This is a genomic window from Collinsella aerofaciens (assembly GCF_015555045.1).
GTDB classification, from domain to species: Bacteria; Actinomycetota; Coriobacteriia; order Coriobacteriales; family Coriobacteriaceae; genus Collinsella; species Collinsella aerofaciens_W.
Genome location: NZ_JADNJQ010000018.1, coordinates 1 through 41,648 on the forward strand (window position 1 = coordinate 1; position 41,648 = coordinate 41,648).

General features: G+C 53.3%; 34 protein-coding genes. 31 read left to right on the forward strand and 3 right to left on the reverse strand.

What is annotated here, in order from left to right; genetic code table 11:
* The 11 genes from I2E45_RS06945 to I2E45_RS06995 form a co-directional block, all read left to right on the forward strand.
* Positions 1-1,394 (forward strand): sugar nucleotide-binding protein (locus tag I2E45_RS06945; protein ID WP_195445222.1); only part of this gene is annotated, 1,394 nt, incomplete at its 5' end.
* 34 nt (positions 1,395-1,428) lie between these two features.
* A complete protein-coding gene (locus I2E45_RS06950; protein ID WP_195445224.1) occupies positions 1,429-2,634 on the forward strand; it encodes a hypothetical protein in 1,206 nt (401 codons plus the stop codon).
* A gap of 12 nt (positions 2,635-2,646) precedes the next feature.
* On the forward strand, positions 2,647-3,708 hold the full coding sequence (locus tag I2E45_RS06955; RefSeq protein WP_195445227.1) for a glycosyltransferase family 4 protein: 1,062 nt from the start codon (positions 2,647-2,649) through the stop codon (positions 3,706-3,708).
* Positions 3,709-3,722: 14 nt separating this feature from the next.
* Positions 3,723-4,898, forward strand: coding sequence for a glycosyltransferase family 2 protein (locus tag I2E45_RS06960; protein WP_195445228.1), 1,176 nt, complete (start codon positions 3,723-3,725; stop codon positions 4,896-4,898).
* Positions 4,895-5,968, forward strand: coding sequence for a polysaccharide pyruvyl transferase family protein (locus I2E45_RS06965; protein WP_195445230.1), 1,074 nt, complete (start codon positions 4,895-4,897; stop codon positions 5,966-5,968). The genes I2E45_RS06960 and I2E45_RS06965 overlap by 4 nt, the downstream gene beginning before the upstream one ends.
* On the forward strand, positions 5,968-7,371 hold the full coding sequence (locus I2E45_RS06970) for a lipopolysaccharide biosynthesis protein (protein ID WP_195445232.1): 1,404 nt from the start codon (positions 5,968-5,970) through the stop codon (positions 7,369-7,371). Before I2E45_RS06965 ends, I2E45_RS06970 begins: the two co-directional genes overlap by 1 nt.
* 12 nt (positions 7,372-7,383) lie before the next feature.
* On the forward strand, positions 7,384-8,631 hold the full coding sequence (locus I2E45_RS06975) for a Coenzyme F420 hydrogenase/dehydrogenase, beta subunit C-terminal domain (RefSeq protein ID WP_195445234.1): 1,248 nt from the start codon (positions 7,384-7,386) through the stop codon (positions 8,629-8,631).
* A gap of 12 nt (positions 8,632-8,643) precedes the next feature.
* Complete coding sequence (locus I2E45_RS06980; RefSeq protein WP_195445237.1) at positions 8,644-9,090, forward strand: acyltransferase family protein; 447 nt, start codon at positions 8,644-8,646, stop codon at positions 9,088-9,090.
* A gap of 262 nt (positions 9,091-9,352) precedes the next feature.
* Entirely contained in the window at positions 9,353-9,667 is a 315-nt protein-coding gene (locus I2E45_RS06985) for a hypothetical protein (protein WP_195445240.1), read from the forward strand.
* A gap of 81 nt (positions 9,668-9,748) precedes the next feature.
* Complete coding sequence (locus I2E45_RS06990) at positions 9,749-11,704, forward strand: hypothetical protein (protein ID WP_009321393.1); 1,956 nt, start codon at positions 9,749-9,751, stop codon at positions 11,702-11,704.
* A 2-nt stretch (positions 11,705-11,706) separates the two neighbouring features.
* Positions 11,707-12,357, forward strand: coding sequence for an ATP-binding cassette domain-containing protein (locus I2E45_RS06995; protein ID WP_009243732.1), 651 nt, complete (start codon positions 11,707-11,709; stop codon positions 12,355-12,357).
* 1,195 nt (positions 12,358-13,552) lie between these two features.
* Here the strand turns inward: I2E45_RS06995 and I2E45_RS10510 are convergent.
* A complete protein-coding gene (locus tag I2E45_RS10510; RefSeq protein ID WP_267472640.1) occupies positions 13,553-13,684 on the reverse strand; it encodes a hypothetical protein in 132 nt (43 codons plus the stop codon).
* A gap of 396 nt (positions 13,685-14,080) precedes the next feature.
* On the reverse strand, positions 14,081-15,421 hold the full coding sequence (locus I2E45_RS07005) for a transglutaminase domain-containing protein (RefSeq protein WP_195445242.1): 1,341 nt from the start codon (positions 15,419-15,421) through the stop codon (positions 14,081-14,083).
* Positions 15,422-16,254: 833 nt separating this feature from the next.
* On the opposite strand from I2E45_RS07005, the gene I2E45_RS07010 reads away from it, so the two are divergent.
* The 9 genes from I2E45_RS07010 (at position 16,255) to I2E45_RS07050 (ending at position 24,720) form a co-directional block, all read left to right on the forward strand.
* Positions 16,255-17,709, forward strand: coding sequence for a reverse transcriptase domain-containing protein (locus tag I2E45_RS07010; RefSeq protein ID WP_195445243.1), 1,455 nt, complete (start codon positions 16,255-16,257; stop codon positions 17,707-17,709).
* 160 nt (positions 17,710-17,869) lie between these two features.
* Positions 17,870-18,910, forward strand: a complete 1,041-nt coding sequence (locus tag I2E45_RS07015) for an AbiH family protein (protein WP_195445246.1) — start codon at positions 17,870-17,872, stop codon at positions 18,908-18,910.
* Positions 18,911-19,059: 149 nt separating this feature from the next.
* Positions 19,060-19,593 (forward strand): hypothetical protein, encoded by a 534-nt coding sequence (locus tag I2E45_RS07020; protein ID WP_195445248.1) that lies wholly within the window; start codon positions 19,060-19,062, stop codon positions 19,591-19,593.
* Between the two features lie 9 nt (positions 19,594-19,602).
* Positions 19,603-19,857 carry a plasmid maintenance system killer protein gene (locus I2E45_RS07025; protein ID WP_195445250.1) on the forward strand — a complete coding sequence of 85 codons (255 nt, stop codon included), beginning with the start codon at positions 19,603-19,605 and terminating at the stop codon, positions 19,855-19,857.
* An 85-nt stretch (positions 19,858-19,942) separates the two neighbouring features.
* Entirely contained in the window at positions 19,943-20,995 is a 1,053-nt protein-coding gene (locus I2E45_RS07030) for a helix-turn-helix domain-containing protein (protein ID WP_195445252.1), read from the forward strand.
* A 522-nt stretch (positions 20,996-21,517) separates the two neighbouring features.
* On the forward strand, positions 21,518-22,618 hold the full coding sequence (locus I2E45_RS07035) for an AAA family ATPase (protein ID WP_195445254.1): 1,101 nt from the start codon (positions 21,518-21,520) through the stop codon (positions 22,616-22,618).
* A 2-nt stretch (positions 22,619-22,620) separates the two neighbouring features.
* Positions 22,621-23,439 (forward strand): hypothetical protein, encoded by an 819-nt coding sequence (locus tag I2E45_RS07040; RefSeq protein WP_195445256.1) that lies wholly within the window; start codon positions 22,621-22,623, stop codon positions 23,437-23,439.
* Positions 23,440-23,452: 13 nt separating this feature from the next.
* Positions 23,453-23,632, forward strand: coding sequence for a GH32 C-terminal domain-containing protein (locus I2E45_RS10410; protein ID WP_271742269.1), 180 nt, complete (start codon positions 23,453-23,455; stop codon positions 23,630-23,632).
* Positions 23,633-23,727: 95 nt separating this feature from the next.
* Positions 23,728-24,720: a PLP-dependent transferase gene (locus I2E45_RS07050; RefSeq protein ID WP_195445258.1), complete on the forward strand. Its 993-nt coding sequence runs from the start codon at positions 23,728-23,730 to the stop codon at positions 24,718-24,720.
* Positions 24,721-24,853: 133 nt separating this feature from the next.
* Here the strand turns inward: I2E45_RS07050 and I2E45_RS07055 are convergent, their stop codons facing one another.
* Positions 24,854-25,198 carry a winged helix-turn-helix domain-containing protein gene (locus I2E45_RS07055; protein ID WP_195445260.1) on the reverse strand — a complete coding sequence of 115 codons (345 nt, stop codon included), beginning with the start codon at positions 25,196-25,198 and terminating at the stop codon, positions 24,854-24,856.
* Positions 25,199-25,391: 193 nt separating this feature from the next.
* Between I2E45_RS07055 and I2E45_RS07060 the strand changes: the two genes are divergently transcribed.
* From I2E45_RS07060 to rpoD, 11 genes are all read left to right on the forward strand, one after another.
* Positions 25,392-26,903: an IMP dehydrogenase gene (locus I2E45_RS07060; protein ID WP_195445262.1), complete on the forward strand. Its 1,512-nt coding sequence runs from the start codon at positions 25,392-25,394 to the stop codon at positions 26,901-26,903.
* A 263-nt stretch (positions 26,904-27,166) separates the two neighbouring features.
* Positions 27,167-29,743 carry a leucine--tRNA ligase gene (leuS, locus tag I2E45_RS07065; protein ID WP_195445264.1) on the forward strand — a complete coding sequence of 859 codons (2,577 nt, stop codon included), beginning with the start codon at positions 27,167-27,169 and terminating at the stop codon, positions 29,741-29,743.
* Positions 29,744-30,002: 259 nt separating this feature from the next.
* Positions 30,003-30,497 (forward strand): ribosome maturation factor RimP, encoded by a 495-nt coding sequence (locus I2E45_RS07070; protein ID WP_195445266.1) that lies wholly within the window; start codon positions 30,003-30,005, stop codon positions 30,495-30,497.
* Between the two features lies 1 nt (position 30,498).
* Positions 30,499-31,746 carry a transcription termination factor NusA gene (gene nusA, locus I2E45_RS07075; protein ID WP_195445268.1) on the forward strand — a complete coding sequence of 416 codons (1,248 nt, stop codon included), beginning with the start codon at positions 30,499-30,501 and terminating at the stop codon, positions 31,744-31,746.
* Positions 31,747-31,837: 91 nt separating this feature from the next.
* Entirely contained in the window at positions 31,838-34,552 is a 2,715-nt protein-coding gene (gene infB, locus I2E45_RS07080; protein ID WP_195445270.1) for a translation initiation factor IF-2, read from the forward strand.
* An 11-nt stretch (positions 34,553-34,563) separates the two neighbouring features.
* On the forward strand, positions 34,564-34,974 hold the full coding sequence (gene rbfA / locus I2E45_RS07085) for a 30S ribosome-binding factor RbfA (RefSeq protein WP_195362079.1): 411 nt from the start codon (positions 34,564-34,566) through the stop codon (positions 34,972-34,974).
* A complete protein-coding gene (locus tag I2E45_RS07090; protein WP_195445272.1) occupies positions 34,967-36,010 on the forward strand; it encodes a DHH family phosphoesterase in 1,044 nt (347 codons plus the stop codon). The genes rbfA and I2E45_RS07090 overlap by 8 nt, the downstream gene beginning before the upstream one ends.
* Before the next feature lie 15 nt (positions 36,011-36,025).
* Entirely contained in the window at positions 36,026-36,958 is a 933-nt protein-coding gene (gene truB / locus I2E45_RS07095) for a tRNA pseudouridine(55) synthase TruB (protein ID WP_195445274.1), read from the forward strand.
* The gene (ribF, locus tag I2E45_RS07100; protein ID WP_229058874.1) at positions 36,955-37,962 is read left to right on the forward strand and encodes a riboflavin biosynthesis protein RibF; all 1,008 of its coding nucleotides are present in this window, start codon (positions 36,955-36,957) and stop codon (positions 37,960-37,962) included. Before truB ends, ribF begins: the two co-directional genes overlap by 4 nt.
* A complete protein-coding gene (gene dnaG, locus I2E45_RS07105; protein WP_195445277.1) occupies positions 37,955-40,054 on the forward strand; it encodes a DNA primase in 2,100 nt (699 codons plus the stop codon). The genes ribF and dnaG overlap by 8 nt, the downstream gene beginning before the upstream one ends.
* 110 nt (positions 40,055-40,164) lie before the next feature.
* On the forward strand, positions 40,165-41,514 hold the full coding sequence (gene rpoD, locus I2E45_RS07110; RefSeq protein ID WP_055286388.1) for an RNA polymerase sigma factor RpoD: 1,350 nt from the start codon (positions 40,165-40,167) through the stop codon (positions 41,512-41,514).
* Positions 41,515-41,648 lie beyond the last annotated feature (134 nt).

Below are 41,648 nucleotides of genomic sequence, written 5' to 3' on the forward strand. Positions count from 1 at the left end.
GCCTCAAGGTCGTCGGCCTCGCCGTCCACGGCGACTCGCGCGGCTGGTTCAAGGAGAACTGGCAGCGCGCCAAGATGTGCGCGCTCGGCATCCCCGACTTCCGCATCGTCCAGAACAACATCTCCTACAACGACAGCCGCGGCGTCACCCGCGGCATCCACGCGGAGCCCTGGGACAAGTTCATCTCCGTGGCCCGCGGCTCGGTCTTCGGCGCATGGGTGGACCTGCGCGAGGGCAGCGAGACCTTCGGCAAGGTCTACACGACCGTGCTCGACCCGAGCAAGGCCATCTACGTCCCGCGCGGCGTGGGCAACTCCTTCCAGGCCCTGGAGGACGGCACCGCCTACACCTACCTGGTGGACGCCCACTGGTCCCTCGAATTGAAGAAGACCTACACCTTCGTGAACCTAGCCGACCCCGAGCTCGCCATCGAGTGGCCGATCCCGCTGGAACAGGCCACCGTATCCGAGGCCGACCTGAACCACCCGTACCTCAGGGACGTCGTCCCCATGGCGCCCAGGAGGACGCTCGTCACCGGTTGCAACGGCCAGCTGGGCCATGCGGTGCGCGCGCTCGCCGGGGAGCGCGGTGTCGCCAAGGACTTCGACTTCTGCGACATCGACACCTTCGACATGTCCGACCCGGCGGCCTATACGCAGTACGACTGGTCGCTCTACGGCACCGTGATCAACTGCGGCGCCTACACGGCCGTGGATAAAGCCGAGACCCCCGAGGGCCGCGCCATCGCCTGGAAGGCTAACGCGACCGGGCCGGCGCTGCTCGCCCGCACCTGCGCCGAGCACGGCATCACGCTCGTCCACGTGTCCTCCGACTACGTCTTCGACGGCACCGCCGAGGTGCACACAGAGGATGAGCCCCTCAGCCCGCTTTCCGTCTACGGCCAGACCAAGGCCGCCGGCGACATCGCCGTGGCCGGCTGCCCGCGCCACTACATCATGCGCTCCAGCTGGGTCATCGGCGAGGGCCACAACTTCGTCAAGACCATGAAGGGCCTGTCCGACCGCGTCGCCGACCCCGAGGACGGGCTTGGGCAGATCACCGTGGTCGACGACCAGCTGGGCCGCTTGACCTTCACGCGCGACATGGCCCAGGCCATCTTCCACGTGCTGGGGACGCACGCCCCCTACGGCACCTATAACTGCACGGGCTCCGGCGCCGTCAAGTCCTGGGCCGACATCGCCCGCGCCGTCTTCGAGGCCGCCAACGGCAACGGCGACAGGGTCGTGCCGGTATCGACCGCCGACTACTACGCCGGCGCCGAGGGCCCCGTCGCCCCGCGCCCGGTCCACTCCGCGCTCGACCTGTCCAAGCTCGAGTCGGTCGGCTTTCACATGCCCGACTGGGAGGAGGAGCTGGCTGTTTTATTTATTTAGTTCGTTAATTTTAGTTTCATATTTGGAGTGACAATTGATTTCATATTCTTCAGGAAAAATAGGTTACACACGGCTATTAAATACCAAGTTTGAAGATATGATTTATTATATCGCATTTATAGCTTATTCGTATTCTTGTGCATTCGGTTTTACGACTGCTGAGTCTTTGCTCGGACTGCCTATAAGTGCATTGATTATTTCACTCCAAGTATTTGCTCTTTGCTGTTTGGTATTAAAAATCTTCCGTCAAAAAATGAACGGCTTCTCTTGGGTATCTTTTTTTCTTATTGTTGCAATTGGTTTTATTTCATGGAGATGCTCTGGGGAGAACTACTTTCTATGGCTTGCATTATTCGTGCTTTGTGGTTTGGGCGTTGATATCGAGATACTTGCTAGAATTTCTTTGTTTGTTTCAGCTTCGGCGATTATATTTGTGTGCGTATTGTTGAATGCCGGGCTTGTTCGCGATGTGTTGATTTATGGAACAAATGGAGTTCGTCATTCCTTGGGATTTGTCCACCCTAATACATTAGCAAGGTATCTTGTAGTCGCTTCTATTTCCTATTTGGTTTCGCATTATAAGGGCTCTATATTTGCTAATCTTGCAATGGCTCTTTCATGTGCGTTTATAGCTCAGACGGTGACTGGCTCACGTACAGCGGTTTTATTATTGGTGTTTCAAGCCATTTTACTTGTATTTTTTTCGCGTGTTCAAAATATTGAGCTGAAGTTAGTGACTCTTAAAGTGCTTTTTGTCGGTGCTTTAATTTTAATAATTGCTAGCTTCTATTTTATGATCTGTTACAACGTCCAGGCTCCATTGCATAATCATCTTAATTTACTTCTTAGCGACAGACTGGCATTGGCAAACAAGTATGCAGAAGTGGCCCCATTTACCCTTTTTGGTCGTGACTTTTCTTCGTTAGCCTTCTTCGGTCTTCCTTTGACTTTCACCGTTGACAATGCATGGTGCCATTTATTTTTAAGAGAAGGAATTATTCCTACTGCTTTATTGCTTGCTGGAGTAATCGCGTTGATTATTCATGCCATTCTTTCTAATCGTATTGACGGTATTTGTCTCGGTTTGCTTTTAATGGTTTTTTATTCATGTTCCGAGACAGTCGGAATTATGGTCGATTCAAATTATTTTTTGATTGCAATGGCTCCTATTGTGCTTGGCAATCATTTGACCATCGGAGGTTCAATGTTTTATCCGCGCGACAAGAGCATTGGTGAATAGAGGATTTCTAATATGAAAACTAATAGGATTACTTTTATATTCCACAGCTTTTCTCGCGTGCCTTGGGGCGGAGCTAAAATGGTCTTCATGTATGCGAACTATCTTTCAGATCATGGCTGCCTAGTTACTATTTGTTTCGATTGTTTAAATACGATGAATAGAGGTTTAGTTTTCGAGCCTATTAGGCGGTTGTTGTGCCGGTTGGCTGTTTCTGTTGAGCCAAGATGGTACCCCCTAAATCCTTCGATAAAAAAACAGTGCATTTTTGGTATAAAGGATTCTGAGGTTCCTGATTCTGACCATGTTGTTGCAACGGCAGCTGAAACTGCTTATGGCGTTTCTAGTCTCAGCAATAGCAAGGGCAAGAAGCACTACTTTATCCAAGGTTTTGAAAAATGGGGCATTTCTGAGAAAGATGTGAGAGCATCTTTTAGATTTGGAATGTCAAATATTGTAGTTTCTGATTGGCTTTTTGATCTCGTGCAAAAGGAATCCGGTGTAAAGCCCACTCTTATCAAGAACCCAATTGACGCGACTGTATTCTATGAAGAGTCAATAAAAAGAAATAACAATGCGGTCGCAGTCCTTTATCACGAAGGGTCACATAAAGGATTCGATGATTTATGGAAAGCTTTAACAATGGTTCATGAAAAGAATCCTGAATTAGTTGTTAATGCTTTTGGCACACCTGCCAGACCTTCGTGGTTTCCCGAGTGGGTTGTATATACGCAAAACGCAACCCAGAGCGAGCTGAGGAAGATTTACAGTTCCTCGCTTGTATATGCTTGCGCAACAATTAATGAAGGATTTGGTCTGACATTAGCTGAGAGTATGTTTTGCGGCTGTGCTCTATGCTCAACCGATTTTTTGGGCGTTCATGAATACGCGAATACCAATTGCGCACTTATTTCTCCGGTTGGTGACTATTCCGCGCTAGCAGATAATATTTGCAAGTTGCTTTTAAATCCCGATTACGCGTTGACCTTAGCTGCTAAGGGCAAGGCTTACGCTATGTCTCAGTGTTCAATGCGAAAGTCGTTTAATGCGCTTGAAGAAGAGTTTTGTCTGAAATAGAGGAGGAATCGCTTATGCGTATCAATGGTCATGCGACATGTAGCAGCGATATGCGAATATGCAATTTTGATTCCAGTTCTGACACTCAAGATACATTCTTAACAATTATTATTCCTGCGTATAACGCTAAGGATACCATTGTGCGAAGCGTTCGAAGCGCTCTTGCAATTGGTCCCGTTCTCTCTAAAGTAATTGTTGTTAATGATGGCTCCTCAGATGGGACCCGCAATTTGCTTGAGCAGTTATCGAAAGATGATTCTCGACTTCTTGTTATAACTCAAGACAATTGTGGTAGATCTATCGCGCGAAATGTTGGCTTTGCAGCTTCATGCAGTGACTGGGTGATGTTCCTTGATGCTGATGACTATCTATTTCCAGGCGACTATAAAGAATTAATTTTGGCTGCTGAAAAAAAAGACCTTGATTTAGTTGTCTGCTCCTATCTTCAGCCGAATATTGTAAATAGCAGCTCTTCCGATGTATGTCAGGCAGTTTCTGATATGAAGGTTGTGCACAGCGGGGCTCTCTTGGATGCAATGATAGATGGTTTATATAGTGAAACTATTGATAGGTCGTTATACGAATTAAATGCCTCTTGGGCCCGTTTGTATCGAAGTGCCCATATTAGGCAGCTTGTTGATCGATTGGGTGATGATTTGGCACCCTTCCCTATAGGACTGAGGTTTTCCGAGGATAGATTATTTAATTTAGAGTATCTTTGGCAGCTTCACGATGGTCGTGTTGGTTTTGTACCATTTTGTTTATATTATTGGGATCTTGATAGTTCCTCAACATGTGCAAACGTTCGTCCTCGTGACACAGACTCTCTTGTTCTTTTTGCCAACATTGTCGAACGGCTTAAGAATGCTTCTGTCTTTTCAGCCAAAGATGAGCATCTAATCGTTGGACGTGAATTCATGGAGCAATTCAAGAGAGCTGTTTTTGCGGGCTCCCAAAATAACTTAGTAAAGTCCTCGTGGCTGACTTCATTTGATAGGCAATGGCTTAGAAACCATTTATTGAATTTCCCAGTTGATTGTCTTGGAAAGCGGGGCGAATGGCGTGTTGCTGCAGCGTTACTGCCTATGGGTCATTTGAGTTTGGCGTTTGCAGTTTATGGCGCTATGACAACGTTTAATTCTTTATTTAAACGATTTTGTAAATTCATTGAAAGGTTATTGGGTAAATGAATGTTGGAATTATAACTTTCCATTGTTCCTATAATTTTGGTTCTGCTCTGCAATCGTTTGCAATGCAGGCAGCAGTGCAAAGACTGGGTCATGTTGCGTCTTTGATTGATTACAGAAGCAAAGATTTTGACCAGTATAGGTTGGTGCAATTTAAACACCCTAAATCCTTTATTAGATTCTGCATGCGTCCTGCGTCATATTTGAAACGTCGAAATGCGTTCCATTCTTTCTGGAAACGATTTTTTAATCTGACAAATAAATATAATGACAAAACTAGACATCGTATGGATGAGCTTGCCTCTGAGTTTGATTGTTTTGTCTGCGGCAGCGATCAGATTTGGAATCTTGATTGCACGAATGGCATAGTTAAACCGTTTTTTCTCTCGTTTGCTGGAGATAGACGTCGTGTAGCCTACGCACCCAGCTTGGCTCACACGTCGTTTAAACCTGAGAATTTTGATAAAAGAAGAGTCTCTGCACTTCTTTCAAAATTCGATTATCTTTCTGTGCGTGAGGAAGAGACGGTATCGCTCTTTCAGCCTCTTGTTGATAAGCCTATTGAGGTGGTGCTCGATCCCACTCTCCTCCTGAACGCTGATGACTACGCTGTGATGACTTCAAGGAAGCTCCTGGAAGACGGATATATATTCATGTATCTGCTGCGTGAATGTCCTGAGCTCGTCGAGAGTACCGTCTCAATGGCAACTGCAACAGGCAGGAAGGTCGCCTATATATCTGAAAATAACTTGGATATTCCAAATTCGGTTAACCTGTTCGGCGTTGGTCCGGAGGAGTTTGTTTCACTTATTGCGCATGCGGGCCTTGTTCTCACCAATTCTTTTCATGCAACTGTATTCTCAGTCATCTTCCATAAACCTTTCCGTGTATTTGCTACGGATAAATCTGGCGCTCGCATGCGCGACTTGTTGGGAAATATTGGGCTTTCTTCACGTTGCGCTAATGCTATATGTGTCGACGATATTGTTCCCTGCGATTGGGACGATGTGGATTCTCATCTGGATTCTCTGCGGGAGCATTCCTGGTCCTATCTTAGAAAGGCGCTTTCGTAATGGGGGAGACGCGCCGACTTATTAAAAACACTGGCATTATCGCAGTGGGTGGAATGGCAACTAAGCTCGTTTCATTTCTTCTTTTGCCGCTCTATACTTCAGTTCTTTCCACTGGCGATTATGGTACCGTCGATTACATCAACACTATTGCTCTGTTTTGCGTCCCTGCCGTTTCCTTGCTTATGGATGAAGCGCTGTTTCGGTTCCTCATCGATTGCCGCACCGATGAAGATCGAGCTAAAACCGTGACGGCGTCTTGTGCTGTTCTTCTTGCTGGTTGCGTGTGCTTTACGGTTTTAGCGATTCTGGTCTGGCTGTTATTTAAGCCTGAAAATCTTGGCTGGGTCGTTGGGCTTGTTGTTGCAGGGGCGCTTCTGCAAATGGCTTCTGCGGTCTTGCGTGGCTTCGGAGATACTGTGGGATATTCCGTCATGAACTTTACCGCGAGTGTCCTAACTATCGTGCTCAACGTTCTGTTTATCGCCGTGTTGCGTTGGGGCGTTGTGGGCATGCTTTCTGCCACGGTCATTGCACAGGGCGTTGTTGCCCTTTCTTTCATGGTCATGCGAAAACTCTGGCGTTATATCGATCCGTCGTCTTTCTCCATTATTTATGCTCGAGACCTTTTGCGGTATTCATTTCCGCTCATTCCCAACAAGGTTTCCTGGACTATTAACAACCTGCTGGACAGGTTAATCATCATGAACACGCTCGGGGCTTCCTCCGCCGGCGTGTACGCCGTGTCCTACAAGTTCCCAGGCGTTATGGACCAGGTGTACGGATTCTTCTATCAGTCCTGGAAGGAGAGCTCGGCGCGTGCTCTTAACTCTGATGAGGATGAGTCGGCTTTCTACAACTCTGTGTATCGCGCGCTAAGGCGTTTCATGATGAGTGTTGTTCTGCTTATGTCTGCGCTTATGCCTCTCGTGTATGGCATCCTGATCAAGGGCTCATTCGGCGAGGGCCTGTTGTATGTGCCGATATTGCTCTTGGCCACATATTTCAGCAACATTTCCGGCTTTTACGGCGGTATCTTTACCGCGCATAAGGAGACTGGAATTATGGGTACCACCACTGCGGTGTCTGCTGCTCTTTGCGCCGCGCTGTGTGTCCTGCTGATTCCGCACTTCGGTCTTTATGGCGCATCTGTTGCAACACTCTTGGCGATGATCGTGGTGAATGAGTACCGTAGAATCAAGGTCGCTAAGTTTACGAAGCTTGTCGAAGACCGTTTTGAACAAGTTCTGACTTTGGTTTCGATTGTCGGCGTGTTCGTTTTTTATTATCTGTCCGCCTACGGTGCGGGCTTTTTGTGCGCGATCGCCTGCCTGGCAATTGCGCTGGCTTTTTCCGTTTATATGAATGCCGATATTCTGCGCAATCTTATCTCGGCCCGCAAGTAGGGGGATAACTGAATGTCTATCGTGAAAAGGGGCGAAGTCCCCACGCTGTTTGAGTCGCCGTCGCATTGCTGTGGATGCGGGGCGTGTGCCGCCGCTTGCCCGAAAGGCGCCATCACCATGTCTGAGGGCAAGAACGGGTTTGTTCTTCCTGTAATTAACAGCGAACTCTGTATCGGTTGTGGCACGTGCACGAGGGCGTGCGGCCTCAACCGGGGGATAGGCTCTAATTCCGTCGGACCGTTCTTTGCCGCTGCTGGTAGGGACGATGTCTCGGAGTCCGCCTCCGGCGGAGTTTTCGGTGCCGTTGCGCGTGAGCTTATTTCTTCTGGCGGCGTCGCATATGGTGCTTCCTATGAGCGTGAGGGGAATACGCTTCGAGTGTTGCATAGTCGTGCGGCAAGCGTTGATGAGCTGTCTCCGCTTCTTAACTCAAAATATGTGCAGAGCGATGCCGGAGTTTGCTTTGCCGATGTTAAGGCGGATCTTCGTGAGGGCAGGCAGGTCCTGTTCTGCGGAACGCCCTGCCAAGTCGCTGGCCTTAGGGGTTTCCTCGGACGCGATTATCAGAACCTGACAACCGTTGACCTGGTCTGTCACGGCGTCCCTTCCGGCCGCATGTTCGCGGACTGCGCTGAGGACTATGGCAAACAGCTTGGGTCTCCCGTGGTTGATTTCCGGTTTAGGTGCAAGCGCGAGGGGTGGGGTCACTCCCTTCTTCTTCTTCTTCTTGAGGACGGAAGAGAGGTCACCATTCCTGCGGCAAAATCCCCCTACTACGACATGTTCTTGAACCTCAAGACGCTTCGCGACAGCTGCTATAGGTGCCCCTATGCAGGGAGATTTCGTGCTGGCGATCTTACCATCGGCGATTTCTGGGGCGTCGATGTAAACAGGCCCGATGTTCTGAAGGATGCTGAGAGGTTCAATCAGATGAAGGGCGTCTCCTGCTTGCTGGTGAATAACGATCGCGGTAGGAAGTTCATTGAGACCAGCAATGCTCTGGATTTGTTCCCTGTTGAGTTTAAAGATATCGCTAAGGGTAACGACCAACTCCGCCATCCGAGCGCGCTTCCCAAGGATAGGCAACTTTATATTGACGCATATGCCAATGGCGGTTGGAACGCCATAGAGCGACTCTACAAGAAACGTGAACGTGGAGTTGCGTTTTATATCAAATCTATTGCCAGGAGATTGCTCCCATCCTCGTTAATTAATTCAATTAAACAAGTGGTGGGAGACGAAGCGAGGCGTGTCAGTTAAGAGTGAGGTTTCATGGATATGTTAACAGTTGACCAATTGATTCGGGGGGCTGTCAGGCAATCTTCTCCCAATTGCGAGCATAGCGCACAGGGGAAGCGCGTAAGGAATTCGAGCATTGAATTGCTGCGAGTTATTGCGATGCTTATGATTCTCTTGCATCATTTTGTGGTTCATAATGCATTCGATGTGAGTAGGATGCCCGTAAGCTTGCCGAAATTTATTTTCTACATGTTATTTGCTTCTGGCGGCAAGATAGCAGTTGTTATCTTTTTCAGTATCTCCGCATGGTTTTTGCTTGATGGCGATTGGTCAATTAGAGCGTGCTGGAAGAGGGTTTGGCTTCTTGAACGTGAGTTAATTTTTTGGAGTGTCACTCTTCTTGTCTTCACCTTCTGCTTCAATAAAAATGATTTTGGGATTAATTTAGACAAGAGAAAAAAGGATAGCTATATTGTATAGTTTCTCTAATAATTTTAGAGCAATGAATTTATCACAGGTACTTCGTCTTTTCATTGTAAAAGTACAATCGTGGAAAGCACTAATATTGGTACTTTGATTTTGTGCATTATGCACAAAATATGATAGCAACAAAGAGGTCATATATAAAATAGAAACAAAAATAACTTGACATTTAATGAAATATATGTTATGTAGAGGTTAGCAAAAACAGTACGTGACATAAAACTATCAAAAAGTAAAAAAGAGAAAGGAGGTTTATCGAATGAGAGCAAAGAAGTTGAGAACGAAAGTAGTTGGTCTTGTAGCAGCAGTTATGGTTGTCGGCGCTCCACTTACAGCGTGGGCTATTGATGTAGCGGGTGGAGATTTGTACTACAATGGAGGGCAAACAGACACCATTGTATATTCCGAAATTGGGCGTAAAGCAGGTATTAGTCGCAACTACATGGTAAAGGCAACTGTAAAGGTCGGCGGAGATACATATACCAGTGGATTCAAGTCAAACTACGCTTACAAAGATGCAAACAGAGTTTGGTGGGCGAACGAAACATCTTATTATGATTATTATCCATATTAAGTAAAATAGTTCAAACACCTAGGGCGGGGTTATTTGTACCGCCCTATTTTATACATTTCTTCAAAGAAAGGGGCGTATGTTATGAAAAAATTTTTAAAGATTTTTATTTTCCTTGAAGTCATACTCTTTGCATATATTTTTAATACTTCTATTTACAACATTTATGAAAAGAATAACATTGCTACTGAGAATTTAAAAGGGTATGTTTTAGAAGAAACATCGCCAGAAATTCTCGACAAATTTTATACAATATTTACAGAAGAATATTCTCAAAATAAATTAGAACTCATTAACAATACGCTCACTTCCACAGATAAATCTGTTTATGATTTATATTGCTATCCATTAAATGAGTTTACACAAAAACAGCCTATATCTTCCTCTATTTTGTTTCAATATCATGAATTGCAAAAGGAAGATTTTTTAGATAGTGTTGGTGTATTCTATACAGATTTACCAGCTAACGCAATTAAAGAGATAGCTTCTCAACTGTCCGTCGCAATAAATAACTTTGAAAATGACGCTATTCCGTATAGTATGGTATTAGAATTGAATCTTCTGAATTTTGTAATCTTATTTATTGTACTTCAAATCATATACTGTATTTATACGTCTTATAGTTTGAAAAAAATAGGTATTAAAAAAAGCATGGGCTTTTCTACTATACATATTTTAAAGGAGCAAATTACCAGTGTAATAAAATATTTTGCTGTAATATGTTTAGTATTACTGTTCTTGCTAAATTTATATTACGCATTAACAAACAGATATGATTTTTCTTATTTAGCAACAAGTGTACTGTTCTTTATTGGTGTTTTAGCTATAAATATACTTTGTGTTTTAATTACAAGTATTTTAATTAAGTTTGTTTCTTTAGAGGCAATGATAAAAAATAAGACTTTAAATAGCGGCACAAATATTGTAGTTCAGGCTATAAAAATAATTTTTTCGGTAATAATCGCTATCACTATTATTTCATTGCTGAATCAGGGGAACTCATTTAGACAAAGCCAACAAGCTGTTTTAGATTATAAGTATCTGGACGGATATTATACCGCTAATGGTTTTAATTCATCGGAGTATGATTATGCGTTAGCAAACACAGACATATTAGAAAAATATTCTGAACAAACATTAGAGATGTATAATCATAACCATTCACTACTATGTGATTTTAGGACAGACGGTGGTTTGCAGACATCACGCCCCTATTATGAACAACAGCTTGTTATTGCAAATAGAAATTATCTGAATGAATTTTCAAATATCCAGCTCAGTGGAAAACCATTGGGAGAAGATATATTTAGTGAACCAACAGTATTAGTTCCACATAAATATAAGAATGATGAAAATTCTATTAGCGAATATATTAAGCAAGAATATTTCCGATTGATGAATTACAATCAATTTTATGGAATACCGGGAGAAGAAAAAACTATTGATAAATTTAATGTTGTTTATATAGACGATGATTCTACGATAAAAGTCAATACAGAAAATGGTTTTTCGGATATGGCTAATCCTATTATCATTGTTGATACGGGCAATTTTGCAGGACTTTACTATTTGGATTCTTTAAATACAAGGTGTTTATTTTTTCAAATGGAGTCAAGAGAAGATTTTTCTTCTTTGTTATCAGAATATGATTTAGAGCAATTAGTTACAGCTGGAACATTACTTACACCTTATTTAATGCAACTTGAAAATGTGACATTCGTTCTTAAAACACTCACTATGTTTACGATTGTCTTTATAGTGTCTTTACTGTTTATTTTGTATATTTCAAATTATGTGGACATTTTTGTAAATCGAAAGAGATATGCGGCAAAAGAGATTTTAGGATTCTCTCATTTTAGGACACTGAAAAATCGGTATATTTTTTGGGGAATCGAAATAATTATATCAGGCGTATTAACTGCTATAAATTATTATTTTGCTTGCCTTTTTGCGATTATACTTATTGACTACATATTCTGCGAATTGCTTTATAGAATTTATATCTCAAACGCTTTATATGAGATTGAAAAGGGGGCATAAGTATGTCATTGATTACATTAAAGAACGTCAAAAAAGAATATGGGAAAAATCAGGTTCTATTTGAAAATTTATCTTTAGAAATAGAAAAAGGCGAATTTGTGGGGCTTGTAGGGAAAAGCGGGGCAGGTAAAACGACACTTTTAAATATAATAGGATTGATTACTGATATATCCGAGGGAACAATCACTATTGATAGTCATAAAAATTTGTCCATGAACGGTAAAAATGCTATGATTTTGAGAAGATATACAATAGGCTATCTATTTCAAAATTATGGACTAATAGAAGATGAAAGCGTGTTGTGGAATTTAAAATTAGCTCTTGAATATAAAAAAGTAAAAAAAGAAGAAAAACTGAAACTAATCAATAAGTATTTAAAGCAATTTGAGCTAAGTGACATGCTTAACAAAAAAGTATATCAGTTAAGCGGTGGAGAGCAACAGCGAATTGCAATTATTAAATTGATTTTGCAAGGAAGTCAGATTATATTAGCTGATGAACCAACTTCTGGACTTGATAAAGAGAACGAATTGATAGTGATGAAACTTTTGAAAGAATTAAATGAAAAGGGCATTACTATAATCATGGTCACTCACAACATGAATTTGTGCGATTGTTTTTCCAGAGTTATAAATGTAGAAAACTTTAGATAGTTTGTTAAAGGGAGATACGCGGTTTTATTATACGTGCAATCTCCCTTTATATTTCGTCATATCAAGACTCATATTCAATTATGGTAAATTCGTGGTAAAACACTTATTTTTTCAAGTGATGAACAGCCCTTAAATGCTGTATTTATGCGGATAATCGGATTTTCTATATCAAGTTTAAATTAATCTTACGTAGCTTTTTACCGATTTCATCTGGGCTTTGGTGGTACGCGACGTCTTATGCTTTATTTTTATTATTTATGCCATTCTTGACGACCGGGCTACGCGCCCTCAAGCGAAATGTGCATTTACTACTTTGTTGTACCTTAATTTTAATATACGGCATTCTGGGTCTCGTTCCTGGCATTCATTATTCTTTTGGTGATATCAGCGTCGCGGGTGTCTTTGGTTTTATTTATCTATATATTTTAATTTGTGCTCATAAATGGTATTTACCTGACTTATTTATTAATAATCCGGTTTTTTTTGATAATAATCGGCGCTGTGCCCATCTTGATTAATGCTGTTGTATGTGTTAAAGTCCCATCATTTGGTGTAAACGGGCAGATATATTTTGCTGATAATTGGCGGTTGCCCGTAATACTAGTTGGATACGGCTTATTTCACCTTTTTAATGGGCTACATTTCCGTTCTAAGCTAATCGATAATCTTGCCAAATCTGCATTCGCGGTATATTTGATTACTGATTATCCGGCTATGCGGTCCTTGCTTTGGACGAAACTTTTTAGCATCGATAAGGTTTATGCGCGGCCCATTGATTTGATAACAATTTTATTGCTGCTGTTAGGTATTTACACTGTTTGCACTTTGCTCGATTTGGTAAGACAAAAGTTATTTTCCATATCTGTAAATCGAAATAATGAACGGCTGTTCAACAGTATATTTGATTACATGTTGAGGCGTTTTGAAGTGTGATCCATTTCCGATCTCAGGTGGGTCATTTGGTGTACTTGTTTATTCAGAAGCCACGTTGAGCACCACTGAATCTCGCGATTGTTCTTAGGCGTTCGGTGCCGACGTGGAGCTAGACGCTGTTATGTTGTTAGCTATCGATCTTGCTGCTTTTTACATGCTAGTCTCAACGATTGCAAGACGGGTAGTGTCGAGAAAGTTGGTGTAGAGCCCGATCCGAAGCGAGTCGGCCCGGCGTCCTGGAACCTGGAACACGGTTGATATCCTATGCCGCCTCGATCCTGTCCGCAAGCTCGAGGCCCGTTTCGATCATCTTCCTGGCTTCCGCCTCCAGCCGCGCCCAGTCGACCGTCCCGTCGATCCTGCGCGTGCGGTTCTCGTCGTAGAGCTCGCCCATCTTTGCCTCCGAGAAGCACCTCGACTCCTGCCGCATCTCGTCCTGCTCGCACATGACCGCGCGGCCAGACGCACCAGCGATGCCGTCGAGGGGAATGTCTGCACCACCCTCGGCCAGCGCTTTATCTCGCGGTTCGTCCGCTCCTGGACGCTGTTGGTGGCCCGTGGCCGCGTCGCGATCGAAGGAGTGGGCCCCGGGGCGGGCTGACAGCGGGCAGCCGGACGCGGAGTCCGACACGCCCATGCCGTGGTCGATCGCGGAGGCGAGGCGGTGCGCGCTGTTGTCTAAGACCTTTTCTTATGCTGCTATTTTGTATTCAGCTTTCAGGTCGTACTTAGCGCACCATTTGTTGTTCGATTCTTTTGCGACGTTGGATGCCACCAAAAGCTTAACCTCTTAGTCGCTCGCCTTCCACTTCCTCAGATTCATCGCATGCGCAACAACTTCGTTCTGAATCTCCGAAATACTTAGCGGGAAGGACTGGTTATTAGCATCAATTGACAAGCTCTCTTCCTTGGCATCAAGGTACTGCTGAATGCGGTCGGCATACTTCTCGGCCCATTCATCGGCCTTGCCTTTTCGCACAAAGTAATTGTTGGATAGGGCGGTCGAGCGGTAGACGTAGTCGGCCTTCTGGTAGTTAGCCGTGTGGTCGGAGTGGGCGATTGCCATGAGCTCGTCGGTCAGGCCAAAGTACAGATGGCGCTGGTCCAGGTCTCCGTACCAGTGGTCGCTGGTGTCGTCCCAGGTTAGGTCCATCTGACACCATTTGCCGTCGATCTTTACGGCGTTCCAGGTGTGGCCGTTGCCTGTAATGCGGCCGTTGGCGATGCCCGCGGCGTCAAGGAGCTTGGAGTAGATGCGCTGGTAGCTCTCACAGGTGCCCTGGTGGCGCGTGAGGCCGCTTTCGGCCGAGCACCAGTTGAGGCTGTGGTCGTACTCCAGCTGGTCGAGCGTCCAGTCGTGGAGCCACAGCGCCATGTCGTATTCCGAGCCGTCTGTCTGTTGCCTGCATTGGGCTACGGCGTCGTTGACGATCTGCGTGACGCTCGGGCGGGCGGCGTCGTTTACGGTCACCTCCGCCGTGGTGCGCAGGTAGTAGATACCCTTGTCGTTTTGGGGGTCGTATCTGTCGTTGTCCATAAAGTAGAAGTAGATGCGGTACGTGCCCGATGCCGTGAAGTCGAAGGTAAAGTCGTGGCCCGCGGTGCCCAGGCTGTAGTAGCTGCCCCATGCCGCGCGCGACGGGTCGCAGACGCTTTCCTGGCTGCCGCCGTCCCAATAGGTGGGCACGTCCATGCGCGCCTTGGCCTGGGACGAGCCGTTGGTCTGGGTTACGTGGAAGGTCGTCGCGGTGCCCGCGGGGGCGTCGTTCCACGAGACGGTGAAGGTGACGCCGTTTTGGGTTGCCGTTGCTGAGTGGGCGTAGCCGGTTTGTGACGTGGTGGAGATGGCCTCGGGCGTGGGGTTGGCTTGGGCTCGGAGGGATGGGGTGGGGGCTGTGGTGGCCGCGCCGGTTGCGGCGGCGGTGCCGGGGGTGGCGGTGGTGCCGTCGGCGCTTTCCGTGTTGACGGCGCTGGTGCCGGTGGATGTTGCGGCGCCGTCCTCTACGGCATCTGCTGCCGCGTTTGCGTTGGTGCCGTCTTCGGCCTTGCCTGTGTCGCTGCTCGTGGTGTCGGCTTGCGCCTGCTGCCCGGCTGTTGCTTGAGGCTGGATGGCTTCCGCAATGGCCGCCATGGGCATCGTCGCGCCGACCATGGACGTGCACGCGATCGCGCAGAGCAGGTAGTAAAGGGGTCGTTTAATAGCGGAGCCTCTCGGTGAGCAGCCAATAGGGTCCGAAGGCAGCTCCAGGCCAGCACTCCGCACATATTTTATTGGGGTTTATTTTACGGGAACCCCAGTCAACATCAGCGAACTTTCTGGGGAATGTTGGGGAGGGGTTGGTCCTCGGCCTCGCTGTGCACTGATGTCTTCGCCCTCGGCGATGTGCCCGTCGGCGAGGGGTGCGAAACGGCCATACTGAACAATGTCAATCCACCCGTCTGTGCATCCAGACTCCTGGATTATGCACATCGGGATTTTCACGGTGTTGTCGGCGATATTGTCTCGCGGACCGTGCGCATGCATTAGATGGGGAGGCGTTTGTATCTGCAGAGGCGCACCAGCATTTTCGAAGCGATTGCCGTCAAGACAATTGGGTGTGCATCAAGGCACTGTTAACTGCATGAGCCGATTTCTTATAACCTGTTTAAGCAAAGCAAGAATGGGGAATAAAGATGCCTGCCCATCGCGAGTTGGCGATGGGGTGCGCTACTGCCGTCAATATCGCAAACGACGAAATTCCGACGTTCGCAACATTGACGCCAGCGTTGCCTGCGGCTTGCTGGATAAGAGCCTCGATGGTCATAAGTACCAATTCCTCGCTTTCGTCTAGTATCGCATAGGCAAGCATTGTTTTAGGTGGCCGCGAAAGCGTTGGTTGCACTTGCTGCGCCTTTGATTAGCCTGTCCGGGGAGGGTTAGCCGCCGCTTGTTGATCCGGACAGGTTGATTTATTTGGGGGTATTTTGGCCGAGTTCGACATCGCTCGTATTCCTCGATATAGTTCCAAAAGTTCATATGCCCATTTCGATCATAGGGTCTCTTTTGCCGAAGTTCAGGCCAAGATTTTAGATCCAGAGTACATTTCCCATCACGCGTTCTACCCTCTAATTTCCAACGAGATCATTACTGTTCGGTATCGAGGAGGTAAGCGAAGCTACAAAGTTCGCAATATCTCTTATGCCTCGCATTTCGATCACCGCGTCTTCCAGTACTACTCTTATCTGTGGTCGGACTTATATAACAAGAAGGCTATTGCCGAAGAGTTTAATGAGGTTGCCGTAGCGTACCGCTCTTCGCTTTCATCAGACGGCGCCGTAACTGCTACTAGCAATATTTCTTCAGCTAAAAAGGCCTTCGATTATATACGCGAGCAAGATTTGGCTTTTGTGCTTACGGGTGATTTCGAGAGCTTCTTCGACAACTTAAATCATGCTCATATAATGACGTCGTTGCGTTCGTTGTTTCCCAGTGGACGCTTGCCTGACGATCACTATCAAGTCATTAAAAATATCCTCCGCTATTCGTGCTGGCCTATTGCTGATTTGGCTGCTCTACATGAATTGCCATGGCCATCAATCGATCCTATTCGGGAGAAAATGATCAGCGAAGTAGCTATCGAACTTCGGTTCAAGTCTATTCGCGAACTTAATAAGCTGGATGTTATCTTGCCAAAGTCTGAGTTTCTTGCAAATAAAAGTAAGGTCATTACCAGACCGTGGAAGCGAACGGGTATTGGGCTGGGAATTCCTCAGGGTCTTGCCGCAAGCGGAGTGCTCGCTAACATTTATATGGCCGATATCGATATGAAAGTCCGGCTTGCTGTTGAACGGGTTGGCGGCTTGTATCTTCGTTATTGCGATGACTTTATTGTTGCCGTTCCAAAGTCTGGCTTTGATGCACTTGTAGAAGCCATCAATCTAATGGCCGATGTCGATTCCGTTAAACTGCAACCAGAGAAAACCAAGGTGTTCCGGGTTGATGGCGACGGAGTTGCTCAGCTTGATTTTGAAAGCGTTCGTGCGGGTAAGGTCTATCCGTACTCCGGTGTACATCCGGCGCAGAAAGTCAGTTTCCTGGGGTTTGACTTTGACGGGCGCGTTGTAAGACTTCGACAGTCTACGGTTGGAAGGTACCACAAGCGTCTCCGTGAGGCGGCCACTGCGATCGGGCGTTCTAATCAGGGGGAGGGAAGGCACGCATCAAAAAAGCGCGTCTCCGCTCTGTATCAACATTATTCACCGCTTGGTATTAAGGGAAGAAGGTTATGCCCATCGGTTGACGCTGACTCTTCTGCATTTTTCCGCTACGGGAACTTTCTTTCCTACGCAGCGAGAGCCCAAAAGGCGTTTCCAAATGATCCGATTGCCCCTGATGAGGCTAAGATTTACAGTAAGATTAAACACTTGAGTGCTCGGTAATTCGGCTGTTATAGCTTCGGGCGATTTCGACTACAAAAAGCCGATTTATTAAAACCAATTGATAGTTGCCGGTCGCCGTTGCTCGGTAGCTCCATTCGTCTGTCCATGTGGGGCGCTATAATTCCCAAAAAGATAAGGGTTTCAATTATTAGGGGTTGGCTTGGCAAGTAATCTATCCGTGACGGTCATGGTTGGCAATGGATTTGATTTGTCAGCAGGGCTGAAGACAAGTACCACTAGGTTTATGGATTTCTTCTCCAAAAACCATGCTTCGGATGAAGGCCCAGTTGGCCGTTTGGCAGGCTGCATTGAAAAAGAAGGAGCGCAGGAGTGGTCTGATTTTGAGGAAAAATTAGGTGAGTACACTTCCAATCTTGAGGCTGACGAGGAAGACGCAGTTGGAGCCGCGCTTGATTGCAAAGAAGCAATAGATGTTGATCTTGCCGCTTTCATCGCATCGGAAGATAAAAGGGCAACCGATGAATTCATCGAGGCTAACTCCGAATCTGTAATAGCCTCTTTGGCATATTGGTACTCTGCGTTGCAACCTTTGGAAAGACAACGAATTCTTGGTTTCTATTCAACAGATTTTGTGCTGAGTGTTTCGATTGTCACATTTAACTACACTGCGTTACTTCCTCGCTTATTTAGCGCTGTCGAAGCAAACGGGTGCGCTGTCCCAGAGGATGGCTTGGGTGTTTCTACCATCTGGCCCATTCGACTTGTCCAAGCTCACGGTGCTCTCGGACGTGAACCCATATGCGGAGTTAATGATGTATCCCAGATTGGATCGGACGCTCTTTCCAAAAACGAAGATATTGCGTCCACCTTTGTAAAAGGCGAGATACAGAAGCTATTCGGTTCCATTGATGACCGTAAAGCAGAAGATTTTATTCTTGGGTCTAATATATTAATTATTTTTGGTTTGTCGCTTGGAGAGACGGATATACGCTGGTGGGAAACTGTGGTGAAGCTTCTAAGATCAGGTGAAAATCGCTTTGTTTTGATAGCTTCGACTGAAGCTGTATCCGCCAGAAGGAGCCCTGCGACTTTTCGCCGTTTTTCAAAAGAGCTTAAGGAAAAATTGTTGAGCCGCGGCGGCGCTAACGATGATGAGAAACGATCGTTTTCCGAGCGAATTTTTATTATCCCCGCCGGTTCAATCTTCAGATTTAAAAGCCATATTTCTGATGCTGATTAGGTCTGATTGCTTTTGCGTCTCGCTTTCGACAAGTTTTGGTTGTGCTGTCCCTAGGCTGGTATTCAATAAATTAGATAACTGTTAGTAGGGAAGCGGCTCGGGTACCTGTTTTGCCGGTGACTTCCGTTCCGATATAGCCGCCTCGATTAATGGCTGATTCATGGGAGGGCTCAAAGATTGATTTGGAAGCTTCGTGGCATTGGATTGACGGCTCCGAGTTTTCCCTTAAAGTTATAGCTGTGATGAGGCCTTGCGACGGTACGTCCGGCTTGGTCCGCGGGAACCGCCGAAAGGCGGTTTTCGCGTTTAAGGGGCTGTTTTCCAAAGGGTATTTGTCTCGTTTTCGCTTTGGGGCAGTGGGTTTTATCGCCGTTTTCGGAAGTACAGGAAAATCAGAAACCTCCGAGCGCAACCCGATTTTTACCAACAAAAACCGCAGGGCACAAATGCAAGACTGCGGCCTGGTCGAAGGCTCTCGGTTTTTCACCGCACTTCCGGAAGCTTTTGTTTCCGGCATGCGACAAGCTTTGGAACCCTTGAGCGCAACAGCTTTCTCGCGTAAAAGAACCGCAGGTAGACGCGTTGTGTCGTTCAGGTGTGATTGGCCTCCTATTCCTGCTGATATTGTTCTTGTCCTACTTAGCTGCTATAGTGGTTTTACCGCAGAGGTAAAACTATGGTAGGAGGTGGTCATGCAGGTCAATTACAGGAACCGACAAATCGAGAAGATCTGTACGAACGCCTCCGACGCTACTAAGAAGTACGGTAAACGAACTGCGGGTCTTATTCATCAACGCGTCGACGAGATCGGTGCCGCTGATTCCGTTGAAACACTCGTCCAGTATAGGATCGGGCGATGTCACCAGCTCGTTGGCGACCGTAAGGGCCAATTTGCGATGGACTTGGAACATCCCCTGCGATTGGTTTTTGAAGTTATTAGAGATTAGATTCAGATAGCGGAAATTCAAGAAATCGTTGACTACCACTAGCATGAGGTTTGTAAATAGGAGAATGCTTAAGAGGTGAGAGGTCATGGCAAGGAGCAAGACTTATATCGCAACACCACCAGGGGCTACCATAAAGGAGCAGCTTGAGTATCGCGGTATGAGCCAGCGCGAGTTTGCTAGGCGCATGGATTACTCCGAGAAGTTCATAAGCCAGCTTATAAATGGGCAAGTTGAGCTTACTCCAAATACTGCACATAGGCTCGAGATGGTGCTGGGCGTTCCCTCAGCATTTTGGATGAATCTTGAGGCGCGTTATCGTGAGAAGTTGCTGCAGGTCGAGGACGAAAATTCTATCGAAGAGGATAAGCAGATAGCCAGGAAGTTTCCTTATGCACAAATGGCCAAACTGGGATGGGTCGAGTCGACGCGCTCCGTGGCTGTTAAAGTGGTCGAGCTTAGAAAATTCTTTGAGGTTGTTAGGCTTGCGCTGCTGAATGAAGACCGACTTGCTCCGGGAATCGCTTATCGTCGCCAGAAGGAAACCGCTGAATCCGAATATGCACTTTTGGCTTGGGCCCAGAAGGCTAAGATCGATGCGCGAGAGATAACGACCAGTAAGATCAATGTTGGTAAGATTGAGGAGTGTATTCCCAAACTCAGAGAGCTTACGTCTATGGATCCTGCAGATTTTCAGCCAGCTCTTGTGTCTATGTTGGCTGAATGTGGGATTGCGACGGTCTTTTTGCCCCATCTTGAGCACACTTTTCTCAATGGCGCGACGTTCTATGACGGATCAAAGATTGTGCTCGCGCTCACGCTGCGCGGGGCCGATGCCGATAAGTTCTGGTTCAGTCTTTTCCATGAATTGGCGCATGTTATTAAAGGGCACATTGGACGAACGACTGGGACTACCGAAGAGGAGGAACGCACGGCGGATGCTTTCGCGCGCGATACCTTGATTCCACCAGAGGCATATGTTCAGCTCGTTGCTGGAAGCAAGACGTGTAGTTCCGTTGCGTCTTTTGCCGATGAGATAGGAATTGCCCCGGGAATTGTAGTGGGTCGTTTGCAAAAAGATGGGTATCTGCCATATAGCCAGTTGAATAGCCTCAAGGTTCGGTATCAGTTTGCAGAATAGAGGGCTCATCTCCGGGATCCCGTGTTTTCTATCGAGGTTTATCGTGATTGCGGGTGAAGAGCCGGCCGTGCGCAGTCGTGGCCGCTGGAAGTTACGGTAAGATGTTCTCAGTGATACAGTCGTCGTGGACTCTACGTGAGGCGGAGACAAAGAAGGGTCGTTGTTCGGTTTCCGGCAACGGCCCTTTGATGTATCCTCGACTACTGGATGTTGTCGCGGATGCCGCTTTTGTTGCTAGAACCCTCGATGCGGAGTCGTTATTTCGGAAGTGCGGGGAAAAATCGGAAATCTTCGTGCACAACCCGATTTTTGCAACAAAACCGCAGGTAGAAGGGTTTCCACTATCCAGTGAGGTCGGCATGTCTAGAATTTGCCGCATACTTCTGGTTTGAGCGGCCCTTGCAGTAGATTTTCATAGTTCGAATGGGCTTTGGTTGCATGACTTTTCCCGTAGTGACGTATTTGATGCAGGTCTCCTATCTCTTGCCGTAATATAATTACGGCAAGAGATAGGAGACTCTCATGCTTAAGCGTTTTACTGTTGATGGCTATAGGAATTTTTCGACTCCGGTTTCGTTTAATTTTGCAGCTTCTCGTGATTACCAGTTTGCAGAAAATAACGTTAAAAACGGAACCGTGAAAACCGCACTTTTGATCGGCAGAAATGCTTCTGGTAAATCGAATTTCGGTTCAGCTTTATTCGACATTACACTCGGCTTTCCAAAGGCATTCGATTATTTTGACCAGGATGATCGCCTGTTTTTGAATGCTGACTGCGGGCGAGGTACGGCACAGTTCACCTATGTCTTTGAATTTGACGGTCGCGAAATCAATTACTGCTATGAGAAGACTTCACCGACTACTTGGCTTCACGAGACCCTATTGATTGATGGGGAACGAATTTTCGAATTCAATAACGCACGCGGCGTTTTCGAAGAGAACCACCTTGAACGAATCGGTGCAGCTGGCATTAATTTTGAATTCTCTGATACCTCTTTGAGCCTTCTTTCATACATTACGAGCAGTCTTCCAACTAATGTTTTAGGCGTCTTGGCGGAGTTGCGTCAATTTGTTTCGCGCATGAGGCTGATTCGCATGGACGTTTTTCGATTAAAAGGGTTTGAAATAAGAAAGGTAATCGACAAAATCATACGCGAGAACAAAGTTGCGGAATTTGAGTCATTTATTCGTAATTTTGGAGTCGATGAGTCCCTGATCGTTATTAAAGAGTCCGACGGCTCGCCTGTTCTGTATTTCAATCATCCCATGCGATACATCCCGTTTGTCGAGGCATGCTCTAGCGGTACAAGAACTCTGGTTAAGTTGTTCTCTGAGCTTCAACTTAACGAGTCGGCCAGCTTTTTGTTCATAGATGAGTTTGACGCTTTTTGTCACTTTGAGATGGCAGAGAGCCTTTTGAAGCTCTTTGCTTCAAAGGCATCGTGTCAGATATTGTGCTCGACCCACAATACCTCGCTTGTTAAGAATGGCGTAATGAGGCCCGACTGCGTTTATCAAATTTCTGCAAAAGAGGGCATTCGAACCTTGGCCGATTCTACCGATCGTGAATTGAGGCTTGGCAACAATATTGAGAAGCTTCTCCGAGCCGGAGAGTTTGATTAGCCATGAACAATGCGTCCGACAAGAACGTCCTGCTCATTGTCGAAGGTGCTAAACGCGAGCCTCAGCTGATGGAGCGCATGTTTGAATCTTTTGGCCTCGCAGATGATCATCAAATTGTCCCTGTCGAGATCAATGTTCATGACTTTCTAGACAAGCTCTTTCAAGAATACGGTTGCGATTTTGAGGCTGTAGATCTTAGGTTCTTTGTTGCCGAGCTTCTTTCGGACAAAGATGATGCGACTGAGCTTCTCGAATCCAGTTTTACTGACACCTTGCTCATATTTGACTTAGATCCTCAGGACAATCGGTTCGATTTTAAGCGGCTTGAGCTAATGCAAGACTATTACTGCGATAGCACTGATATGGGTCAGCTATATCTAAGCTATCCGTCGGTTGAAGCATATCGTGATTTTGATCCCCTGAAGTATTGCTCTCTGGATGATGCCCTTGTTCCTTCGGATGTGATTTTTGGTGAGCGATCTTACAAGGACTGGGTTGCCAGGAGGGGAGATTCGCTTGCGGATATTGGACGTATTGATAGTTATACATTTGCTTGCATTATTGCCGTTCATGCCCTGAGATCGCTTTGGTTGACTAATGGGCAGGTGACGCAAAATGCAAACGAGTGTATGGCTGACTTAGCTGCGACTGTGGCGGACATCAATCATTCTGAACTTTTGCTTAATGAGATTGATCGTCTGAACAATGATTCATTTTGCGCATGCTGCACCTGTCTGTTCTTTATTGCGAATTGGCCTAAGCGACTTAACGACGTTTTGAATAAGGCGATTAAGAGGGGTTTGGGTATTCGTTTGCTCTAAAGAGGGTCGTACCGTGCGCTGGGAGCCCGTCGACGAGTTTCGTAATGTACGCATTGTTGGCGATGTCTCGTCGGTCGAGGTGTTTTTGAACGATGGCGCGCTCGTGTTTTCGACGCGCGTCTATCCCGAGGCCTATGGCGTGACCGTTCACGCTCCGGGCGCGAGCGTGAACTATCACACGCTCAACATCTAGGCGTTTCGTCGCCTATCGGCGTTATACTGCAGCCGTTGCCAACGATGCGGGGAACACCCGCATCGTGGGTTTTTGTTTTGAAGGGACGGTGCCGTATGGGCGTACAGCAGCTAGAAGAGGCCTGGGCTTTGAGGGCCGGCGCGCGTGAGGCGCGTCTTGTCGCTGCTCCGCATGTGCCAGCAGCGCTTTCGCTGCTGGGGATTGTGCGTCCCGGTGACCGCCTGGTGGCCTTTGCGGACGACTTTGCCGATGCGTTTGCGAGCGGATTTGACGGCTGCGATGTTGTGATGGTGGGGGAGCCGTCTGTCGAGGCGTTTGCTGCGGCGTCCGGTGGCTTTGCCGGCTCGTTTGACGCTGGGGGTCCGCACCTGTGGTGGTTCGTCAACTCCATCGGCGGGTTTGGTCTGCGTGTGCCTGATCTTCGTGCGCTGGGTCGGGCGGCGCGTGAGGCCCATGCGCTGCTGGTTGTGGACAACACCGTGGCGTCAGCTTTTGGCTGCGATTCGCTGCGGCTGGGTGCTGCGCTGTCGCTCGAGGCGCTCGATCGCGTATGCGCCGGTGATGCTCTGCGCAAGTTGGTTGCCGTACCGGTCGCGCGCTCGCAGCTCAAGCGCCATCGTGTGGATGCCGCGGCCGAGTGCGCGCATGCCCTGCTTGAGGGCCGTGGATTGGCCAAGTTTGAATTGACTGCTGACGAGGCCGGTGTGCTGGAGCGGGGACTGGACTCGCTCGATGTCCGCATGCAGGCACACTTCGACCGCGCACGTGCGCTGTCCGAGTACTTGGCCGCCAATGAGATGGTGCGCAACGTGCGCTATCCCGGGCTGAGCTCGCATCCCGACCATGCGGTTGCAACGGGAATCCTCGAGCACGGCTTTGGTCCGGCAGTTGAGTTTGACCTTATCGAGCGCAGTGCGGGTGATTTCTTCGATGCTTTGCCGGGGGAGTTTCGTACATCGCCCGCCGGCGGCGCAACGACGCGCCTCTCGGCCACGCGCGGCAAGCAGGGGAGCACCATCCGCCTCTTCGCCGGCACCGACGACCCCTTGATCGTTGCCGCCACCCTAGATAATGCCCTCCGCAACTAGCTAAATCATCCTCGACTTCATAAGTTGCGGTGAAATAGGGATTGATTTACGGCTTTAACCGCATAAACAGCCCCTATTTCACCGCAACTTATGAGAAGGGGTTGCGTGGCTATAAGGCCCCGTCCTAAATTGGCTATTCTTTTATGCTGGCGATGAGGTCGTTGGCTTTGGTGGCGATGACGTTGTTGATGTCGGTCTGCAGCTCCTCGTAGACCGCTATGGCTCGCTCTCCGGCGGGGGTGAGGGTGGATCCACGGGCGCCGTCGCGCTCGATGAGCTTGCAGCCCAGCTGACCTTCGGCCTCGTTCACAATGCGCCATGCCTTGGAATACGCCATGCCCATGCTCTTGGCGGCACGGTTGAGCGAGTGCTCGCGGGCGATGCCCTGCAGCAGTAAGACGCAGCCGTGGCCGAAGACGCCCGGCAGATCTTTGTCGCACGCTTGAATGACCAACTTTGCCGTCGTCTTGTACTCCATACGCTCCACGTCTTCCCGCTAAAGTGTTTGCTGGGCAAACGCAAAGCCTGCGTCAAACCCTCGTGTGCTCTTCTTAAATCATGCATTGTAGCAGTCAAAGTGCGTTAAGATACTTCCCCAGTATTGGGCGCCCAAGGTTGGGCTGGGTCCTACGAGGCCTGCAGCCGACCGGTCGCATGGAAAAAGGAGAAACATGGCTACGTTCTTTCCCGGTGAGTCCCACACGTTTTCGGAGTATCTGCTGGTCCCTGGTTACTCGTCCTCGCAGTGCATCCCCAACAACGTCTCTCTTAAGACGCCGCTAACCCGCTTTAAGCGCGGTGAGAAGCCGGCAATCACCCTGAACATCCCCATGGTTTCCGCCATCATGCAGTCCGTCTCGGGCGTCGATATGGGTGTCGCGCTCGCTACCGAGGGTGGCCTGTCCTTCATTTACGGTTCCCAGAGCGCCGAGTCCGAGGCCGCTATGGTCAAGGCCGTCAAGGATCACAAGGCCGGTTTCGTTCAGTCCGATTCCACGCTGACTCCCGATATGACCATGGAGCAGGTCATCGAGCTCAAGGAGAAGACCGGTCACTCCACCATGCCGGTCACCGATGATGGCACTCCCAAGGGTAAGCTCCTGGGCATCGTCACCAGCCGTGACTATCGCCCCAGCCGCGATGACCACCAGACGAAGGTCTCCGAGTTCATGACCCCGCGTGAGCAGCTCATCGTGGGCGACAAGAACATCAGCCTCAAGGTTGCTAACGACGTCATTTGGGACAACAAGCTCAACGCCCTGCCCATCGTCGACGACTACGATCACCTGATGGGCATCGTCTTCCGCAAGGACTACGACAGCCACAAGACCAACCCCAACGAGCTGCTCGACGGCGACAAGCGCTACATGGTCGGTGCCGGTATCAACACCCGCGACTATGCCGAGCGCGTGCCGCTGCTCATCGAGGCTGGCGCCGATGTCCTGTGCGTCGACTCTTCCGAGGGCTTCAGCGAGTGGCAGAAGCGCACCATCGAGTGGATTCGCGCCAACTACGGCGAGGACGTCAAGGTCGGTGCCGGAAACGTCGTCGACGCTGAGGGCTTCCGCTTCTTGGCCGATTGCGGCGCCGACTTCATCAAGGTTGGTATCGGCGGCGGTTCCATCTGCATCACCCGCGAGACCAAGGGCATCGGTCGTGGCCAGGCTACCGCGCTGATCGACGTCTGCCGCGCCCGTGACGAGTACTACGAGGAGACCGGTGTCTACGTGCCCGTTTGCTCCGATGGCGGCATTGTCTACGACTACCACATGACGCTCGCCCTTGCCATGGGTGCCGACTTTATGATGCTGGGCCGCTACTTCGCGCGCTTTGACGAGAGCCCGACCGAGCGCGTCAATGTCAATGGCCAGTATATGAAGGAGTACTGGGGCGAGGGTTCTGCACGTGCCCGCAACTGGCAGCGCTACGACCTGGGCGGCGCCGCGAAGCTCAGCTTCGTCGAGGGCGTCGACTCCTACGTTCCCTACGCCGGCTCCCTCAAGGATGGTGTGGGCGGTACGCTCTACAAGGTCAAGTCCACGATGTGCAACTGCGGCGCCCTCTCGATCCCCGAGCTCCAGGAAAAGGCACGCCTAACGCTGGTCAGCTCCACCTCCATCGTCGAAGGCGGCGCCCACGACGTAGTCGTGAAGGATTCTCAGCAGAGCGTTTCCTATCGATAAGGTAAGAGCTGCATATCAAAGGTTGATTCACAACCACGTTATTTAGATAAAGCGAGATGCCCGCAAGTCGCAGGCATCTCGCTTGTCGTATTTGCTATCATCATGCGAGTTAACGATGCGGCGGGGCGTTCTTACCTTTGCTCGCTGCAAGTTCCGCACGAGCCGAAGAGCACTTAATGTGCTCTTCGTGCGAGCAGGACTGTCCGCAGCAGCGAGTAAAGGTAAGAACGCCCCGCCCCAACCCAGCTAACAAAGGAGCTGATATGTGCGATTGCACAGATCATAAGGACGAGATCCCCGCCTACGACGCGCAGGCCATTGAGTCCAGGTGGATGAAGGCCTGGGAGGACTCCAACCTCTTTGCCGTCGACACCGACGACAGCAAGCCCAAAAAGTACGTGCTCGAGATGTTCCCGTATCCGTCGGGTGACCTGCACATGGGCCACGCGCGCAACTATACCATCGGCGATGCCATGGCCCGTCAGGCCCGCATGCGCGGCTTTGACGTGCTGCATCCCATCGGCTTTGACGCCTTTGGCCTGCCCGCCGAGAACGCTGCCATCAAGCACAACACGCAGGCTGCCGCCTGGACGTATAAGAACATGGACCAGGCGCTTGCCACGATGAAGCGCATGGGCTTCTCCTACGATCTGGATCGCATGGTCAAGACCTGCAGCCCCGACTACTACCGTTGGGGTCAGTGGATCTTTGAGAAGATGTGGGAAAAGGGCCTGGTCTATCGCAAGAAGAACCCGGTCAACTGGTGCCCCACCTGCAAGACCGTTCTGGCTAACGAGCAGGTTACCGAGGGCAAGTGCTGGCGCTGTGGCACCGAGCCCGAGAAGCGCGACCTTGAGCAGTGGTACTACAAGATTACCGAGTACTCTCAGGAGCTGCTCGACGACTTGGAGAAGCTCCCCGGCTGGCCCGAGCGCGTCAAGCAGATGCAGGCCAACTGGATCGGTCGCTCCGAGGGCGCCGAGGTCGACTTTACCCTGTGCGACCAGGATGGCGAGCCCATCGAGGGCGATGAGGGCAAGATCACCGTCTTCACCACGCGTGCCGATACCCTTTTTGGCGTCTCCTTCTTTGTCCTGGCTCCCGAGTACGCCGGCCTGCACGAGCTCGTCGAGGGCACGGAGTACGAGGAGGCCGTCACCAAGATCGTCGAGGACTCCAAGCATATCTCTGCCGTCGAGCGTGCCCAGGGCACCCTCGAGAAGCACGGTGCCTTCACGGGCCGTTACGTGGTGAACCCCGTCAACGGCGAGAAGGTCCCCGTGTGGGTTGCCGATTATGTCGTTGCCGACTACGGCACCGGCGCCGTCATGGCCGTTCCCTGTGGCGACCAGCGCGACTTTGAGTTTGCCCGTAAGTACGACCTGCCGATCGTGCCGATCATCCTGGACGATGACGATCGCGCTGCCGTCGAGGCCAGCGGCGAGACCATCGATACCTTCCATGCCGAGACCGTCGACTGGGATTGCGCTCACGCTGCCGAGGGCACGCTCGTCCAGTCAGGCAAGTACACCGGCATGCGCGGCGGTAAGCACTCCGAGGGCGAGGCTGCAATCGTGGCCGACCTCGAGGCCATGGGCTGTGGTCGTCGCAAGGTCGAGTTCCGTCTGCGCGACTGGCTCATCAGCCGTCAGCGTTATTGGGGCAACCCCATCCCGGCCATCCACTGCGAGCACTGCGGCATCGTGCCCGTGCCCGAGGATCAGCTGCCGGTGACGCTGCCCGAGAACCTGGACCTGGGCGCCGGCGAAACCCTCGCCGAGTGCAAGGAGTTCTACGAGACCACCTGCCCGGTCTGCGGTCGCCCGGCCAAACGCGAGACCGATACCATGGACACCTTCACCTGCTCCAGCTGGTATTACCTGCGCTATACCGATCCGCACAACACCGAGCTGCCCTTCTCCCGCGAGGCCGCCGACCGTTGGATGCCCGTCGATAACTACATCGGCGGCATTGAGCACGCCATTCTGCACCTGCTCTACAGCCGCTTCTTTACCAAGGCGCTGCGCGACCTGGGCCTGCTGAGTGTGGACGAGCCCTTCACCAACCTGCTGTGCCAGGGCATGGTCAAGGACGAGAACGGTGACACCATGTCCAAGTCCAAGGGCAACGTCGTGCCCCCGAGCTCGGTCATCGAACCCTACGGCGCTGACACCATGCGTTTGGCGATCCTGTTTATCGCCCCGCCCGAGAAGGACTTCGACTGGGATCCCAAGGCCGTTGAGGGCGCCAACCGCTTCATCAAGCGCGCCTGGCGTATCGTTTGGCAGCTCGTCCAGTCCAGCGACGCCAACGTGGCCTTCGACAAGTCCGCGCTCGACGAGGTCGCGATGAAGCTCTATCGCGAGCGTCACCGCACCATCGCCAAGTGCACCGAGGACTTCGATCGCGGCCAGTTCAACACCGCGATCTCGGCCGTCATGGAGCTCGTCAACGCGGCGAGCGCCTACCTCAATGCCACCGAGGGTGCCGCCCGCGACAAGGCGCTGTGCTACGGCGTGGCCAAGGACATCGTGAGCGTCCTTGCCCCCATCTGCCCGTTCTGGGCCGACGAGTTGTGGCACGAGGCGCTCGGCTGCGAGGGCAACGCCTACACCGCCGCCTGGCCCGAGTTCGACCTGGCCGAGTCCGTTGAGGACGCGGTGCAGATCGTGGTCCAGGTGCTCGGTAAGGTCCGCGGCCGCGTCGACGTGGCCCGCGATGCCTCCAATGAGGATATGCAGGCTGCCGCCGAGGCCGCCGTCGCCAAGTGGCTCGAGGGCAAGACGGTCGTCAAGGCCATCTGCGTGCCCGGCAAGCTGGTCAACCTGGTGGTCAAGTAAACGCCACGCGCATAGTTGACGTGTTAAAGATGAGGGGCGATTCCGCTGGGGTAGTCCCTCGTTTTTCATGTACCTGTCCTGATGCCTGCGGTCAATTGTCTTCTTCTTGTGGAGAAGCTGTGCGCACGCTGACCTGCAGATTCGTACTGTGCTTGCACGTTTCCGCAGCTATTGGTATAGTTTGCTTGCAAATGAAGTTGTAATTGAAAGAAGTGGGGTTTCGGCCCCGCTTCTTTTTTGTATGGATGGAGGTGCCGTAATGGTCAAGACCAAGACCGAGCAGGCGATCATTGACGCGCTCGAGGCCGTCGCTCCCCAGCACGATATCGACATCGTCGACGTCGAGCTCGTGGGTGCCACCAAGGCCCCCTGCGTGCGCGTGCGTATCGAGGGTGCCGAGGGTCAGAGTCTTTCGCTCAACGACGTCACGGCCAACACCAAGTGGGTCGGCGATGTGATTGAGGAGCTCGACCCCATCTCTTCGAGCTATACGCTCGAGGTGTCGAGCCCGGGTATGGCGCGCCCGCTGCGCCGCCCGTGCGACTTTGCCCGCTTTGTGGGCGAGAACTGCGAACTCACCTCCACCGCCACCGAGGGCCGTCGCAAGTATGCCGGCAAGATTACCGCCGCCACCGAGGCGAACGTGACCCTCGAGCTCGAGGACGGCGAGTCCGTTACCCTCGATTTCTCTGATGTTAAAAAGTGCAAGTTGAAGCCCACCTACGACTTCAAGCCCGCGAAGGAAGGAAAGTAAGATGGCAGCATCCGACATGATGTCCGCCCTGATGGAGCTTTGCCAGGAGAAGCACATCGACCAGCTCTACCTGATCGACCGCCTGGAGCAGTCGCTCGCCAAGAGCTATGCCGAGATCCTGCATCTTGAGTGGGGCGCCAAGGTGACCATCGACCGCACCACCGGCAAGATCTACGTCTACCGCCTGGAGCCGATCGACGATTCCATGGACGAGGAGGGCAACTTCACCGAGTTCGAGGAGATCGACGTCACTCCCAAGAACACGAGCCGCATCGCTGCCCAGCACGCTAAGGCCGAGATCAACGCCATCGTGCGCAACTCCGCCCGCGAGCAGATCTACGAGGAGTTCTCCGGCCGCATCGGTGACCTCATCAGCGGTACCGTGCTGCAGTCCACGCCCGACTTCACGATCGTCAAGATCCGCGAGGGCGTCGAGGCCGAGCTGCCGCATTTCGACCAGCGCCGTTACGAGAACGAGCGCAACGAGCGTCCGATGGGCGAGCGCTATCTGCACAACCAGCACATCAAGGCCGTGATCATCGACGTTCGCGACCCCAACTCCAACCTGCAGCCGGTTCGTGGCGAGCACAGCCGTCCGCCGATTGTCATCTCCCGTACTCACCCCGAGCTCATGCGTCGTCTGTTTGAGCAGGAGGTGCCCGAGATCTATGAGGGCACCGTCCAGATCAAGTCGATCGCCCGCGAGCCCGGCCAGCGCTCCAAGGTCGCCGTCCACTCGCTCGACGACCGTCTGGATCCTGTGGGCGCCTGCGTCGGCCCCAAGGGCAGCCGTGTTCGCGCTGTCGTGGGCGAGCTCCGTGGCGAGCGCGTCGACGTCATCCTTTGGGATGCCGATCCTGCCGTCTACGTCGCCAACGCCCTGTCGCCCGCCAAGGTCACCCGCGTCCTCATCGACGAGGAGAAGGCCTACGCCGGCGTCATCGTGCCCGACGACCAGCTGTCCCTCGCCATCGGCAAGGAGGGCCAGAACGCCCGCCTCGCCGCGCGCCTGACCGGCTGGCACATCGACATCAAGTCCGAGACGCTTGCCGCCGACATCCTCAAGAACGTTCCCGTTCACGAGGAGCCCGCCGCCGACCTGATCGGTGACGAGGAGGACGGGGACGTCCGCCGCTGCGAGTACGTGTCCGAGGACGGCATCCAGTGCCGCAACCAGGCTCGTCCCGGCTCCCGTTTCTGCGGTGTCCACGACACCGACGCCTTCGATGATGCGGAGGACCTGATCTAGCGCGCGGTCGCGCCGGGCGGGTCCCGGCGCGTCTCCCACGCTCGTTCAGTCTCTAGGCACCCAAGGTGCCAGAAAGGGTAGGTGAAGTCATATGGCAAAAGTCCGTGTGTCCACCCTGGCCAAAGAGTTCGGCATGACCTCCAAGGAACTGATGGGTCATCTCGCCGAAATGAAGATTCCCGCTAAGTCCGCTTCCTCCACCTTGGAGGACGCTTATGTCGCTATGGTCCGCAAGCAGCTCGCCTCGGTGATCGAGGCCCGCGCCCAGGAAGTCGAGGCCGCCAAGCAGGCCGAGGAGCAGGCGGCTGCCGCCGAGGAGGCCGCACGCGCCGCTGAGGCCGAGCGCGAGCGCATCGCCGCCGAGAAGGCACGTGAGGAGGAGCGCCGCCAGTTTGCCGCAGCCCAGGCTGCCGAGGAGGCTGCCCGCGCCGAGGCCGAGGCCAAGAAGAAGGCCGAGCAGGAGCGCCTTGCCCGCGAGAAGGAGGAGGCTGCCCGCGAGGCTCAGCGACGCGCCGTTCCCGCTTCCGACTCCGGTTCGCGCTTCCGTTCGCTGCTCGACCAGATCGCCGCACAGGAGACCGTGCTCAAGGAGAAGAAGGACGCCGAGGACAAGGCCAAGGCCGAGCGTGCTGCCGAGCGCGGTAACCGTCGTGGCGGCAACAACGACCGCCGCGGTGGCCGTCGTAACGATCGCAATGCCTCCGACAACAACTCCGAGCGCAACGCCTCCGAGAGCCGTCCGCACAGCCATCGCACCAACGCCAGCAACAACGTCGCTGCCGGCATGGACTTCCCCAACCCCGACAAGCAGGGCAAGGGCAAGAAGCGCAAGGGCGGTCACAACAACGAAGAGGACCACTACAGCCGCATGGCTCGCGAGGCCGAGGAGTACAGCCGCGAGAAGGTGCTCGAGGAGGCTCGTGCCGCCGTCGAGGAGGCCTCTCGCGAGTCCACCGGTCGCCGCAAGAAGCGCAAGGAGAAGCGCGAGCGCGAGGCTGCCAAGGCTCAGGAGGAGCGCAAGATAGAGGAGGCGCTGGCCCAGGGCGTGAATCCCGAGGACCTCGACGCCATCAAGGTCTCCCAGGGCGTTACCGTCCAGGAGCTTGCCGAGGCGCTCGACGTTCCGGCCAACGACATCATCAAGCGCCTGTTCCTGCTTGGTATGCCGCTCACCATGACGCAGTCCATGTCCGACGACCTCGTCGAGCTCGTTGCCGACGACCTGGGCCGTCAGATCAAGATCATCACCCCCGAGGAGGAGAACACCTTCTCGTTCTACGACGATCCCGCCGACCTCAAGCCGCGCGCCCCGGTCGTCACCGTCATGGGCCACGTCGACCACGGTAAGACGTCGCTGCTCGACGCTATCCGTCACACCGGCGTTGCTGCCGGCGAGGCGGGCGGCATTACGCAGGCCATCGGTGCTTCGCAGGTCATGATCAACGACCGCAAGATCACCTTCATCGATACCCCCGGTCACGCCACCTTTACGGCTATGCGTGCCCGTGGCGCCAAGGTGACCGACATCGTCATTCTGATCGTGGCTGCCGACGACGGCGTCATGCCCCAGACCGTCGAGTCGATCAACCACGCCAAGGCCGCCGGCGTTCCCATCGTCGTCGCCGTCAACAAGATCGATAAGCCCGGCGCCAACCCCGACCGCGTGCGCCAGGAGCTCACCGAGTACGGCGTCATACCCGAGGAGTGGGGCGGACAGAACATGTTCGTCAACATCTCGGCCAAGCAGAAGATCGGTATCGACGATCTTCTGGAGACCGTGCTGCTCCAGGCCGACGTGCTCGAGCTCAAGGCCAACCCGGACACCTTTGCCTCCGGCAACGTCCTCGAGGCCAAGCTCGACAAGGGCCGCGGCTCGGTCGCTACCGTGCTCGTGACCCGCGGTACCTTGCGCGTGGGCGATACGCTGGTCGCCGGCCTTACCTATGGCCGCGTCCGTGCCATGCTCGACCCCAAGGGTCGCGCCGTCACCGAGGCCGGTCCCTCCGACGCCGTCGAGATTTTGGGCCTGCAGTCTGTGCCCAACGCCGGCGACGAGTTCCGCGTGTTCGAGGACGAGCGCGAGGCTCGCGCCCTTGCCGACGAGCGTTCGCTCAAGGCCCGTATCGAGGAGCAGAGCCGCGTCAAGCACGTCACGCTCGAGAACCTCTTCGAGACCATTGCCGACGCCGAGGTCAAGGAGCTCAACCTGATCATCAAGGCCGACGTCCAGGGTTCCATCGAGGCCCTTCAGGACTCGCTCGACAAGATGGATCAGTCCGAGGTTCGCATCAACACGATCCACTCCGCCGTTGGCGCCATCAACGAGACCGACGTCGTCCTGGCCGACGCCTCCAATGCCATCATCATCGGCTTTGGCGTCCGTCCCGACGGTAAGGCCCGCTCCGCCGCCGAGCGCGAGGGCGTCGAGATCCGTTGCTACGACGTCATCTACAAGTGCCTCGAGGAGCTCGACGCCGCCCGTATCGGCATGCTCAAGCCCACCGAGGTCGAGGTCGCCACGGGTACCGCGACCGTCCTGGACACCTTCAAGGTGCCCAAAGTCGGTATCGCCGCCGGTGTCCGCGTCGAAGAGGGCGAGATCGCCGCGACCGATTCCGTGCGTCTGGTGCGCGACGGTATCGTGGTCTTCAACGGCAAGATCGCCTCGATGCGCCACTACAAGGACGAGGCCAAGAGCCTCAAGAGCGGTTCCGAGGGCGGCATTGGCCTGGAGAACTTCCAGGACATCAAGCCCGGCGACCAGATCGAGGGTTACCGCATCGACCAGGTTGCCCGTACCGAGTAGGGGGTAGCGCTATGAAGCAAACGCAGGCAACCCGCCGTCTGGGCGAGCAGCTTCGCGAGAAGCTCGGTTATATCCTGCTCTTTGAGGTTTCCGATCCGCGTCTCGACCTGGTTACTTTGACCGCGGTCGAGGTCGCGGTGGACCGTTCGTTCGCGCGCGTGTACGTGTCGTGCGATGCGAGCCGCTACGACGAGGTCATGGAGGCGCTCGCAAGCGCCAAGGGCCGTATTCGCAGCTTGTTGGCTCGCTCGCTCGATTGGCGTGTTACGCCCGAGCTCGATTTTCGCATCGATCGCTCGACCGATGAGGCCGAGCGCATCACGCGTGCGCTGGAAAACGTTCCCGCCACGCTTGCGATCGAAAAGGACGAGGACGGCTATCCGATAGTGGATGCCGCCCAGGAGGCAGCTTTAGATGACTAATTCCGCCGACCTCGCCTCGTGCGAGTCTGCAGATATTCAGCGACGCATCCTCGAGTTCATCGAGGGTGCGTCCTCCATTGCGATTTCGGGACACACTTCTCCCGACGGCGACGCCCTGGGCTCCGTGTTGGGTCTGGGCCTTTCGCTCATGAAGTTTTTCCCCAACAAGGACATTGCGCTGCTGCTGGCAGACGATGACCCGGTTCCGCGCATCTACCGCTTTATGGAAGGCTCCGATCGCCTGGTGCCGGCATCTGCGTACGCTGGCAACCCGGACCTGTTCATCTCGGTGGACGTACCGGTCGTCGAGCGTCTCAATAATTCCGCCGAGGTGCTTCGTCGCTCCAAGCATGTGGTGTGTTTCGACCACCATCCGGCGCGTGAGGAGTTTGCCGAGCTCAGTCTGAGGCGCGTTGAAGCTGCAGCCTGCGCCATGATCATTGACCGTTTCTTGGACAATTGCGGCATTGTCGCACGTGATGGCGTTGCGACCTGCCTGCTGTGTGGCTTGGTTACCGATACCGGCCGTTTTCAGTACCAAAACGCCGATGCCGCCGCGTTCCATGCGGCATCGCGTCTGGTTGCCCACGGTGCCGATCCGGCGCGTGTGGCACTCGAGGTATACCAGAGCATGCGCGTTGAGTTTTTGCACCTCAAGTCCATCGTTATGGGCCGCATCAAGACGGTGGCCCACGGGCGCGTTGCGTATAGCTACGCGTACCAGAGCGACCTTGAGGCTTGCGGTGTCACCTCGGATGAGTGCGACGGCCTGGTCGATGTGGTGCGCTCGGTGATGGGCGTCGAGGTCTGCCTGTTCCTGAAGGGCATTGAGGGCGATACCAAGGTGCGCGGCAACCTGCGCTCTAAGGGCGACCTCAACGTGTCCGAGATCGCTGCTGCCTTTGGCGGGGGTGGACATTCCGCTGCCGCCGGTTTCTCCAACAACGGAACGATTCTCGAGACGCTCACCGTGGCACTTCCCATGCTGGCCGAGCTGGTAGGGGAGGATCCCGCTTCGGTGACCGTCGAGCTTTAACTTTTTGGATGGTACATGGCTCGTCGTACGCCTTCTCAATTGAATATGCTGCTCGCTGTCGATAAGCCGGTGGGCTGCACGTCCCACGATGTGGTTTCGCAGTGCCGGCGCACCCTCCATGAGCGGCGCGTCGGCCATGCCGGCACGCTCGACCCCATGGCATCGGGTGTCATGGTAGTGGGCGTGGGCCAGGCAACCCGTCTACTGGGTATGCTCACGCTCGATACCAAAAGCTACGTCGCCGACATCTCGTTTGGCGCCGAGACCAATACCGATGATGCGGAAGGCGAGGCGGTCCGCACGGTGGCTGTTGCCAACGAGCTCCGCGATCCTGCCTATGCGCGTGAGCACTTGGCCTCCATGCTGGGTCCGCAGATGCAGGTGCCGCCGGCGTTTTCGGCTATCTCGGTCAATGGCGTTCGCGCCTACAAGTCTGCTCGCGAGGGCAATGCGGTGGACCTACCTCCGCGTCCCGTCGAGGTCTATGCCGCCGACCTGATCGCCGTGGGCGGCGAAGGTGATACGTGCGTGTGGACCGTGGCGTTCTCGGTGAGCAAGGGCACCTATATTCGTGCGCTCGCTCGCGACCTGGGCCGCGCCTGCGAGAGCGCCGCGCACATTTCCGCGCTGCGCCGCACGGCCTCTGGTGTTGTTTCCATTGGCGCCTGTCATGCGGTGGAGGAGCTTTCTCCCGAGTCCGCCGCTGGCTTTGCCCTGGATCCCATTGCGGCCCTGGGCGCCACGCGTGTTGACTTGCCGGGTAATCTTGCCGACGACCTGCTCTGCGGCCGACGCATTCCCGTTGAGCGTTCGCTTGCCGATTTCGATGCCTCGAAGCCGCCGTTTGCGTTGGTGCTCGATGGGGGACTCAAGGCGCTCGCCCGCATTGAGGGTGGCCGCTTTGTCATGGAGCACGTGTTTCCGCAGGCAATCGGCGGTGTTCGATGATGTTGTCCGCTCGCGAGCTCGCGCGTGTCTTTTTCGCGGGTGAGTCGGACGAGGCTCGCATCGTTACTGCCGATGCGTTTGATGAGTGTGAGCACTTGGGTGCCGCATCGATTGCCATCGGCGTGTTCGACGGCGTTCACCGTGGACACCAGGAACTCATCGAAGCGCTTGTCCGTGATGCCCGTGCCCATGGCTGTAAGGCGGTCGTGGTTACCTTTGATCCCGACCCGGACGTTGTGGTGAGCCCTTCGCCCGCTCAAAAATTGATGACGACGGCCGACCGTCTGCATGCTTTGGCTCAAACCGGGGTCGATGCGGTGGTGGCCGTTCCCTTTACGCCTGAGGTTGCGGCGCTTGACCATGTTGACTTTCTCTCGCTGGTGTCGCGTCTGGTCGACATTCGATCGATTCGCGTTGGCAGTGACTTTAGGCTGGGTCGTGGCGGTGCATCTGGTGTTGCCGAGATGCGCGCCTGGGGTTCCGAGCACGGCGTTGACGTGTATGGTCACGACCTGCTTTGCGAGGGCGGTGAGGCCATTTGCGCCACCCGCATTCGTCATGAGTTGGGACAGGGCCATGTGGAGCTTGCCGCTGAGTTACTCGGCCGTCCGTATATGGTGCGTGGCGGTGTTATTCGCGGCCGTCACGAGGGTTCTGGCATGGGCTTTCCCACGGCAAACCTACAAGTTCCCGATGGTATTCAGGTGCCTGCGGACGGCGTGTATGAGGGTCTGGTGCTGGTCGATGACACCGTGTGGCCCGCTGCCGTGAACGTCGGCCTACCGCCAACGTATGCCGACGATGTCGCTTCGGCGCATCTCGAGGCTAATTTAATTGGTTATACGGGCGACCTGTACGGCTCTTCTGTTTCGCTGGCGTTTACGCGTTGGCTGCGTCCGTCGCGCGTGTTCGATTCGCTGGATGAGTTGATCGCGACCGTCGAGGGTAATATCGAAGACATTCGTCACAACTTGGGTGAGCAGGGGGTGAGCATCCGTGATTAGCGATGAGGAAAAAGACCAGGTACGCGCTGCGTCCGACCTGGTTGCCATTGTGCAGGAAACGGTTGAGCTCAAGCCCCGCGGCCATGAGTTTTGGGGATGCTGCCCCTTCCATGGCGAAAAGACGCCGTCCTTCCATATTATTCCCGCCACGCAGGTGTGGCATTGCTTTGGCTGCGGCGAGGGTGGCGACGTCTTCACTTATATCATGAAGCGCGAGAACCTGAGCTTTCCCGAGTCAATCCGTTATTTGGCCGATCGCGCGGGTATTGAGCTGCATGACACCGGAGATCGCCGTGAGCGCGGCACCAAGCGTGCCCGCATATACGATCTGTGCGCCGAGACGGCCCAGTTCTACCACACCATGCTTATGCGCGGTAAGGACGGCCGTCCGCGCGAGTATTTTGCCAGTCGCGGCATGGGCGGCGACGTCTGCCGCCGCTACTGCCTGGGCTTTGCGCCGGGCCGCAACGCGCTGGTGTCGCACCTGTCCCAGGCGGGTTTTACCCCGCAGGAGATGATCGATGCCAACGTTGCCGTGAGCCGCGGGCGCGGGCAACTAGCCGACCGCTTCTACGACCGTGTGATGTTCCCCATCTTTGACGAGCAGGGTCACAACATTGCCTTTGGCGGTCGCATTATGGGCGACGGCCAGCCTAAGTATCTCAACACCGCCGAGACGAGCGTGTTCCATAAAAAGCGAAACCTCTACGGCTTTAACTGGGCCAAGGAGTTTATCGTCGCGCAGGATACCGCCATCGTGGTGGAGGGTTATACCGACTGTATCGCCTGCTGGGAGGCGGGGATCAAAAACGTCGTCGCCACGCTGGGCACCGCGCTCACGGAGCATCACGTCAAGACGCTCACCCGCTTTGCCAAGCGCATCGTGTATATGTTCGATGGCGACGCCGCCGGTCAAAAGGCCGCGCGCCGCGCGATTCAGTTTATCGAGCAGGATTCGATGGACCTGCGCTGCGTGGTACTTCCCGACGGCAACGATCCCATGGAGTTCATCACGGCGCACGGCGGAGAGGAGCTGCAGAAACGCATTGACGCCGCCGAGCCGCTCATGGACTTTGTCTACCGTTCGCTGCAGGAGTCGAGCGACATCACCACGCCGGGCGGTCGCGCCAAGGCGCTTGAAGATGCGCTGACGCTTATCTATCCGCTGCGCGATAGCTATATGATCGACACGTACTTTATCCAGATTGCTGATTTGCTGGGTTTGGATTTGGAGACGGTGCGCGCGAGCTCGGGCCGCGTGTTTCGCGATGTCGCCAAGCGCGAAGATGCGGAACGACGTCGTGAGCAGAACTATGAACGCCAGCGGGCGCAAGCCGAGCGCTCTGGTAGCGCGGGCGGTCGGTCGTCTGGTTCGCAGGGGACATCTCGTGGTGCTTGGGCGTCGGGCGCGACGCCGCCGGTGTCCGCGCCGGTCGAAGAAGAGCCGTACGACTATGTCCCGCTCGATGCCTACGGTGCCGCGCCTGTAGAGGTCGTCGATGATCTGCCGCCAATCGATGTGCCTCATGGTATGGGCTCTGAGCCCGCCGGTGCCCCGGCAGACGCTTCGGCCCCTATGGTTCTGACCGATCTTGAGCGCAAGTCCTTGGCAGGGGAGCGCGAGCTGCTGACGATGCTCACGAGCTACCCCGACCTGTTCCGCACGTATGCCGACCGCATCTGCTCCATCGAGTGGGTTGACCCACGTCACGAGTCCATCGCATGGGCCGTTCTGGCTACGCCGTCGGGAACCGATCCTGCAGCTTGCATGGATGCGGCACGCTCGGTGTGTCCCGAGGCGGCAACGCTTGTGAGTGCCGGGCGCATCTCGGCGACGAGCAAGCACCCCACCGAGACGAACATTGTGTTTATGCTCGATACGCTCGAGCTCTACACCATCAAGCGCCGCATGCGTGCCGCACAGGCCAAGCTGCGCCAAGACCGTTCGCTCGATGATGAGGGCCGTCGTTCGCTGACCGTGCAGGCCGCGCGGGACTCGCAGCGTCAGCGCGAACTGCAAAAGTCGATCGGCGGCGTGGCGGACCCGTTCCGTTTGATCGGCCTGGAGGCCGCAGGCACTGAACAAGCCTAGATGTTGTGGTCAACCAGCGTATTCTCGCCTATATCCAGTCCTCTTTTTGGGTATAGACGTCAATGTGTGTGCTAAAGTATTGAGTCCTGTGGACTATGAAGGGAGAATCTGTGCCAAAAAAGACTGAGAGCACGGGTACTGGGCTGGAATCCTACGTTGCAAAGCTCATGGGCAACGGCTCAAACAGGACTTCGGTAACCGAGGACGAGATTCAGGTCGCCCTGAAGGATATCGATGTTTCTGACGAGCAGCTCACCGCGGTGTATTCCGCGCTGCGCAACAGCGGCATCCAGATTATCTCCGCGAGCGGTAACGACGACGCCCCCATGGACGTCGACGATGACGATAACGATACCGATACCGACGATTTCGATGACGACGACGAGCACGATTCCGGCTCGCTTGACGATCATGAGCTCAAGATGGCCCGTCAGGCCGATGCCGAGATGGGTTCTTCCAAGAGCAAGAAGAAGCGCACCGTGCGCACGTCCCGTTCACGCTCCCGCGTGCGTGGCATCGATGCCTCCACGGTGATGCTGACCGGCGATCCGGTCCGTATGTACCTCAAGGAGATCGGCAAGGTCGACCTGTTGACCGCCTCCGAAGAGGTCGATCTGGCCATGAAGATCGAGGCCGGTCTTGAAGCCACCGAGAAGCTCGAGGCTGCCGATGCTGGTGAGCTCGAACTCACGCGTGCCGAGATGCGTCGTCTTACGCGCATTGAGAACGTGGGCCTCGAAGCCAAGCAGGCGCTCATCAGCGCAAACCTGCGTCTGGTCGTCTCCATCGCTAAGCGCTATGTCGGACGCGGCATGCTGTTCCTGGACTTGATCCAGGAGGGCAACCTCGGTCTGATCCGCGCCGTCGAGAAGTTCGACTACCAGAAGGGCTTTAAGTTCTCCACGTACGCCACGTGGTGGATCCGTCAGGCCATCACGCGCGCTATCGCCGACCAGGCCCGTACCATCCGTATTCCCGTGCACATGGTCGAGACCATCAACAAACTCGTCCGCGTGCAGCGCCAGCTTCTTCAGGACCTTGGTCGCGACCCGACCCCCGAGGAGATCGGTGCCGAAATGGACATGAGCGCCGACCGCGTCCGCGAGATCCAGAAGATCTCGCAGGAGCCCGTGTCGCTCGAGACCCCCATCGGCGAGGAAGAGGATTCCCAGCTGGGCGACTTCATCGAGGACTCCCAGGCCATCGTTCCGCCCGATGCGGCCAGCTTCTCCATGCTGCAGGAGCAGCTCACCCAGGTGCTCGACTCGCTTGCCGATCGTGAGCGCAAGGTTATCGAGCTGCGCTTTGGCCTTGTCGACGGACATCCCCGTACGCTCGAGGAAGTCGGCCGCGAGTTTGGCGTCACGCGCGAGCGCATCCGCCAGATCGAGTCCAAGACCCTGGCCAAGCTCCGCCATCCCAGCCGTAGCAGTAAGCTCAAAGACTATATCGAGAGCTAGTCAAGCAAGAAGCGCCCTCAAGCACATCTGCTTGGGGGCGCTTTCATGTAGTCGTTGGGTGTTCCTATAGTTTTGTCAACCGTCGGGGCTACTCCCGGTAGGGCACCCGGTCGCGCATCACGGCGTATATCGCC

Bases quoted from the DNA above. Each gene is read 5' to 3' on its own strand.
- I2E45_RS06955 (WP_195445227.1), top strand. From the start codon at position 2,647: ATGAAAACTAATAGGATTACTTTTATATTCCACAGCTTTTCTCGCGTG.
- I2E45_RS06960 (WP_195445228.1), top strand. From the start codon at position 3,723: ATGCGTATCAATGGTCATGCGACATGTAGCAGCGATATGCGAATATGC.
- I2E45_RS06965 (WP_195445230.1), top strand. From the start codon at position 4,895: ATGAATGTTGGAATTATAACTTTCCATTGTTCCTATAATTTTGGTTCT.
- I2E45_RS06970 (WP_195445232.1), top strand. From the start codon at position 5,968: ATGGGGGAGACGCGCCGACTTATTAAAAACACTGGCATTATCGCAGTG.
- I2E45_RS06975 (WP_195445234.1), top strand. From the start codon at position 7,384: ATGTCTATCGTGAAAAGGGGCGAAGTCCCCACGCTGTTTGAGTCGCCG.
- I2E45_RS06980 (WP_195445237.1), top strand. From the start codon at position 8,644: ATGGATATGTTAACAGTTGACCAATTGATTCGGGGGGCTGTCAGGCAA.
- I2E45_RS06985 (WP_195445240.1), top strand. From the start codon at position 9,353: ATGAGAGCAAAGAAGTTGAGAACGAAAGTAGTTGGTCTTGTAGCAGCA.
- I2E45_RS06990 (WP_009321393.1), top strand. From the start codon at position 9,749: ATGAAAAAATTTTTAAAGATTTTTATTTTCCTTGAAGTCATACTCTTT.
- I2E45_RS06995 (WP_009243732.1), top strand. From the start codon at position 11,707: ATGTCATTGATTACATTAAAGAACGTCAAAAAAGAATATGGGAAAAAT.
- I2E45_RS10510 (WP_267472640.1), bottom strand. From the start codon at position 13,684: ATGGGCGAGCTCTACGACGAGAACCGCACGCGCAGGATCGACGGGACG.
- I2E45_RS07005 (WP_195445242.1), bottom strand. From the start codon at position 15,421: ATGGCGGCCATTGCGGAAGCCATCCAGCCTCAAGCAACAGCCGGGCAG.
- I2E45_RS07020 (WP_195445248.1), top strand. From the start codon at position 19,060: ATGGCTGATTCATGGGAGGGCTCAAAGATTGATTTGGAAGCTTCGTGG.
- I2E45_RS07025 (WP_195445250.1), top strand. From the start codon at position 19,603: ATGCAGGTCAATTACAGGAACCGACAAATCGAGAAGATCTGTACGAAC.
- I2E45_RS07030 (WP_195445252.1), top strand. From the start codon at position 19,943: ATGGCAAGGAGCAAGACTTATATCGCAACACCACCAGGGGCTACCATA.
- I2E45_RS07035 (WP_195445254.1), top strand. From the start codon at position 21,518: ATGCTTAAGCGTTTTACTGTTGATGGCTATAGGAATTTTTCGACTCCG.
- I2E45_RS07040 (WP_195445256.1), top strand. From the start codon at position 22,621: ATGAACAATGCGTCCGACAAGAACGTCCTGCTCATTGTCGAAGGTGCT.
- I2E45_RS07050 (WP_195445258.1), top strand. From the start codon at position 23,728: ATGGGCGTACAGCAGCTAGAAGAGGCCTGGGCTTTGAGGGCCGGCGCG.
- I2E45_RS07055 (WP_195445260.1), bottom strand. From the start codon at position 25,198: ATGGAGTACAAGACGACGGCAAAGTTGGTCATTCAAGCGTGCGACAAA.
- I2E45_RS07060 (WP_195445262.1), top strand. From the start codon at position 25,392: ATGGCTACGTTCTTTCCCGGTGAGTCCCACACGTTTTCGGAGTATCTG.
- leuS (WP_195445264.1), top strand. From the start codon at position 27,167: ATGTGCGATTGCACAGATCATAAGGACGAGATCCCCGCCTACGACGCG.
- I2E45_RS07070 (WP_195445266.1), top strand. From the start codon at position 30,003: ATGGTCAAGACCAAGACCGAGCAGGCGATCATTGACGCGCTCGAGGCC.
- nusA (WP_195445268.1), top strand. From the start codon at position 30,499: ATGGCAGCATCCGACATGATGTCCGCCCTGATGGAGCTTTGCCAGGAG.
- infB (WP_195445270.1), top strand. From the start codon at position 31,838: ATGGCAAAAGTCCGTGTGTCCACCCTGGCCAAAGAGTTCGGCATGACC.
- rbfA (WP_195362079.1), top strand. From the start codon at position 34,564: ATGAAGCAAACGCAGGCAACCCGCCGTCTGGGCGAGCAGCTTCGCGAG.
- I2E45_RS07090 (WP_195445272.1), top strand. From the start codon at position 34,967: ATGACTAATTCCGCCGACCTCGCCTCGTGCGAGTCTGCAGATATTCAG.
- truB (WP_195445274.1), top strand. From the start codon at position 36,026: ATGGCTCGTCGTACGCCTTCTCAATTGAATATGCTGCTCGCTGTCGAT.
- ribF (WP_229058874.1), top strand. From the start codon at position 36,955: ATGATGTTGTCCGCTCGCGAGCTCGCGCGTGTCTTTTTCGCGGGTGAG.